The sequence below is a fragment of the Cupriavidus basilensis genome (assembly GCF_029335485.1).
Classification (GTDB): domain Bacteria; phylum Pseudomonadota; class Gammaproteobacteria; order Burkholderiales; family Burkholderiaceae; genus Cupriavidus; species Cupriavidus basilensis_E.
In genome coordinates, this window is the sequence record NZ_JARJLM010000392.1 from 1 (window position 1) to 54,649 (window position 54,649).

The following is a 54,649-nucleotide window of genomic DNA, read 5'->3' on the forward strand; positions in this document are numbered from 1 at the left end:
GAGCTCGGCGAGTGAGGCCGGGCCTCGGCTGTTCGCAATAATGGCTTCGAGGCCTTTGCCCGCCAGCGCTTTCGCAAATGCGGACCCGATGGCGCCTGCTCCGATGATACCGATGGTGCTCATGACGATGCTCCTGGTGAAGGGGGATGAATCAAGTGGTAAAGCCGCCGTCCGTGCCGGCCAGGGGAGGGACAGGTGACGTTCACCCCCCCCCAAAGGCTGCATGAGTGCATATTGCCGCGTTAATTGCTCGACGATTAGCTGGTAATCGCTTGAATTATTTTCAAGCAATGCTTTAATATTCCCGCATGGAAACCCTCGCCAACCTCGAGTCGTTCGTGCGCAGCGCCGAGACGGGCAGCTTCTCCGCAGCCGCGCGGCGGCTCGCGCTGACGCCCGCCGCGGTCAGCCGGAACGTCGCGCTGCTCGAACGCAATCTGGGCGTGCGACTGTTCCAACGCTCGACGCGCAAGCTCACGCTGACCGAGGCGGGTGAGCGCTTTCTCGTGGAAATCGGCGGCAATCTGGATGCGCTGCAGGCAGCGATCGCGTCCGTCTCGAACGATCGTAGCGAGCCGGCTGGCGTGCTGAGAGTCAGCATGGCGCCGACCTTCGGCATCGCTTACGTGATGCCGCTGCTGCCAGCGTTCCTCGCACGCCATCCGCTGATTCGTCCGGATTGGCATTTCGAGAACCGGCCGGTCGACCTGATTGCAGAGGGATACGATGCAGCGCTGGGTGGCGGCTTCGATCTCGCACCGGGCGTCGTGTCGCGTGCATTGGCGCCAGCGCATCTCGTGGCGGTGGCGTCTCCGGCTTACCTGGCTGGCCGCGCGCCACCGACCGATCCCGGCGATCTTGCGAACCTCGACGGCATCGTGATGCGTTCGGGCCGCACCGGCCGCGTGCACCACCGGACGATGCGCGACACGATGGGCAGCGAGATGCCCGCGCGCCTCGGCGAGACCATCATGGTCAATGACCCGGCAGCGATGCGCGAGGCTGCGATTCTCGGACTGGGTGTTGCGCTGCTGGCGGTGTCGGACGTGCTGGCGTCGATCGAACGGGGCGAACTCGTGCGATTGCTCCCGCGCTGGTACGCGGACGCCGGGGCGATTTCGATCTATTACGCGACGCGAACGCTGCTGCCGGCGAAAACACGGGTGTTTGTCGATTTCGTTGTCGAGGCGTTCGAGCGGGAGCGGTTGGCTGAAAGGTTTGCGGGAGGCATGAAATGAGTCGCGCCGGGCAGGCAAACAGGCATCGTTTATCGGATTCCCACTTGCGCAACGGCCGCGAAATGACCGGCGCTGTTCCGGCAAAGGCGTTTGTTGGTCATGCAACAAACCAAGGCAACTTAGCTGAATGGCAGCGGGTTGATGCCGTTCTGCCAATGCAACATCGTAACTCGGCCATACGTTCTGGCAAACCATGGACGCTTGGCTATCTCTACAGCCGCGGCATACGGAATGCAGCATGCGTTCGGCCGCGCCCGGCCCACCAGTGGACAGGGCCCCAATCAATGGTTCCAGAGCGGAGGCCACAGCTTCCCGAGCGGCGAGGTCACGCTGCACGGCCCAAATTGTTACGCCTTTCCGATTCCCAGAACCGTATACCTATGTCTCTTGAGATTGAGCGCGCCGCAGGCACGGTGTGGATCCGTATCCAGACGGCCAGGCACGGCCTGAACCTGACCGACTTGCAGGCAGCCGGCTGCTTCGCCGACAGAAAATGACAGTATTGTCTATTACTCTTTGGGTTACTGTAGGAAGGGAAATTCTTCAGGCATTTATCAACAATATAATCATCGCTTGCTGAATGAGGGGAGCAGCCTGCGTCAGGTGGGGTAGATGCGAGGCATGTTCTCGGACAGCGATGGAACTATCGCCGAGGCGCTTGAAGGCGCTGGCGCGACAGGCGACGCTGCGCGAAAAGTGCTCGCTTTGATGAGCAGTAGTAAATGAACAGCCACACCCGTCGGGGGATGTCGATATATACGGTTTCCAACATTTTAGCCGGCCCCCTCATGCCAAGCCTCCGACGGGCCGCTAACACAACTGAATCTGCGGTTATGTTTCAAGCAACTCTGCGTTTGTCGCCGAGGCCATCGTCCGGAAAACAGGAGGTCGTGACGGTGGGTCCGGTTTACCGATTCGGCGCCCTGCGGCCGTCGAAATTCGCTCAACTTTGAACTCCCACGGCCATGGTGGCCCGTGCCGGGCCAAGTGACGTGGTGCGGTCGCACTTTTGGGCGACGGTATCTGTACCGCAGTGCAACTTGCATTCGCTGCGCCGTTGCCCTAGAAATAATTGAATATTTCCAAAAATATAGGCTGTTGTCATAGCCGCGTGGCCCCACCGGGGCTGCGGCCGCAAGCATGGCCCCCATGCCAACGACCACGGAGTGCCGGAGACCCGCGACGTGCATCGCGATCCGCTTTCCGCAGGAGGGGGCGACATGTCCATCACGCGCAGACAGTTCCTGAAGGCCACCGGCGGTGTGGCCGCCGGCATTGGCGTTTCGGGAAGCTTGTCCACCCCGGCGCAGGCCGCGCCAGCGCCCGCCGATCCGGGGCGGACGACTCTGCCGTTCAGCCCTAAGGTGGTCGCGCACCTCGGTCAACTGCGAGTCAATACCCCCGTCAGTTTCCTCTACCCGGACGCGTCGTCGCCCTGTGCCGTCATCAAGATGGGAATGCCGGTGCCCGGTGGGGTCGGCCCCGACCGCGACGTGGTGGCCTACAGCACGCTCTGTACGCACATGGGCTGCCCTGTCGCCTACGACGCCGGCGCCCGCACCTTCAAATGCCCCTGCCATTTCAGCATTTTCGATCCCGAGAAGAGCGGCCAGATGGTGTTGGGACAGGCAACCGAGAACCTGCCGATGGTCCAGCTCCAGTACAACGCCAGCGATGGCACGGTGAAAGCCGTCGGTATCGAGGGGCTGATTTACGGGCGTCAAGCCAACCTGCTGTGAAGGGGGCGTATTGCCATGGCAACCAACAAGGACCGGGTGGCGCTGCCGCCCGTGAATGCGCAGCGGACCGACCTGACCTGCCATTTCTGCATCGTCGGCTGCGGCTATCACGTCTACAAATGGCCGGAGAACATTGAGGGGGGCCGAGCGCCCGGCCAGAACGCGCTGGGGCTGGACTTTCGCAAGCAACTGCCTGCGCTGGCGGTGGTGATGACGCCGAACATGCAGAACACCATCACCGACCGGGACGGCCAGCGCCACAACATCCTCATCGTGCCCGACAAGCAATGCAGCGTGAACCAGGGCTTGTCGTCGACACGAGGGGGCCAGTTGGCCAAGGTGATGTACAACCCTGACGGCGTGGCCAGGGCCCGCTTGCGCAGCCCGCGCGTCTATATGGCCGACCAATGGGTCGATACCAGTTGGGATGACGCGCTGGCCCTCTACGCCGGCGTGACCAAGCGGATCCTGGATCGCGACGGGCCCGCCGCGCTGGCGTTCGATTGCTTTGATCACGGTGGTGCGGGCGGTGGCTTCGAGAATACCTGGGGCACTGGCAAGCTGATGTTCACGGCGCTCAAGACGCCTCTCGTCCGGATTCACAATCGGCCGGCCTACAACTCCGAATGCCATGCCACCCGCGAAATGGGCATCGGCGAGCTCAACAACAGCTATGAGGATGCCGAACTCGCCGATGTGATCATGGCGATCGGCTGCAACTCCTACGAGACCCAGACCAACTACTTCCTGGCGCACTGGCTACCGAACCTGCAGGGCCAGACCATGGACAAGCGCAAGGCCCGCTTCCCGGGCGAAAGCGTCGCCGCGGCCAAGGTGATCTTCGTGGACCCGCGCCGCACCACGACGATCGCGGTGGCGGAGCAGGCGGCCGGCAAGGACAACGTGCTGCACCTCGATATCGAGCCCGGCACCGACATTGCGCTGTTCGATGGGCTGCTGACCTATGTGGTGGACCAGGGTTGGCAAGACAAGGAATTTATCGCGGGCTATACCAAGGGGTTCGACGCAGCGCTGCGCGCGAACCGGCTGTCGCTGGAGGACACCAGTCGCATTACCGGCGTCCCAGTCGACAAGCTCAAGCGCGCGGCGGAGTGGGCCTACAAGCCAAAGGCGTCCGGCCACCGGCCGCATACGATGCATGCCTATGAAAAGGGCATCATCTGGGGCAACGACAACTACCTCATCCAGTCCGCGCTGGTGGACCTGGTCCTGGCCACGCACAACGTTGGCCGGCGCGGCACGGGCGTGGTGCGCATGGGCGGGCACCAGGAGGGTTACGCCAGGCCACCGTATCCTGGCAGCACGAAGATTTACGTGGACCAGGAGATCATCCACGGCAAGGGGCTGATGTACACGGCGTGGGGCGCCAATCCATTCCAGACCACGCTCAATGCGCAGGAGCACCGCGCCGTGATCCTGCGACGCACTGCGGTTGTGCGAGAGGCGATGGCACGCCAGCGCGGGGCCGCCGTGCCGCAGATGGCGGATGCGATCTACGACGCCGTGAAGAGCAAGGGCGGGCTGTTCCTGACCAACATCAATCTGTATCCCACCAGCCTGGCTGACGCCGCGCACCTGATGCTGCCGGCCGCCCATCCGGGCGAGATGCACCTGACCTCGATGAACGGCGAGCGTCGGATGCGCTTGTCGGACCGCTTCATGGATCCGCCGGGCACCGCGCGTCCGGACTGCCTGATCGCCGCCGATATCGCCAACACGCTCAAACGCCTGTACGAGGCCGAGGGCAACCGTGAGATGGCCGCGCGCTTTGCTGGCTTCGACTGGCGGACCGAAGAGGATGCCTTCAATGACGGCTTCCGCCAGGCGGGCCAACCCGGCGCCGTCCCGATCGACAGCCAGGGCGGCAAGACCGGCAATCTGGTCACATACGAGCGCCTGCGTGCGATGGGCAACAATGGCGTGCAACTGCCCACCAAGGCGTACCGCAACGGCCAGTTGGTCGGGACCGAAATGCTCTACACGGACGGCAAGTTCGATACGGCCGACGGCAAGGCCGAGTTCAAGCCGGCGACCTGGCCAGGGCTGCCGAAGCCTGTCGCGGAGCAGAAGGCCAAGTATCACTTCTGGATCAACAACGGCCGGGTCAACGAGGTGTGGCAGACGATGTACCACGACCAGTTCAACGAATTCGTGCGCGCGCGAGTACCGATGGCCTATCTCGAGATCCATCCAGAGGACGCGCGGGCGCTGGGCGTGACCTCAGGCGACGTGGTCGAAGTCTATAACGACTACGGCTCCACCTATGCCCTGGCTTACCTGGAGCCGGACATCAAACGCAACCAGACGTTCATGCAGTTCGGTCATTTCAACGGGGTCATGGGGAACGTGACCACGTCGTGGACGGATCGCAATGTTGTGCCGTACTACAAGGGCACCTGGGCGGACCTGCGCCGCGTTGGCAGCATGCAGGACTTCAAGGACTCCGTCAGCTTCAAGCGCCGACGGTTCGACCACGCCTAGCGCGAACCCGGCTGGCGGCGCGCGCCACGTCCTGCTCGTCCGGCCGCCACTCCGCAGTGGCCGGACCGAGCCCTATGCCGGCTGGCCGGCTCGCCCACCTTGCCGATCACGTCACGAATTTGACATCGACGGCGCCTACCGTCGAGTTGGAAAGCGCCTGGCCCGTGTTTGCCGTGCTTGCCTTTGATCCATAATTCCAATATTATGGAAATATGGAAGAAAACGATGTGGTCCGCTCTCTCGCCGCGCTGGCCCATGGCCTGCGCCTCCAGGTTTTCCGCCTGCTGGTGGTGGCCGGGCCGTCTGGTTTGACGCCCGGTGCGATCACCGAGCAGGTCGGGGTGCCCGGTGCGACGCTGTCCTTCCACCTGAAGGAATTGATGAATGCCCGTCTGATCACGCAAGAGCGTGAAGGGCGGCATCTGATCTATCGCGCCGCGTTTGAGCACATGAACGACCTGCTTGGCTTCCTGACAGCCAACTGCTGCCAAGGTGAGGCCTGTTTCGAGAATACCGCCGCCACCGTTTGTGCGTGTTAAAGGGGAATTCCAATGAAGCGCTTTCACGTCCACCTCAACGTCCAGGACCTCGGCAAGAGCATTGCCTTTTACTCGAAGCTGTTCGCGGCCGAGCCGACGCGGATCGAGAGCGACTACGCAAAGTGGATGCTAGAGGATCCGCGCGTGAACTTCGCCATCTCTACCCGTGGCGGCGAGCCTGGCGTGGATCACATGGGGTTCCAGACCGACAGCGCGGAAGAGCTGGTGGCGCTGAAAGACCGTGCGGAAGCTGCCGATATGGCGCTGCTTGATGAAGGGCAGACGACCTGCTGCTACGCACGTAGCGAGAAGCACTGGGTCACGGATCCCCAAGGCATCGCGTGGGAGCATTTCCACACGCTCGGGAACGTACCGGTGTTCGGTGAAAGCCGGCCTGCGGAACCCGCCAACGCAGACTCGGCATGTTGCGCGCCGCGCGCTCCGCAGGGCAAGCCGATCGGCATCGCGGTGAAATCCGGCTCGTCGTGCTGCTGAAGGCCAGCATGCGCGAAAAGACCTACAACGTGCTGTTCATCTGCACCGGGAATTCGGCGAGGTCCATTCTCTCCGAAGGGCTGATGAATCATCTGGGCAAGGGACGTTTCCGTGCCTACTCGGCTGGCAGCCACCCGACGGGTGTTGTGAGTCCCTTTGCGCTGGCGACCCTGCTGCGCTACGGGTTGCCGACGGAAACCTTCCGCAGCAAGAGCTGGGACGAGTTCTCCCAGGATGGCGCACCGCAACTCGATTTTGTCTTCACGGTCTGCGACAAGGCCGCCGGAGAAATGTGCCCGGTATGGCCCGGGCAGCCGACGACGGCCCATTGGGGCGTACCGGACCCAGCCGCATGCGAAGGGACCGAGGCGCAGAAGCAGCAGGCGATCCATGATGCCGCCATCACGCTGAAACGACGCATCGAACTGTTCCTGTCTCTACCCATACCTAAGCTCGATGCCGTGGCCCTTCAAAAGGCAGTACGCGATATCGGGCAAAGCTGACCATCACTGGCGGTTCCTATGACGACCAACGTTCTGATCCTCTGTACCCACAATTCGGCTCGCAGCGTGTTGAGCGAGGGCATGCTCAACCATCTGGCAAAGCAGCTTGACAGGGATGTCCGGGCCTATAGCGCCGGCAGCGCGCCGAGCGGCCGCATCAACCCGTTTGCGCTCGAGGCCCTGAGTCGGGCCGGCGTCGATGTGGACGGCTATCGCAGCAAGAGCTGGGACGAATTCGTCGGCGACGATGTCCCCAAGATGGACATCGTGATCACCGTCTGCGATAGCGCCGCGGCCGAGCAGTGCCCCTACTGGCCGGGCAGCCCGGTCAAGGTGCACTGGGGCTACGCCGACCCCTCCAACGCGCAAGGCGGGGACGAGGGCAAACGGCTCGCCTTTGAACTGACGAGGCAGGCGATCGGCTATCGCATGCTGCAGCTGCTGTTGCTGCCGATCGAAGAACTGAGCCATGCGGATTTGCAGGAAGCCCTGCAACGCATCTCGCAGAGCTGAACCATGACCACACACGAAGCAACGTCTTCTCGACACGTCTCAACGAAGCCGGCGATCGGGTTCTTTGAGCGTTACCTGACCATCTGGGTTGCGCTTTGCATCGTCGTCGGGATCGCGCTCGGCCAGTCCCTGCCGGGTGTTTTCCAGGCAATCGGTGGCATGGAGTACGCGCAGGTGAATCTCCCGGTCGGGATTCTCATCTGGGTGATGATCATTCCCATGCTGCTGAAGATCGATTTCGGCGCACTGGGCCAGGTAAAGTCCCACTGGCGGGGCATCGGTGTCACGCTATTCATCAATTGGGCAGTCAAGCCGTTCTCGATGGCGCTGCTCGGCTGGATCTTCATTCGACACTTCTTTGCGCCCATGCTTCCGGTCGAGCAACTGGATAGCTATATCGCCGGGCTGATCCTGCTGGCAGCGGCACCCTGCACGGCCATGGTGTTTGTGTGGAGCCAGCTCTGCAAGGGCGATCCGTATTTCACGCTCTCTCAGGTGGCGCTGAACGATGCCATCATGGTGGTGGCATTCGCTCCGGTGGTCGCGATGCTGCTTGGCTTGTCGTCCATCACCGTGCCGTGGGACACGCTGCTCACGTCGGTGGGCTTGTACATCGTGGTGCCGGTCCTGATATCACAGGTCCTGCGCAAGCTCCTGCTGAGCAAGGGCGTTGCGCACTTCCAGCGCGTTGCCCACAAAGTGGGGCCGTATTCCATCGCTGCGCTACTGCTGACCCTGATCCTGCTGTTTGCCTTCCAGGGCAAGGCGATCATCGACCAGCCGCTGGTGATCGCGCTGCTGGCCGTGCCGATCCTGATTCAGGTCTTCTTCAACTCGGGACTGGCCTATCTGCTGAACCGCAAGCTGGGGGTGGCCCACTGTGTCGCCGGCCCGTCCAGCCTGATCGGCGCGAGCAACTTCTTTGAGCTTGCCGTGGCTACGGCCATCAGCCTCTTCGGCTTCAAGTCTGGCGCCGCGCTGGCGACGGTGGTGGGTGTGCTGATCGAGGTGCCGGTGATGCTGCTGGTGGTCGGCATCGTCAATCGAACTCAGCAGTGGTACGAAGCGGGCGCGAAGGCCTGACTCAGGCACCACAATCGCGCTACGCGCGGCAACTTGCCGGGCGTGATTTCTGGTGCGCCATCATGCCTGGCGCGTTGTGCGAAAGCGCAACTTGTTTGGCTGTGGTGGCCAAGCTGATGACTTGGAGGTGAAAGTCCTCCACACCCTGTCCGAAACCGTTTATGACCGACATTACGATCTATCACAATCCGAAGTGCGGGACTTCGCGCAACACACTGGCCATGATCCGGAATTCCGGTGTCGAGCCGCGCGTCATCCATTACCTGGAAACACCGCCGAGCCGCGAAGAACTGGTGGCGTTGATTGCCGCCATGGGCACTCCCGTGCGCGAGGTGTTGCGGCGCAAAGGCACGCCATACGACGAACTGGGTCTCGACAACCCGAAGTGGAGCGATGACGAATTGGTCGACTTCATGCTGGCCCACCCGATCCTGATCAATCGTCCGATTGTCGCCACGCCATTGGGTACGCGCCTATGCCGCCCGTCCGAAGCGGTGCTGGATATTCTGCCGGACCGGCAGATGGGAGCGTTTTCGAAGGAAGACGGGGCACAGGTCATTGATGCGGAGGGCCGCCGTGTCTGATCTTCTTGCCGACCTGCCCCAGGTCAATGCGGATGTATTCCGCATCCCCGATGCCAGCCAACTGCGTCCAGCGGTTCCATCGACGCATGCCCCCAGGTTCTTGCTGCTTTACGGCTCTCTCCGTGCGCGCTCGTTTAGCCGCCTGCTGACCGAGGAAGCCGAACGGCTTCTCAAGGCAATGGGTGCGGAGGTGCGCATCTTTAATCCAAGTGGCCTGCCGCTTCCAGACGATGCCCCCGAGACCCACGCCAAGGTGGCCGAGCTCCGCGAGCTCGTGCTCTGGGCCGAAGGTATGGTGTGGTGCTCGCCGGAGCGGCATGGCGCGATGACGGGCATCATGAAGACGCAGATTGACTGGATTCCGCTATCGGTCGGTGCGGTGCGTCCGACGCAAGGTAAGACGCTGGCGGTAATGCAAGTCTCGGGCGGCTCGCAATCCTTCAATGCGGTGAACCAGATGCGCGTGCTGGGCCGCTGGATGCGCATGTTGACGATTCCGAACCAGTCTTCGGTAGCCAAGGCGTTTCTGGAATTCGATGAAGCGGGCCGGATGAAACCGTCCGCCTACTATGACCGGGTGGTGGATGTCCTGGAAGAACTGGTCAAGTTCACACTGTTGACACGCGACACTGCGGCATATCTGGTGGATCGGTACAGCGAGCGCAAGGAAAGCGCTGAGGAACTCTCCAAGCGCGTCAATCAGTCGAGCATTTGAGATTTCCAAGATGGGGGGCGGCGATGCCGGGTCTTATCCAGCCCCGGGACATACATTCCGACCGCGGTGGGCTCCGCGATGCGGAGCGCGCTGTCGCCAAGCGGCTACCGCAGCTACTCAGCTTGATCCGCCCCGATCTTGCGAGTCGCTGACGGAGATCTTTCGGAGGCTCCATCAGCAGGCCGGTATCGTCAACGGCAATGCAAGCGCGGCGCGTCGGGCCTTTGCAGTGATGCTCCACCGCCAGTGGCGATCGACCAGGCTACCCGAGAGTTCCGATCAGTCTTGCGTTAGATCCTCCTCGCTGACCGTCGTCAGCCTCGCCAGGCGCGGCCCCAGCCAGCGGCGCAGGTCATCCAGATAGGCGAACCCCACTGGCACACAGATCAGGCTCAGCAGCGTGGAGGTCGCCAGGCCACCGATGACGGTGACGGCCATCGGGATGCGAAAGCCCGAATCGGCGCCGAAGCCGATCGCGGCCGGGATCATGCCCGCCACCATGGCCACGGTCGTCATCACGATTGGTCGCGCCCGCGCGGCCCCGGCGGTCATCAGGGCACCATGCCGAGTCAGGCCTTCCTTCATGCCGTTGATAGTGAAATCGACCAGCAGGATGGCGTTCTTGGTGACAATGCCCATCAGCATCAGCATACCGATGATGGCTGGCAGGTCGAGCGAGGCGCCGATGAGCCACAACGCCGGGATCGCGCCGATCAGCGACAGCGGCAAGGTACAGAGGATGGTCAGAGGCTGCAGGAAGTCGCGGAACAGCAGCACCAGAATCGCGAACATCGCGAGGATGCCGGCGCTCATCGCCACGGCGAAGCTGCCGAACATCTCCTCCATGTACTCGGACTCGCCGTAGTCGATGCGCTGCACGCCAGCCGGCAACTCGCTGAACGTCGGCAGCGCCAGAATCGCATCCAGGGCCTGCCCCAGGGAGCCGGAGGACAGGTTCGCATCCACGGTGATACGCCGTTGCCGGTTATAACGCTCAATGCGCGATTCGCCCTCCGCGTACTGGATGTCCGCCACCGCGGCGAGTGGAACGGTGCTGTCTCCCGACAACGTGGGCAGACGCAGGGCGCGGAGCGCATCGAGGTCGGAGCGGGCGCTGTCGCTCAGGCGCACCCGCATCGGCAGCTGTCGGTCGGCCAGGAAATAGCGGGCGGACTGCGCGTCGATCTCCCCGGTGGTGGCGATACGCAGCGCATTGCCGATGGCGTCGGTATTCACCCCCAACCGTGCGGCGTCGGCAAGCCGCGGGCGAACCAGCAGTTCCGGGCGCGGTGGCGCCAGGCTGGACTGGACGTTGACCAGCTGTGGCAAGGCACGCATCTCGTCGGCAAGGCGTCGGGCGGCCTGGGACAGCGCTACCGGGTCGTGACTACCCAGCATCACCGACACTTCGCGCCCGCCACCGTCGGCGAGGAACTGGAAGTGCAGGTCCGGCAGTGCCGCCAAGGCGGGTTGCACATCCAGCTCGAACGCCTTGCGCGTCAACCGCCGTTCCTTGCTCGGCTTGAGGGCGATGGTGAAGGTGGCCTCGTTCAGGCTCGCCGCGGTGGTCAGCACATGGGTGACGTCCTCATGCGCGCTCAGCACGGCGGCAACGCGCCGTGCCACGCTTTCCGCCTCGCCCGGCGCGTTGCCGGCCGGCAGTTCGACCCGCAACAGCGACAGGCTGTTGTCGCTGACCGGCAGGAAGCCGTTCGGCAGCCGCTGCACCAGCACGACCGACAGCACGAACGGCAAGCAGACCAGCGCCAGGGTCAGTCCGCGGTGGCGCAGCGCCCACGCCAGCAGCCGCAGGTAGGCTCCCATCAACCGCCCCTGGGGCGGATCGCCTGCGGGCACCGGGACTTTCCCATGGGGGGCCGGGCGGAGGAAGTAAGCGGCCATCAGGGGCGTGAGCAGCCGGGCCACCAGCAACGAGGCCAGCACCGCGATGGCGGCAGTGAGCCCGAACTGGCGGAAGTACTGGCCGACCACGCCATCGATGAAGCTCACCGGCGCGAACACCGCGACAATGGTCAGGGTCGTTGCCAGTACCGCCAACGCGATGGCGTCTGCAGCATGCAACGCCGCCCGGTAGGGGCGTTCGCCCATATGGATATGTCGGTCGATGTTCTCGATCTCGACGATGGCATCGTCCACCAGGATGCCGATCACCAGGGGCAAGGCCAGCATGGTGATGCTGTTGAGCGTGAAGTCCAGCCACAGCATGGCCAGGAACACCGGGAGGATGGACAGCGGCAAGGCAACGGCGGAAATCAGGGTGGCGCGCCAGTCGCGCAGGAACAGGAACACCACCAGCACCGTCAGCAGCGCGCCCTCGATAAGCGTCTGCATGGCGGTGCTGAAACTGGCGCGCGTGTAGTCGACCGTCGAAGAGACTTCACGAATGCTGATATCCGGGTGCGAAGCTTGTAGCGTTGCCAGCCGCTGGGCTACTCGTTCGGCAACCTGTGTGTCGCTCGCACCCTTGCTGCGCCAGAGGGAAAAGCCCACCGTCGACGCGCCGTTGAAATGCGCAAAACCCTGAGCATCGCTCGCGCCATCACGAATGTGGGCCAGCTCACCCAGCGGCAGCCACTTTCCTCCGGACAGGGCGATCGGCATGACGCGCAGGGCTTCCAGAGACGCCTGACGGGCCGGCACGCGGATTACCTGGCGCTGGCTGGCTTCGTCTACATAGCCGCCTGGTGACTCCGTATGGGTACTGCGCAGCTGACTATTGAGCTCTTCGATGATCAGGCCGTGCTGCGCCAACATCGCGGGGTCTACCTCGATGCGCAGCTCACGCTCGGCGCCGCCAAAACGCGTAACGCGCTGTACGCCCGGTGTCGCCAGCAGCTCCCGACTGACGGTGTTATCGATGTACCAGGAGAGATCGAGCGGGGTGCGCGAAGCCGATGTCAGCACGTAGCTGAGCATCGCGCCACCCTCGATATCCACCCGCTGGATGACCGGTTCGAGGATGGTCTGCGGCAACGCGCCGCGGATCTGGCCAATGGCCGCCCGCACATCGTTGACCGCCCGATCGGGGTCGACGCCGAGCTGAAACTCGACACTGGTTTCGCTGATCGCAGCCCGGATGGTGGACTGCACGTGCCGCACACCCGGCAGGCCCGCCAGACCATCCTCGATGCGGCGGGTAATGGAGGACTCGATCTCGGTCGGTGCGGCACCGGTTTGCATGATCATCACGCTGACCAGTGGGAAGGTCACCGATGGGTTGGCGTTCACCGGCAGCCGCAAAAAGGCGGCGATGCCAGCCAGCGTCAGTACGCAGAACAGCACCAGCGTCGGAATGGGGCGCCGTATCGCCCACGCGGACAACCCCTGCTTCATGCCTCGGCACTCGCTGTAGCTACCGTCATCAATGGTTTCCACGGCAGCAGCCACGACTTGAACAGCCGACTCGTCAGCGAGATGCGCCGCACCGGGAGCGCGTTGGCGGTGGCGACATCCTGCGCCTGCACCGCCTCGCCGTCCTGCAGCAAGGTTGCCCCTGCAACCACGACGCGGCTGTTGGCGTCCAGGCCGGCGCGGATTTCCACCCAGCCGTTCTCTCTCATTCCGATCTGTACCGGCGTGTGTCGCGCGCGGCCGGCGTCCACCACGAAGACATAGGGCGCGGCATGCTCTCGCGTCTGATCAGCCCCGGCCCCGGCGTCATAGCGCAGTGCCCGGACGTCGAGCGCGAGTGCGTCGCGTTGCGCCAGCTCGATGCGCGCATTGCCGACGATGCCGGGACGTGCTGTGGGAGGAGGTGCCGTGTCCATGGTGACGCGCACCTGACCGTAGCCGGTGGCGGCGTCCACGCCGCTGCTGATCAACCGTACCTTGCCCGCCAGCGCACCCTCTCCGCCACTGGTGCTGACCTGCACCGGCATGCCGACGACCAGTGCCGGCAGCACCTGCTGCGGGATCTGTGCCTGGAATTCGGGCGGCAGATCACTGGCCAGCCGGAACAAAGTGCTCTGGGCGCCGACCATGGCGCCGACCTGGACAGTGCGCTGCGTGACGGTCCCGGCCACCGGTGCGCGGATCTCGGTGTGCGTCTGCCGCACCCGCTGCTCATCCCAGGCCGCCTGTGCCTGCTGCAATGCAGCTTGTGCGGACTGCATGGTCGCGCGCGCCGCCTCGTAATCCTGCCGGCTGACGGCGCCGGCCGGCAGCAGCCGTTGCGCACGCCGGTGCTGCTCGGTGGCCTGCGCGAGTTCTGCGCGGGCGCGCTTTACGGCATGCTCGGTCTGGCGCGCCTGGCTGTCCAGCACCGCGCGCTCGAGGCGCGCCAGCACCTGACCGCGTTTCACCGGCTCGCCGCTTTCGACCAGCACTTCGGCCACCCGAAGGCCGTCGAGCGGCGAACCGATAGCGACTTCCTCGCGCGCGATCCAGGCGCCGGCCACGGTCACCGTCGCGTGTAACGTTCGGTGGCTGGGCACGGCGGTACTGACGAGCTGCGCATTCTGCGTGACCGGCGTGGCGGGTGGCGCGTTGACGTCGCTGCGCAAGACCAGCCAGGCCAGGCCCAACGACGCGATCACCAGCATCGCGACCCATAGGCTTCGGCGAAGCGTCCGAGCGGAAAGTGTCCTTGGTGTGTACATCAATTCTCAAACCTCGTGGCAGATATGGTGTACGCACTTTGGCACCCGTCAGACAAGATTACGTTTAGGGCGTATCAAGATTCGATGAAGCCACGTGAAAATTCGGCCACTAAGCAGCGGGGGAACGCAGGGGGATGCGCATGCGGATCTGTGCACCCCCATCTCGACGGTTGAGCGCGGTCAGGTCGCCGCCGTGCGCAACGCAGATCGCCGAAGCGATCGACAGCCCCAGGCCACTACCCCCGGCGTGCCGCGAACGCGAAGACTCGGCCCGCCAGAAGCGCTCGCATACCCGATCCAGATGTTCCTGCGTGAAGCCCGGTCCGCGGTCCTCGGCCAGCAGGATCGCATCGCCCTCGGCAAATTCGGCGCGCAGCACCAACGCCTTGCCCGTGGCGGCATAGCGCAGTGCATTGTCGATCAGCACCGACAGCAATTGCCCGATACGGTCGCGGTCCGCCAGCAGCGCCAAGTGCCCCGGCACCTGCAGCCGCACCTGCATACCCGCGGCTTCCAGGGATGGGGCAGCCCAGGCAATCCGTTCCCGGCACAGGTCTTCCAGGGGGAATTCGCTCAGGTGGAGTGCCAGCTTGCCGATATGCGCCATCGACAGCAGATGCAGATCGTCGGTCAGTCGGGTGAGCTGCTGCAGCTGGCGCATGACCGTATCAAACTGCCCCGGCTCGGCCTGGAAAACCCCGTCGATAATGCCCTGCAAACGTCCGATGGCAGCCGTCAATGGGGTGCGCAGTTCGTGGGCGATGGCCGCGCTGGACTCCTGCAACTCGCGATCGTAGCGCTGCAGTCGTTCGGCCATGTGATTGAAATCGGTCGCCAGATTCTGCAGCCCGGGTGGGGTGTGCGGCACCAGCTGTGCCCGTGAGGAGAAGTCGCCGGCGGCGATTTCTCCAGCCGAGAGCGCCACGGCGGTTAGCTGCCTTGAGAGTCGCAAGGATACCCACACGCCGCCGGCGACGATCAGGGGTAGTGCCAACGACACGAGCCCAGCGAAAATCAGCATGTCCTCGCGGATCACGTCTGGTGCGAAATAGTCGCCGTACAGATACTCCCCGTAGATCTGCCTCAAGCGCGCCTGATTTTCTGCGGGTGCGGCTTCCAGCAACTGGAGCTCCTGTCTCACGGGCTCGGGGATTGCCTCCCGCAAGCTGGCATTCCATAGCGCGAAGCGGTACCACATGCCGCCGCCGACCAGGGCCAGTGCCAATACCGCCAAGGCAATCATGCGCAGGCTGATCCAGCGCCACAGCGTATCGGAGCGGCCCTTGGCCGGGGTGGCGGTACGAGTGCTCATGAGGGATTCCTGAACCGATACCCGAGCCCTCGCACTGTCACCAGCACACCGGTGACACCTGCGACTTCCAGTTTTCGGCGCAGGTTGTACATGTGCGCATCGACCACGCGTTCCATTGCACCGCTTTCCGGCTGGCAGGTGGCGAGCAACTCGCTGCGGGTGAACATCTTGCTTGGGGCCGCCATCAGTAGCGAGAGCAGCTGGAACTCGGTGCGGGTCAGGACGAGCGGGGCAGAAACGCCATCGTCAGCATCGATCGACGCCAGCGCGGCATCCAGGTCGACCACCAGCGGACCATGCCTCAGCCGGCCTGCTGTCGACAGCGCCTGCCCATGCCAACGCCGCAATACGGCATGTACCCGTGCCACCACCTCGCCAGGGTTGTACGGTTTGACCACGTAGTCGTCGGCGCCATAGAGCAGCGCGCTGATGCGCTGCGAATCACCGCCTACCGCGGTGACCATGATGACGGGTGTCGGCGCATGCTGGCGGATGGCGCTCAGCACCTCGTTGCCGTTGAGCCCTGGCAGCATGATGTCGAGCAACACCAGATCCGGCCGCCATCGGGCGTGCAGCTCCAGCGCCTGTTTTCCATCGACCGCATGCTGGGTTTGGAATTTGTCCCGCTTCAGATACGCCGCCAGAACCTCGGCGCTGTCGAAGTCGTCCTCGACGATCAGGATGCGTTCTTGGCTCATTGCTGGAGCCTCTTCACGCAATCTTGATGATCTCTTGAAACTGCCTTGATGTCGCAATGCAAAGCTCACCTCCATGAACCGGTCGCCGGGACGCCACCCCCATACATGCCTTGAATGAAGTTTATCGCTATCACGAACGACTCACTCAAGTCAATAAAAGGGTGTCGGTCCGACCAGTGCAAGAACAACGGCCGCCACGGGCCGTCCGGACATGGACTAGGAGCCAACGTGAATCACATCGACAAGCGACTTATCGCGCAGTACGCCAGCGCCTTGCTGATCTGCGCCACGGGCACTGCGTCAGCGCAAGCCGAACGCGGTCCCGACCGGCGCTCGGAGCCCAAATCGGAAGTCAGCCTGGGCCTGGGTGTTGGAACAGCCCCTGAATACCTGGGCGCCAGGGACGTTCGCGTCCAGCCGGTGCCCATGGTGTTCATCAAGCAGGGCCCGTTCTACCTCGATAGCGCCCGTGGCCTGGGATACCGCTACGAAACCGGATCCGGCCTGTTCTTCGGCCAGGCGTTCAACTGGGACCCGGGACGGACAGACCGTGATTCGAACTATCGCCCAGGGTCGGACCGCCTGCGGGGTATGGGTGCCGTCAAGGGCTCACTGGTGACTACGGCCGAGGTCGGCTACAGCTTCGCGCCCTGGCTGGCGGTGCGCGCTGAAGGAGAGTTTGCGCTGACCGAGCGCGATCGTGGCAATCGCTACAGCCTTGGGCTGGAGGGCGGCCTGTGGAGCGAGGGGAAGAACGAAGTCTGGTACTCGGTCAACGCCCACTTCTCCGACGGGCGCTTCACCCAGTCCTATTTCGGCGTCACGCCGTCGCAAAGCTCGGCCACCGGATTCTCACGCTACACGCCGGACCGCGGGCTCTACGCGTACTCCGCCTCAGTGAATTGGGAGCACCGCTTTACCAAACATTGGTCGGCACTGATCAGTGTCAACGCCGTCGACCTCGCCGGCGACGCCGGCAAGAGTCCCATCGTGCAGGAGCGGTTCAACACCTTCGCCCTGGGCGCCATCAACTACACGTTCTGAAATGGATACCCTGGAGTCCACCTACTGTGGCATAGACTTTGCCACGACCGAGCACCTCGCCGTGCACCGGGTGATGGGCCACGAGATCATCCGCTACACCATCGAGCAGCGCTTCCAGACCATCAACTTCGGCATCTCCAACGAGCCAAGCAAAGTCGAAGCCGGTTGCCAGCTGCGGATGCGCTACGCATGGATCGAGGCCTATCCGAAATGGCTGGGAACCATGCTGCGCCCGATGCTGCTCAAGGCCATTCTGCAAGACAGCGGCACCACAAAGGCCGATGCGAGCGGTACAGCATGAAACCGCATCCACACACCTTGGCTGCGGGCCTGCCCACGCTCACCTGGCTGCAGTTCCTGACCTCTCTGGTCGACTGGATGCTGTTGGTCTTCCTCCAGCTCATGGTCTTCCAGCTCACCGGGTCGGCCTTCAACATCATGCTCTTGGTGCTGTGCGAACTGGTGCCCATGCTGCTGCTTGGCGCCTGGGCCGGCGCCATCGTCGACCGGATGAAACTCAATCGCGTGTTGTTCTGGTCCTGTGCCGCACGGCTGCTGGTGAGCTTCGCGCTGCTGGTGCAGGTAGTACGCGGTGAACTGGGCGCGCTCTATGTGATCGCCGCGCTCGGTGCCGCCTGCAACAGATTCTTCTCGCCGGCCGCCAGCGCCTTGCTGCCCAGAATGGCATCCGAATCCGCCTTGCAGCGAGCCAACGCGCTGATCATGGGTGTGCGCATGGGCGGCATGGCTGCGGGCACAGTGCTGGCCGGTGTCCTGGCCAGCCGGTACAGCCTCGACCTGGTGGCGATCCTGATCGGCGTCCTGCTGCTGCTCGCCGGGGTATGTTGCCTGCTGCTACCCGCCGTGGTTCACACCCCTTCGACCGATCCTGAGCAAGGAATCCTCGACGACCTGCGCGAGGCGATCGCGCGCTTCGGCGGCGTCTCGCTGGTGCCGCTGGCGGCCAGTGTGTTGGTCACGCTGGCCTTGGGCAGCTTCGAGATCCTGGCGCTGGTCTACGTGTCGCAGGTGCTGGGCCGCACGTCGAGCGACGTCGGTCTCCTGTTCGGCGCCTACGGCCTGGGCATGCTTGGCGGACTGCTGCTGTCGTCCTGGCGCGGGGCGATGCCGCGCTACGGGCAGGTGATGGTCGCCAGCCTGTTCCTGATGTGCTTGAGCACCTGGGCCCTGGCCCAGATCGACTCGCTCATGCTGGCGCTCGTGCTGGTGACGATGGCCGGCGTAGCGGAGGGGCTGGTGTTGTCCCTGAGCCTGTTGCGTCTCTACACCAGCGTCCCCAACGCATACTGCGCCCGGGTGGTCGCGCTGCTGGATACCGCCACAGCGGCATCGTTCCTCCTCGCCGTGCTGGTGACCGGTGCCGTGGCGGATATCGTCCCGGCGACCGCCTTGCTGGAGTACATGTCCTGGATCTTCGCCAGCTTGCTGCTGCTCGGCATCGGTGCGTCCAGAGTCGGGACTCGCCGTCGCGCTTCGAACCTGGGTGCAAAGGAGGCGGGCGATGCGTAGCGTCAGATTCAATTGGGCATGCCTTTGCCTGGGCTTCACCATTTTGCTGGTCGCCAACAGTGGGGTGTCAGCCAGAGTCGGCCCGGCCCGAGATCCGGATACGGTCGCCACAGAGGTTCATGACACCTCCTGGTGCCACATAGTGCTGACACGGAGCTGGTCGTGCTGGGCACGTCCACGTGTGCAGTCCTCCTGTCCCTGGTGTGGATAAGCCCTGATGAACAAGATGACCTCCGTCACCGCGCTGTACGCCGCGCTCGCTCTGCTTCTGGCCGGGTGCTCGTTGGCGCCTCGGTATGAACGCCCAGCCGTGCCGCTCGCGGCTGGTTACCCTCGTGGGGCGCAACCAGTCAACGCCCCGCAGGCGGCTGTCGCCGAGCTAGGTTGGAAGCAGGTGTTCCCCGATGCGCGGCTCCAGCGCCTGATCCAGATCGCCCTGGACAACAACCAGGACCTGCAACTGGCCGCGCTCAATGTGCGGCGCGCCCAGGTCCAGTTCCGCATAGAGCGGGCTGCGCAGTGGCCCACCCTCAACGCGGCACTGCGACAGAGCAAGGAGCGCCCCGAAGTCAGCGGCGACATCGCCGCCTATGGCGTGGGGATCACCGCCTACGAGCTGGATCTGTTCGGCCGCATCCAGAGTCTCAAGGAGGCGGCGCTGGCCAGCTACCTGGGCACGCAAGCCTCCCGCAAGACGGTACAGATCGGCTTGGTGGCGGCCGTCGCCAGCGGCTATCTCACGCTGCTCGCAGACGACTCGCTCTACGACGTCGCCTGGCAGACCGTGCAATCGCGCAGTGCGTCGCTGTCACTGATCCAGCTTCGCCATGCCAACGGCATTGGCACCGAAACGGACCTGCGCCAAGCTGAGGGCCTGCTCGAGAATGCCCGAGCGAGCCTTGCGCAGTACGAGCGCCAGCGCGCACAAGACCTCAACGCCCTGGTCCTGCTGCTCGGCGTGCCGAGCTGGCCCGCGGACCTCGCCCAGGGCGACGGCGCATTGCCTGCGCTCGACGGCTTTCTCGCCGACCTGCCAGCTGGTCTGCCGTCGGCGCTGCTCACGCACCGGCCTGATATCGAAGCCGCGGAACACCGGTTGATGGCTGCCAACGCCGACATCGGCGCCGCCAGGGCCGCATTCTTCCCACGGGTGGAACTGACCGGCTCGTTCGGCCGGGCCAGTACCGGCCTGTCGAACCTGTTCAACGAAGCCACGCGCGCCTGGTCGTTCACCCCACAGATCACCGTGCCGATCTTCGACTTCGGCGCGAATCAGGCCAACCTGGATGCAGCCAAAGTCGATCGCGAGATCGCCACCGCCCAGTACCGGAAAACCATCCAGGTGGCCTTCAGCGAAGTGGCCGATGCGCTTGCCGGCAGCGCTACCTGGAAAGAGCAACTGCGCGCCACGCAAGCACAGGCGCAGAGCGCCCGCGCTGCATTCGCGCTGCTCGACCTGCGGTACCGGAACGGTGGGGTCGACTACCTCGCCGTGATGGACGCGCAGCGGACGTTGTTCGAGGCAGAACAGGCACTCGTCCAGGTGCGAATGGCGGCGCTGCACAATCGCATTACCCTCTACAAGGTCTTGGGTGGCGGTTGGAGTGCCGAAACCGTACGCCTTGCAGCTCATGACAGGTACGGGGCAGCGCAAGGGCGTACCTCCGCAGGTTCCGGGCTATCTACGTCTTCTTTCAGCGCTGCTGCTTCACCAACTCGGCAATGACGTGCGCCAGCGGCGTCGTCCCCCGACGCTGCTCGGCATCGGGATCTGTCCCTGCGGCGATGTGGCGGCTGTTGATGCCTTGGCTCATGGTGGTGAATCCCGCGAGCGCGGCAGTGGAGAAGTGGGCATCCACCAGCGCGGCGGGCCAGTCTGCTTCGGGTAGCGCAGCCACACCGATCGGTCGCTTGAGCACGGCTTCCATGGCTGCGGCAACGTCGTTCGGCGAATACTCTTCAGGGCCGGCGAGGGTAACCGCCCGGGTACCCGTCCATTCCTCCAGCAGCAAATCAGCCCCCGCTTGGCCGACATCCGCCGTGGCCACCATCGAAACGAGGCGTTGCGGCGGGACCAGGAAACTCGGCAGCGCGCCATTGCGCAGGGCCCGCTCCACCATCGGGGTCCAGTTTTCCATGAAGTAGGCCGCACGCAGGAAGGTGACGGGGATTCCCGTACCGCCAAGCCGCTGCTCGAACAAGCGGTTCATCTGGATCCAGCCGGTGCCGCTCTCGCGGTCCGCGCCAATCGAGGAGAGCGCAACCAGCTTGGGTACAGACGCCGCAACGGCAGCGTTCGCAATGACATCGGCAATCAACTCCGCCAGCTCAAACAGGTTTTCACGGCTGTAGTGCTGGGGGCTGATCACATAGGCACCTCTGACCTGACGTAGTGCCGCTGTGACCGAATCCAGGTCGGTCAGGTCGGCAACGACAACCTCGGCGCCGCGAGCAGACCACGGTCGCCCGTTTTCCAAATCGCGCACCACAACGCGCACGGGTTGCTTGGCACGCAGCAGGGCATCGGCAGCGGCGGCGCCGGTGCGGCCGGATACGCCGAAGACGGCGTAGGGATAGGTAGTGTTCATGCAATATCTCCTGTTCAGTCGAACCTGAAGAGTGCATCCTGAGCCTGTATGTCACAATGGCATGAACGGTATAGTGACTATGCGCCAAGTGGATTTAGCATCGATCGACCTCAACCTGCTCAAACTCTTCGATGCGCTCGTTCGCGTGCGGAGCGTTACCCAGGCGGGACTGCTCCTGGGCTTGAGCCAGCCGGCGGCCAGCCGCGCCCTGGGGCGTCTTCGGGTGATGCTGGGGGACCGCCTCGTGGTGCGCGGCAAGCTGGGGTTGGAGTTGACCACCCGCGGCGAAATGCTGGCAGGCCCGGTGGCCCGGTTACTGGAGGACGCCCGGAGTATCGTTTCGCCGGCCGTCTTCGATCCGGCCACTGCAACGGGACGGATAACGATTGCGGCCCATGACCACCTGAGCCTGATGGTCGGGGCCGGGCTGATTGCCCGCTTCGAGCGCCAGGCGCCTGCGCTGAGCCTGCATATCGCGCAACCCATGGGCGACAACGTGCGCCTGGTCGAAGAAGGCGCTGTGGATCTCGCCCTGGGGATTTTCGACGCATTGCCCGGCAGCCTGCATCGTCGCGTCCTCTACGAGGACAAGCTGGTGTGCCTGGTGCGGTCAGGCCATCGCGCTGCAGCCGTCGGACTCGATCTCAAGCACTATCTGGCCCTGCGCCATATCGCGGTGACCATTTCAGGGGTGGGAGAGAGCGCGGTTGACACTGCTTTGTCGAAGAACGCGCTCGACCGCCACGTTGCGCTGCGAGTCCCTCACTTTCTCGCCGGCGCGATGATGGTCGCGGACAGCGATATGGTTCTCACGCTCCCGAGCCGATTGGCGCGCCTTCTGGCCGATCGGCTGCCCCTCGTACTCCTGGAATTGCCGCTGCAGATGCCACCTCTGTCGCCTGCGATGATCTGGCACGAGCGCTTCCATAGCGATCAAGCCCACACCTGGGTTCGGCAGCAACTGGTCGACGTGGTTGCAACGAGCGGCTCGACGCCTGCATGACGGATTCATCCCGGTAGCCCCGCACGGTCATAGCGCAAAGAAAGACGCCGGAAGCGATATGTCAGATAGTTCTGATTTGCCGTCGCACGCTTCGCAGATTGGATCACGGGTAACGAGGATCGCGACGCACCTGGCAGGTCGCGTCAATGCGAGGCGGTCCGATACAGGTCACCCACGTTCCGCCACAGGGGTTCATCTCTCATCGGTGCCAAGTCAGGCAATGGACCCGAACTCCATGCTGATCGGCTCAATCAGATTGAGGAATGCCTGACAGTCCGCATTGCCGGCCCAGCTATCGCAGATGATTTGCGACTGTGCCTGAGTCACGGCGAAGGCGATATCCATGAAAATTCCGTCCTGCAGCCGGACCAGCCTTTGCCCGCGCCAGCCGGGCTGGCGAGACAGGTGGTCTGCGATCATTTTGACATGGGCCGCGCGCATGACCTCTTCACTGATACCCTGGCGCAATCGAAACCGCCCGACCTCAATGCCATCTCCGGATTGCATCAATGCCAGCCCCCCGGCTGGGGCCGCGTAGTGTCCTATGCTGCCAAACTCGGTAATCGTTGCGCGGAAATCGGCAAATTCCGCCGACGAGCCTACTATTTCCGCTGCCGCCTCGGCCGCTTCGGGGCTGGCCCAGAGAACTACATCCGCGCGGGCGCCCTGGCCCTTGCCATCGCTGAGTGACTGCCATCCCCCGAAGCCCGGCAGTCTTGCGGCGAGCATGCATGCGTTGCGGCGATGTCGGTCCGCTTCGGTGGGATTACCAACCTTGTAAGTGACGATTTCAATATAATGCTGAGTCATGGGCCATTGGCTCCTTAATGTGCTGCTCGTTGAAGCTCCACTTTAGCTGCCCCCCCTGACACCTTCTGTCAGGGGTATGCTTCAGGCTGGCTCCATGAAAATTCTTCGGCTCTTCGCTCTTCTAGATCAGCTTCGCCTCGCTCGTTATCCCATTTCAGCCGATGTGCTTGCGCAGCGTCTTGGTGTTTCGCCGCGCACTATCTATCGCGACGTAGCCAGTCTTCAGGCAATGGGCGCGCCGGTTCGGGGCGAGTCCGGGCTCGGCTATCAGCTGGAAAAGGGGTATTTCCTGCCTCCGCTACAGTTCGATCCCGATGAGATGGAAGCGATCATGCTCGGCTTGCGCCTTGTGATGGCGCGTGATGGAGGCGGCTTGCACAACGCGGCCGAGCGCGTTTCAGGCAAGGTCGCCGCAGCTATGGGCACAGACAGGGGCGAGAGGTTCCGGACGCTGCCTCTTCTGGCTGCATCGCGGCCGCGGGCGAGCGACGATCTTGCCGCGAAATGGAGTGGTACCTTGCGCAGGGTCATTCGCGAGCGGCGTATCGTGGAACTTGCCTATTGCGATGTCGAAGGTCGGCACAGCCGCCGTCACCTCCATCCTTTGGGGATGACGCTTTTCGACGAAGCCTGGCTTCTGACGGCATGGTGCACGGTACGTGAAGATTTCCGGAATTTCAGGTTGGACCGGATCACCGGGATCAAGGAGATGGACGAGTACTTCCGTCCACAGAACGGGCAGCGCTTCAAAGACTACCTTGCACAGTTGTGAGTATCGCACTCGTTCGATGGCAAACGTAGCGGCGGGCGGAAAATCAAGCCCGGCACTGTCGAAGTACCGGGCCCACCACAATGTTCCCGCTTCGCCGGGATTTTCGTAGCGCTACGTCAGAACGCGATTTTCAGCCCAACCTGCCCATTGAGGCTGGTGAAGCCCGAGCCGTCGATGCTGTGCTCCACGCCAATGCGCGCGTTCACCGTGACATTCTTGCGCACCTGGCCTTCGACACCGGTCTGCAGGCGCAGGGCCGTGCCAGGCAGGTCGTTGCTGAAGCCGACATCGCCCTGGGTCGGGGTGCTGAAGCGCGTGCGGGTGCGATCGCCCACACGCTGCAGCAGGTCGGCACTTGCCCAGGTCGTGCCTGGCGCCTGTCCGGACAATTGCAGATCCTTGCTCAGGCGGGCTCCTAGACGCAGTAGCGCGGTGTCGGTGCTGGGGAACAGCACCCGGCTGGCAGCATCGGACGCATCGCGCAGGTTCAGGTGCTGGTACACCATCTGGGCCTGCGGTTGCAGGTGTAGGCCCGGTGCCAGCTCGTAGCGGCGACCCGCCTCGAGCGAGGCGGCGACGCCATAGCCGCCCGTGGACAGCTTCATACCCTCGTTCGAGTGGCTTTTCGTGTCGTAGTAAGTGCCCTGGAGCACCGCGTCGAGGTAGCTGCCATGACCATCCAGCCAGGTGCCGTAGAGCCCGAGGCTGTAGCCGGTGAAGTCGCTGTCGCCGGCGCGCGAGCGGGAGCCGGCCGCGTCGACGTGATCGGTCCAGCCATTGCTTTGGCCGATCGCCCCGTACAGGCCAGCACGGGTCGAGGCTTCGCCACGCTGCGCGCCGTACAGATCGCCCCCGATCTGCAGCGCGGCGATATTGGCTTCGCTGCGTACATTGTGACCTTGCAGGCCACTTCCGGCGCCGCTACTGCGGTCATTCTGGCCGATGACCCGCGTCCACACGCGCTGGTCGTGTCCCAGTTCCAGGTCGGCATTGGCGCCGCGGCGTTCGTGAAACGCACCCAGCACGGCATCACCATAGCGCACGGCCTGAGTTTGCAGCGCGCTGTACAGGGAGGTTTCGGCCCGGTAGTCGGGTTGACCGTTGCTTTTGTTGCTGACCAGGAACCAGTCTTCCGGCGCGCCGCTGCCTCCGCGCTGCAGGCTATAGCGATAGGCGCCGGCCAACACCGGGTTGCCCAGATCGAAGGCGGTAGCCTCGGTGGCGCCGCCATTGGTAGTGACCACTACCGGAATACCGTTGCCAGTGGTCTGATCGCCCAGGCCGCCTGCGTTGTGGATCTGCAGCACCGACAGGCCCGTAGCCTTGCCGCCATCTATCACCAACCGGTCGGTGAGCGAGCCGCTATTGCCCAACACCGTGTACAGGCCAATCCTGCCACCCAGGCCATTCAGGTTGTTGACCGTCAGGGTACGGCCCTGGGTCATCGGCAGCGGCGGGGCAGTAAACCCGATCGTCCCGGCATTGCTCAACTGGTTGACGACCGAATTCGCGGTGATGTTCCAGGTGCTGGCCGCATCCACGCTGAGATCCAGCGGGTCGATACTGCCGGTCAGCATGGCACCGTCGCGCAAGAGCAGCGCGCTACCGGGCTGCCCGATGATGTTGCTTTGCAACCGGGCGCCGCCCCAGCGGCCATCGAGCACCAGCTGTCCGCCTTGCACACGGGTGTCGCCGCGGTACAGCGTCTCTCCACTGAGCGTCAGCGTCCCCGCGCCAATCTTGGTCAGACCGCCAGTCCCCGCGATATTGCCGCTGAATGTCGTGCTGTCAGCCTCGGTGGCGTTGTTGGCAGTCAGCACTGCGCTGCCCAAGGTGATCGCCCCCGCGCCGGTCAGCCGACTGGCCACCTGCTGGTAGCCGTTGAGGTCGAGCGTTGCGCCGCTGTTGATCACCACATCGCTGCTTTGCGCGAATACGTTGGCCGCGCCAGCCCGCAGCACGCCGCCATTGACGGTGGTGCCACCGCTGTACGTGTTGCCGGCGTTGGACAGTACCAGCAGGCCCTCACCTGACTTGGTCAGGCTCTTGCCATCCCATCCGCTGTTGAAGGGGCCCGTCTGGTTGGTCAACGCCAGATCCACGTCAAAGGCGGTGTTCTGCGCCATGGAGAAGGTGCCTGTGCCCAGCGTCTGGCCGCCTTGGGTCCAGGCCAGACGAAAACCGAGGTTGTAGTCCTTGCCGTCGGCAGATATGGCGCCTGTCGCCGGCAGATAATCCGGGCCGATGTTGGTGAGCGGATTGTTGTTGAAGTTGCCGGTTATCCCGCCGGTGGTATGCAGCACCGTGTAGGTCTGACCCTGGATCGCGCTGGCGCGTACCGGTTGGGTACCAGCGTCGAAGCCCTTGACGGTCAGGGTACCGTCCAGGTTAGCAGTCTGCGCGGTGATGTCCGGTGAGGCGCCAAGCGTGACGGCCAGGTTGGCGCCGCTGGTCTGGGTGAAGGAGCCACCTACCACCAGCGTTGTCGCCTGCTCGCCAATATCCGTGCTGGCACCGGACTGGGTAGTGAAGTCGCCCGTAGTCGTGAACGCGCCACCATGCTCGAAGCGCAGCGTACCTTGTCGCACGTCCACGGACCCGACCTGAGAACCCGCCCCAGCGAGCACTAGTGTTCCGTTGCCAGTCTTGGCCAGTCCGCCGGTGCCGCTGAATACGCCATTGAAGGCACTGCTCTCGGTGCCGGAGGCGTTGTTGGCGGTCAGCGTGGCGCTACCGAGCAGCACTGAACCGTCACCGGAAAGTTGGTTGGCGATCTGGTCGTGGCCGTTGAGGTTCAGGGAACCAGCACGGTTGACGATCACGTTGCTGCTCTGCGCGAAGACGTTTGCCGCGCCGGCCTGGAGGACGCCGCCGCTGATGGTCGTGCTGCCGGTATAGCTGTTGGCGCCGGCCAGCACCAATGTACCCAGATCGGTCTTTTCGATGCCGCCCGCGCCGCGCAGCACCGAAGCAATGCTGGCTGAAAAGCCGGCGCCGGCCGCTGTCCCGTCGCCCACCCGGATGATGTTGCTGCTGGTGGACAGGGTGATCGGATCGCCCTGGACGCGGTAGCCGTCAATTGCGAATTGCATGCCTGAGGAGGTGACATCGCCACGGCTGTTATCTACCGTGACAGTACCCGGCGCCCCTGCGAAGGTTGCGAAGCTCCCATTGGCGTAGGAGTCGTTGATTGCGCCGGAAGCAATGGTCCAGTTGTCGTTGCCGCCAGCGCTTTGCCAAATGCCGTTGCCGCCATCGACGAGGTTGTTGTGCTTCGGTCCGTTGTCGCCGTCCCAGAAGGTCAGGTGCAGACCGGCACGATTGACCAGGTTCACTTGTCCCGGGATCGAGGTCAGCAACGTGTTGTCACTACCTGCGGGCATGCTGCCTAGCGCAAGACCATTGTCGATCAAGGTTCCGCCGTAGTTGAAGAGCCGGTAAAGGCCGGGGCCGTACGTACCGCCTGGCGAGGTGGAGACATTGAGCGTGCCGGCCAGCGACAAATCACCGCTGACGACGGTGAGGTCATTCAGAGCCCCTCCGGCCGTGCCGGCCTGACCGAGCTGATAGTTCAGTACGGAACTGCTGGTAAGCGTGAGGTTGCCATTGATCGTCAGAGTGCCAACTGGATTTCCCGCGCCGCCCGGGGCGAGTGTTCCGTCGTTTACGACGTTCCCAACCAGGGTTCCACTGCCTCCCAGGGTCGCGTCCGATTGCACGTGGATCACCGGCGTAGTCAAAGTGCCGTCGACGCGCAGCGTACCGCTGGCGACCGTAGCGCTGGTCGCGAAACCGCCAGTACCGGTCAGGGTCCAGTCATTGCCCTGCATCGACAGCGTCTGGAAGTTGCGAAACTTGGAGGTGTCCCCCACGTTGGCGCCCAGCAGGATCAGCTCGTTGCTGCCACGGCCACCCAGCACATTTCCATTGAGCACCGAACCGGTGTCGAGGGTCAGCATATTGGCAAAGGAGCCCGATTGTTCAAACACGATGGCATTGCCGCCGCTTCCGGTGATGACTCCCTTGTTGATCACCATGCCGTCGGCGCCGTTCAGCGCAATGCCGGTCTGCCCGACGATGGAGCCGGCGTTGGTGACGCTGATCGGTCCAGCGTCGGAAGCCGTTGACGCAGCGCCGCTGTAAATGCCGTAGACCGTCCCCTTGATACTCCCGCCCGCTTCGTTGTTGACGAAGCCGCCGTAGGACGCATTGACGGCGCCAAAGTACACGCCAGCACCGGATCCCGCGTCCTTGCCGCTTCCGCCAACAAAACTGGCTGCGTTACCATTGATCGTCCCGGCGTTCACGAGCACGTTGGCCGAGTTGTACCGGCTGCGTACATAGGCAACCCCGCCCGCGCCGCTGATACTTCCGCCCGCGAGATTCGAAACGGGTCCGCCACCATAGGACCAGATCCCAGAACCCAACTCTCCGGTCACGGTACCTGCGTTCACGACATGGAGATCGGTAAGCAAGTCGGTCCCTGAAATCCCGGAGCGGCCACCTGCTATGGTTCCGTCGGCATCGTTCGTGATGACGCTCGTGCCGTGGAGTACCGTTACACCGTCGCCGGCCGGGAAACTCGCGCGAATCTGTCCACCGGCGAGGTTATGAACCGTATTGGACACCGAGGAGGTGGAGCCGGAAGACAAGTAGATCCCCGCATACCCGCCCAGCACCTCACCACGGTTGACGACGTCAGCCCCTGTGCCGCCGTTCGGTAGGGAGGCACTCAGCCCGTAGTAGGTTCCGCTGATGGTACCTGCGTTGTTCATCAGTATCTGGCCGGACGCGGCAACGCCAGAGTACCCCTGGATCAATGCACCGGCAGCGTTGGTCACGCGAAGCCCGGCAGCCCCATAAATCCCCTGGCTACCGCCGCTGATGACATGCTCGTTGAGAACGCTGCCCGGTCCGTTCAGCCGTATAGCCGGATCGCCTGACGATTGAATCGTTCCGCGATTGGTGATTTCCCAGGTGTCGCCCGGCCTGCCTACGATGCCCGAACCGCTTCCCGGGGCAATAGTCACCCCGGTCCCCACCAGCACTGTCGAGCCCGGCTTGGTCAGGTTCACCGTACTCGACTGATCGATGTCGATCGTCTGGTCGTAGATTTGGGCGACGGCGGTGTAGGGGAGGAACAGCGCCGTTAGGGCAAGACGTACCGCCAACGTGGTGCTATGCAGTTGACCGGCCTCGGATCCGGAATGCAGACAACGATCTGATGCCAGCTCGAAGGGCCGGCAACATGGCAAATTGCGCATGCTTGTACCTTAGTGTGGAAGACAAATCCGGTAGACTTGTCGAACCGAGGTCAGCCGCCCTGGCGGCAAGCTTGCTCTATGGAGAGGGTTCCATTATAAGATTTGTCCTATAAGAAATGCGAAAAATACTCTGACAAATCGTCACCAGCCTCGTAACGCAGAACGTAACGTGCAGCTTGGAAGAAAAAGGATCGGAGAACCTCTATCAATCCGATTTGGAGCGATTCCCGATTCTTGGGTGGAGGCGGGCAGCCCCTAATAAAGGGACAACAGGCGTGCGGCGGCCATCTGTGGGTCCCAGCGGATTTAAAGCCCGTTTGAAAATTCGCCGTAGATGCGTTCTAACGTTCGGATGTGGAAAAAGGAACATCGAGAGCGGCAGGCAAGCATGGTGGCCAAGACAAAGCGGTAGCCGCGCGATCTGGCGGACATGGAATGGGCAGCGATGGAGGGGCTGCCGCTGAAGCCCGCACAGCGAGGGCGGCGCAGGAAGGCCGATCTGCGGGAGGTCATCAACGCCTTGCGATACCTGGTGCGCTCGGGGTGGGCTGGCGCATGCTACCCAAGGACTTTCCGGCCTGGAAAACGGTGTACTGGTGGTTTCGCCGACTGATTCGGTCGCCATCGACGATCAGTCGTGAAGTAGCACGCCACGGCGGGTTGAGCCGATACAGGGCAACGTCAACGGATGGGAGAGCCTGGGAGCTCGTGTCTGGCCATCAACGGCAAACTGCGCCGCGTTTCACCATTCTCGCGAAGGTGAAGGGCAAGGATACCGACAGCGTCGTATCCGCACTGAGCAAACAGGTTCACAAGCTGCCTGCGGATCTGCGCCGAGCGATCACATGGGATTGAAGCGTGGAGCTCGCACAGCACAAGCAACTCACAATCGCGACCAACGTGCAGGTCTACTTCTGCGATCCACAAAGCCCGTGGCAGCAGGGCACGAACGAGAATTCCAACGGACTGCTCCGGCAGTACTTCGCCAAAGGCACCAATCTGCCCGGCTACTCGCAAGGCGATCTGAACAAGATCGCCTTGCAATTGAATCAGCGCCCCAGCCGCGTTCGGCTGCGGCGCGCGGTGTCACCGTCCCGCGACCGCCACAAGTGCCTGCGCCAGGCAACCGTCGTGACGCGCGAGTGTCTCGAGTGTCGAAAAATGCGTGCAACCCGGTACGTGGATCAACTCGACCGTCTCGCCGGAGGCCGCGCACGCGGCCGCATATTCATCCGACTGCCGCACGAGTTCCGGCAATTCCGCACCGCCGACCGCGACCACCGTTGGCACGCCCTTGCCGATATGCTTCAGCGGGCTGAATGCATCGATCTCCCGGGCCGACAACTTCAGTTTGTGGTTGAGCCATGACAGGCTGATCGGCTCCAGATCGACGAGCGCACTGATCGGCAGCGCACTCGTCACGACCGGGTGCCCGCGATACATCGCAGTCAGGTGCCCGCCAGCCGAATGGCCGCTCAGCACGAGCGGCCGCTCTCCCGTCCCGAGCCCGTCGCGATCGGCCGCAAGATGATCGAGCAGGCGACCGATTTCACCGACAATCTGTGTCATCGAAGCGTCGGGCGCCAGCGTATACTCGGCGAGTACGACGTTGAACCCGTGCGCGAGCGGGCCGCTTGCGATGAACGCGAAATCTTCCTTCGCGCAATTCTGCCAATAGCCACCGTGGATAAATACGAACGTCGGCGCATCAGGCTGCCCGCATGCGATCCAGTCATAGCGTTCACGCGGGCTGTCGCCATAGCAAAGGTCGCGGCGGCACGACTCGCGCTCGTAGAGCTTCGCGCTGCGCGCCTGAAAATCGGCCAGTACGGTGGGAAAATCGGGGATGGCATCGACGTTGTTGTAAGCAACGTCGAGCGCCGCGCGGTCCATGCCGCGATAGAGCGTCATCATGTTCGTGTTCTCATCGGTTCCCAGGATAGACGGACGTGCTGCGCACGGGGCGATCGCGACGGAACGCAGGCAAAATCAAACCAAACAACTTCGCACTGCTTTGTAGTTGATGTCGTGCGAATTCCCGGCCGTTCGCTTGCTGAGCGTCGCACATTGGGCATCATCCCACGAACGCTCGCCCGGCACTATCGTGGCAGCGCCATTCAGATCGAAAGCACGCCATCTTTCACCGTAAGCAGGCGCGACGATGAACGACATACCTTCCAGTTGCTGCCCGCTCCGGCAAGTTGATCAGCCTTGCGGCACTCGCTTGCCAACTCCGGTTGCAGGGTGGACATGAGGCGACGCCGAGCGTCGTTGGTCAATCAAGCCAACCGCAAACGCCGCGGCGAGCGCGGGCAAGCCGATCGCCATGAAGTTCTGCTCGAGCGGCAGCTCGATTTCCACCAGGATGCCGATCACGATCGGCGCAAGAATGGCGCCGCCGCGACCGACGCCAAGCGTCCAGCCAATTCCGGTCGAACGGATCGCCATCGGGTAAAACTGACTGGCATACGCGCTGTTGACGATCTGAGTCCCGATGGTCGTGGCGCCGGCGAGACCAACCAGCACAAACGACCAAAAGGTCGGCACGTTGTAGCCGAGCATCGTAATCGACACCGCTGCGAGCAGATACATCACGACCAACACCCGCTTGGCCTGGAACGTGTCCGCGAGCCAGCCGCCACCGATGGCACCGATCACCGCCCCGAAATTCAGAACCAGTACGAAAGTCAATGCGGAGCCGAGGCTGTGCCCCGCATTCGCCATCAATTTGGTCAGCCACGAACTGAGCGCATAGACCATGAACAGGCACATGAAACAGGCGATCCAGAACATGATCGTGCTGTATCCTCGGCCGTCGGCAAACAATTGCCGAACCGGCGCGCTGTTGACCTTGTCTTCGCTCGGAACGCTATATCGGTCACCCGGCTCCGGTTGGTAAGTCGGATCGAATTTCCCGGCGATGTACGCCAATTCCGCTTTCCGGTCGCGCTTGATCAGGAACGGTATCGATTCGGGCATCCATTTCAGGAGGAACGGAACCAGCAACACCGGCGCGCCCGCGGCGATGAAAACGGATTGCCACCCGTAAAGCTCGATCATTTCCTTGCCCATCATGGCGGCCAACATGCCGCCTATCGAATAGCCGCTGAACATCACCGCGACCATCGTGTTGCGAATTCGCCGCGGCGCATACTCCGTCATCTGGGCAATGACATTCGGCATCACGCCCCCGATGCCGACACCCGCCATGAAGCGGGCGGCGGCAAATACAACGGGCGTCGTGGCCAATCCGGCGGCGGCAGTGAAAACGCTGAACAGCGTCAGGCAGATGGCGATGGCCCGACGGCGTCCTATCCGGTCCGCGATCGTGCCAAACACAATGTTTCCGAACATCATGCCGAATAGCGCGGAACTCATCATGAAGCCGGCCTTCGCCGGATTGACGCCCATCTCCTTCATGATCGAAGGCAATGCGATGCCGGCAACAGCCAGATCGTACCCGTCGCACACGATAATCAATGCGCACCAGAAAAGAACCACGTAATGCAAAGCACCGAGCCTGGCGTCGTCGGCCAGCGAATGCAGGTCTATTTCACGCATGAACATCATCTCCTTTTGTCTCGCAGGACCCTGCAATCGTGGGAACGCCGAGCGTCGACAAGCCCGGTGTTCCCACGACCTTTTAAAGGCCCTCGGATCGTTTTCTTGTTTTGAATACGGGTATTGAATGACTCCTGGCCCATTGCCACGAATCGTCGGACGCACCTTTTCGTGAAGACGCGCAGCGTTTCGGTACTGGCGCGTCGTCACGTTCGCTGTCTCGTCGGGTCGTGGAAGGGCGGGTGTGTCGCAGGCGGGGCACGTGGCAAGTGGAATCCGTATAATGCTTTTGGAGTGGAGACCTGTCCGGGCATCCGGTCGCTCGCCGCGACCGGGCGTCGCACACGATCCCATCATTCCCGGAACATGCGCGGGTGACTATCGCGGTTGCGTCGCCAATATCGGAAAAACGCCATTTTTCGTTGTCCGTGACAACGAGCGGCCCGCCACCCAGGAGACCAATGATGAACGACCGGCTTCCCCGCCTGCACCCGCCGGCGTTGCATTTCCCGCCGCTCTTGCCCGGTAGCGATATTCCGCGTGGCGCGCTGCTGTTCCAGTCCGACGACCTCGAGCACGCGCGCACCAGGATTGGCCGCATCTATCGCCCGTATCGGTTCACGGCCGGCGAGCGCCGCACGATGCCCGTCACCATGTTCAAGCTCGACGGCAACGGCATGGCGCTGACATGGTTCGCGTACGGCACCGACATTTCGATCCGGCCCGAGATTTGCGGCGACTTCGCGCTCGTGCTCACTACGCTGGCGGGACGCTCGGAAGCCCGCAGCGGCCCGGTCGATCATATGGGCGGCACCGGATCGACGGTGCTCGTCGCATCGGATGCGCGAGCGGAATTCCGCTACAGCGCGGACAACGTACAACTCGGCGTGCGCGTCGACGCGTGCCGCATCGCGGACATCTGGCGCAGCATCGCGGGGCGCGAGCCGCCGTCCGCACTCCCCGTGCCGGCGCTGCTTGATGCGCCACGCCGCGACCGCTGGCTCGCCTCGGTTCAATTGGTCAGACAGTTGCTCGATCCCGACGCGCCGGCCGCGCTCAGAGCGATGCAACTCCCGCGGGCGGAAGAAATCCTGCTGATGTGCCTGGTCGGCGAACAACTGACCGACGCGCTGCCGGCGGAAGGCGGCGTTGCGTCCGCCTGCGTGAGACGCGCGGTCGCGTTCATCGAGGAACACGCGGAACGACCGCTGACGCTGATCGACATCGCGGCGGCATCGCATTGCAGCGTCCGCACGCTGCACCGTGCGTTCCAGCAATGGCGCGATGTCGGCGTCATGCGCCATCTGAAGGACGTGCGTCTGCGGCGCGTGAGAATGGCGCTGCAGGATCCGGACGAAACGGCCTCGATCACCGAGATCGCGACGCGCTGGGGATTCGCCCATCTCGGGCAGTTCGCCACGGACTATCGGAAAACGTTCACGGAACGGCCGTCCGACACGCGCGCGAAGCGCTAGCCTGCATGGCCGGCGAGCGATGCCTGTACAAGCAAAGCCGGCGTCGGCGCGAGTCGCGGGAGATTGACGAACCGGCGTCCGCTCGCCTCGACACGTAGCAGTCCTGTCGGACTCGCCCCGATGCGTCGCCGTGTCCAAACGGATACCCGCGCACCGACTCGGAGAAGCAACGCGATATTCTCGAAGAGTCTGCGGTTTTCAACAGCGGCCTCGGGCAATGCGTTCACTGCTCGGGAGCGCCAACTGGCGGTCCCGCGACCGTTGCATGGCGTACAGCCCGGGCCGCGGCTACAGCCAGCGCCAGATACCCGCAGCCCAACCGGCGAGTGGGAGATGGGCCCAAGTCGCTGCGAGCCAGACGACGAGGCCGCCCAACAGCGCGTGCAAGCCGAATCCGCCCAGCCGCGCACGGCCGGCGGCGATCGCCGCGAACGGCAGATAGCTGGTCTTCGACTCCCATGCGGGCCAGAGATCGGGCTGGAGCCGCTCCTTCTTCCGGTCCTGCAATGCGGCGCCGACGAGCGCGAGGAGGATGATGGCCGCTGCGACTATGATGTTCTTGGCCACCGGGAACACCGCGACGTGGCAAAGCCCCCAAAGTGCGAACGACCACATCATCGGGTGGCGCGTCACCGCGTACACGCCGCGCGCCGCGTCCGGGAACGTGCGGGGCCGGCCGCCGGTGGGAAGCGCAGGGTTGCGGATCAGAGAGCCCATCAGGAGGATCGACGCGATCAGCATGACGGCGGTCACAACCGCCCAGAGCGCGTTTCCTACCGGCCATAGCGGTGCCGTCAGGGGCGCCTTTAGGTAGGCCAGGATCAGCCAGCCGAGCGTCGAGACCGCTATCAGCGAATAGACGCCCTGAAACCCCGCTTCGCCAAATGCGCTGACCAAACGCCTGCGCAGCGGATGGGATAAGAGAAAGTGGCTGCCCACAAAGGCGACTGCCGCCGCCGCAACTGCGTTGGTGCTTCCCATTTGGGCCGGCTCCTCAAGTCATATCGTCGGCTGACCGTATCGCCCTGCGGATTCAACCGGTCAGCGCAACGAATTGATGGAATCGCTCAGCCGGTGTATCGAAGTCTAGTGGTTTTCGCGGACGGCATTGGCCGCTCAGACTTCGACCGGGTGCATTGCCTTGCATCACCGCCTGTATCGCGGGGTTGATCGGGTGGTTTTCCATGCATTCGACCTGCTGGCCCATGGCGGAAAGGACATTCTCGCCCGGCCCATCCTGGAGCCGGAGCGGAACGACGGTATGTCGGCGGAAGACTAGACTGGAATCAGCTGTGCAGGCATGGTGAGCTCCGGAACCGCTCCCGGATGGCCGTCATGCCACTGTCTCGGGCCTAGTCTGTTGCTGTCTTGTGAAGCCATGAAAACGGATCCACGCCGCGGTGCCGCGAAGGGCATTGGTCCGTTGCGGATGTTGGAAGCGTTTGCACTTGCCATGCTCGTACTGGCTACCGTCGGTGTGGCATGGCTGCTGCTTAGTCCTGCCGGCAGAGACTGGCTGGCAGGACTCACTCCACTCGAGCAGCGCTGCCTGGGGGCGTTCTGCCTGATCGCGGGCGTGCTCGGAGCATGGTACTGCGCGCGCCAGTGGCGCCGGATCGGCTGATCGCCGGAGGTAGCGCTGCCTGCGCCACTATGAGTGATCTACGATACACATGCAAAAGGCTATATGTGATCAATTAGCCATTTGCGTGAATCCGTGTTCCAGGCCTCGGGAGGCCATCATGAATCGGATCTGCCGCCCGACACCGGTCCGGGCGCCCGTGTACGCGTCCGAACCGGTCTCCTCTGCGTGGCGCCCGGTGTTGGTGGTTCCCGTGCCGAGGGGCTATGGCGCCGCTTTGCAAGGGTCAGGCATTGCCACTGCGCAGCTTGAACAGGCCGACCGTGCGCGCCAAACTGTGCGCCTGCTCGTTGAGCATCGACGACGCGGCGGTGGACTGCTCCACCAGTGCCGCGTTCTGCTGCGTGGCCTGGTCCATCTCGGCGACACTGCGATCGATCTGGCTGATGCCGGCGCTCTGCTCGTGCATGGCGCCGTCGATCTCGCCGATGATGCGGGTGACGCGCTGGATCTCCTCGACAATCTCGCCCATCGTTGCGCCGGCCGCCTGCACGCGTTCGGCGCCGGTTTTGACGCTGGCTTCCGAGGCCTGGATCAGGTCCTTGATCTCGCGCGCGGCGCCGGCGCTGCGCTGTGCCAGCGTGCGCACCTCGCCGGCCACCACGGCAAATCCGCGGCCGTTTTCGCCGGCGCGAGCCGCTTCTACGGCGGCATTGAGCGCCAGGATATTGGTCTGGAAGGCAATGCTGTCGATCACGCCGATGATCTCGGTGATGCGCGCCGATGACCTGGCGATCTCGTCCATCGTGCTGACCGCGCCCGACACCACCTCGCCACCACGCGCGGCCGTCGTGCTGGCCTCGCCCGCCAGGCGCGTGGCCTGCAGGGCGGCTTCGGCGGAGTTTTTCACGCTCGTCGTCAGTTCGGTGAGCGCGGCCGAGGTTTGCTGCAGGTTGCTGGCGGACGCTTCCGTGCGGTGCGACAGGTCGCGGTTGCCCATCTCGATCTCGCCGGTGGCCGACGTCATGTTGTGGACGCCGGTGCGCACCTCCAGCAGCACCTCGCCGATCTTGTCGATGAAGGTGTTGAACGAGGCGGAGATCTGCGCGACTTCGTCATTGCCGACCACGGGCAGGCGGTGCGTCAGGTCGCCGCCGCCAGAGCCGATGGTGTCCATCGCATTGCGTACCTGTGACAGGCGGCGGAACGATTGCGTGGTGAAGAAGGCGGCGATGCCCACTGCCGCCAGCGTCAGCAATACCATCGCCACGCCCAGCGCCCGCACCACGTTGCGCAGGCCGGCGGTAGCCTCGGCCTTGTCCAGCGCGATCACCAGGTACCAGTCGGTGCCGCCTACGGCCTGCGCCTTGAGCAGCTTGGGCGCGCCGGCCAGCTCGACCTCCAGCGGCGCGGTGGCCTTGGTCAGCGAGGCCAGCATATCCGGCGTCAGCGAGGCGGCCACGTCCGTAGCCGGCTTGAGCATCAGCCTGGCATCGGGGTGGGCGATGACCTGGCCGTCGCGCGCGACCACGAAGGCCAGGCTCGACGGCGTCGGGTGCACGGCGGCCACCACCTCTCGCACGCCATCCAGCGGCACGGCGCCGCTCAGCGCGCCGGTGGCCTCGCCGTTGCGCATCAGGGGCGCTGCAAACGACACGTACTGCACGCCCGTCGCCACATCACCGTAGGGCTTGGTGACGGTCAGCTTGCCGGCGGCGATTGCCGACTTGTACCAGGGGCGCACGGTCGGATCGTAGTCCTTGGGCGTGGTGGTGCTGCTGGAGTAGAACGTCTTGTCGGTCCAGCCGATGGTGGTGATCGGGAAACCGTCGGCTTGGCCCATGTGCTTGACCAGGCCGCGCGTATCGCCGTGATCGACCTCGTCGGCTGTGGCCTTCACGGCCTGCGCCTTGGCGTCCACCCACTTGTCGATGGCAAGCGTATTGCCGTTGGCGATGGCGGCCAGGTTTTGGTCGATGCTCTCCATCGTATTGTTTCGCACAATGGAATAGGTGGCGGCACCGGACAGCGCAAGCGCGCCGATCACGGTGGCGGACGAAATGAGGAGGATGCGGGTGCGGAGAGAGGACATCGTGATGCTTCTTGGGGTTTGAGGTCGAATTGGACTGCGTACCGTGATGACGACGCGCAGCCCTCCACCGGCTGCCGGTGGGCGGGCCACCTTGTGACCTACGGCAAAGACCGCGGAAACTTGAGGCCGCGATTCGAACATCGCGAATGGCAGTGAAGTTCCGGGCGCTCCCCGCTTCGGGCGGGAGGTGGCACGCCACTGCGCCAGGGATGTGCCGCTGTACCGCCAGGGCGCTATCAACTTCATCGTCAACCGCGAACCCGGGAGTCGGGCCGCCTTCCTCATGGCCGGGCACAGCCCCTCGGCCTGCGGCCTGGCGTTCCGTGTCAAGGACTCTCACAGGGCCTACAAGCGCGCTGGAATTGGGCGCACGCCTATTGCCTATTGATATCCTGCCCGTTCCGAAGGAACAGCACCTGCCGGCCATCAGGGGCATTGGCGGGGCACCGCTGTACCTGATCGACCGCTACGAGGATGGCAGACGCAGCGCTAGGTGTGCGGCACAAAACGCCAGCTCGAGCCTTCCAGCGCGAAGCCGAAGCCAATGACCCGCTTTTCCGGCTGGCCATCAGTCGAAATCATGGCCTCGCAGTCAAGATTGCCGTCCTTGCGGCGCAGGTAGCAGTTGTGCAGTTGTTTGACCACCAGCGACTGCATCATCGAAGTCAGTTCCGCGGCGTCCTCGGCGGATGGGTTTTTCTTCAATTCCTCGCGGGCAAACTCGCGCATCGCGGCAGTGGCCTGGGTGGCATCGGGACCATTCACACCCGGCGCTTCGCGCCGTGCCAGCACCCAGGGCTCGGGATTGTCGCGGAAGGCCATTGCGCGATAGCCGTCGCGGAGGCCGGCCTTGATGCCGACGATACAGACAATCTCGCCGCCGCTGGCTGGCAGGCAGCCCTTGACTGTATGCGCCTTGAAGGAGGCTGCCAGCGCGGCCACGGGCAGCGAACGGGCCCGTTCGGCGGCGGCCGGATCGGTTTGCTCCAGTCTCTGGATACGCTCGGCTTCGGACTGCTGTATGGCGGTGGTGACCTGTGCCGGCGTGGGGGCCACGGAGGCTGCCAGCACGCTGGCGCTGGCGCTTGCCAGGCAAAGCGACAGGGACGCGAAAAGAGTGATACGCATGGGTGGGAGGAGAGCCAAGAAAAGGGGTGGCAGTGTAGCACCTGAGGCCGCTTTCATGAGCAGTAAAGGGCACGTGGAGCGGTCCTCACTCAAGTATCAGGCAAAGTCGGCAGCTTCATCGTGGATCGCTATGGCGTGCGTGGAGTGATGTCCAATTAAATTCATTTACGGGATGTTGTACGCCCGGCAACCTCAATGCCGCTGCGGTACGCTGCTGGCGCGCTGACAATGGTCTGTTGGCGCCCATGCGACGACGCGCGCGCGTGCGCGCATGAATATTCCTTACTATATTGTTCAGGTACAGAAAGCCACTCCAAAGCAATAAGAAACAATGCGGGAGGAAGTGAGATGCGTCCATTTTCAAGCTTGTTCAAGCTGCCAAGCCCGGAGAGAATCGCAGCAAAGGAGCTGCAGAGCATGCGCCTGATTTTGTTTCAGGCAGAACGACGCCTGCTCGATGCGCAGATGCGCGTGAATTATTATCGTGAGATGGTCGATTTCCTGGCAGACGTGCAGGCAAGTGGGCTAGAACACGTGATCGACAAGCGCCGCGTTCCTGCCTCCGACGACTTTGCACAAGCCTCGCGTATCTTTTCTGACATCACCACCGTCCCAATGGCACCGTTCGCCACCTGAACGATGCGCGTGGGGCCATGGCCCGGACGGCCAAGCCGTTGCCAAGTGCCTCAAGCTGCGGACGACGCACGCGGAACGCATGATGTTCGGCGAACGGGACGGCAGCGATCTCGCCGTTCACCAGGCGCGAACTTGCGCGCCTGAGTGTGCTCTTAATTGTCATGCCGATGGCGCCGGGATCGGCGGATTGGCGGCACGTTTCTGGGCTATAGGAGATGCGGGCCGGCACCGGAAGAACGGCAATGGCGTTGCTGCTGTGCCGCATTTTACTCGAGCATGGTAGCGGTAAGAGCGCCTCAGGATTTGAGGCGTTTTCGTTCGGAAATGCAGCCGCGAATTAGTGGATAACCGATAGTTCTAAATAAAAAATTGATGACGGAACAAATAGTCTCCGAGAAGCGACCGTTTCGGCAACGATCAATCCATTCTTTTGGGGGGATAGAAAATTTATTCAATGGTAATGTTAATAGAATTTAATTCTGAATTTAAAACGTTCTAACATAACGTTGCTTTTGTTTCGCCTAGAATACTCGCTTGGTGATTATTTAGCCGCTTGATTGATCTGGTGTGGTTGATTGACCGCTCAGGTATTCAGATCTCCGCGTGCTCGAACACGCATCCTGGATCGATAGATGATGGGCTGAAACCGCAGCACGTCAACTCATCAAGCGCGAACGCTTTGGACATGTCCACCCGATCGCGGGCAATCGACGCAAGGCATTTTTTCCTCAAAACCTTCGGTTGTGGGCCCTGGTCTCTCGATAAGGGCGTAGACAGGCCTCTATGTGCTTTCGGGCGTGATCTGATGCTCAGGCTCTGACGCATCGGGGTCTCTCTCGGCACGTGGATCCACGGAGTACTGCATTTACCCGACTCGGACCGAAACGAGCCATCATCGGATGGCCTGGGGGTTGGGCCGCACTTAGGAGCCGCAGAATGAATCCGTTTTCCCCCGAGCATATCCTGGAAGCGCAAAGAGCGAGCCGCGAAACTTTGGTCGGCCTGACGACCAAGGTCTTTGACGGTTTCGAGAGACTGCTCGACCTGAATCTTCAAACCATGAAGGGCGCCCTGAGCGGGACAAGGGGAGGACTGCAGAAGGCCCTGTCGGTGAAGAGCGCCCAGGAATTGGTGGCACTGCAGATCGAGTTGCTTAAACCCGTGGCCGACAACGCGCTCACGTATCGCCGGCAATTTTTCGAAATTGCGTCGACTACGCGCGCGGAGCTCGACAAGGTTGCCGAATTCCACTACGAGGCGAATAAACGCGGGGTACAAAGGCTGATCGAAAGCGCTGTGAGCGCAGGACCCGCGGGCTCCGGTGCTGCGGCCGCCGCCTGGCAATCGGCAATTGATGCGGCCCATACGCTGTATGAGGCTGTGCAGGCGACGGCCGAACAAGCCGTGCAAGTTGCGGAGCGCGGCGCCGATACTGCCGCGGTGGCGGCCTCCAAGACCGAGAAGCCCGTGAAGCAGCAGACCGCGCAGGCAACTACGCAGTAGATCGCGATGGATGGGACTCCGCGACGCCATTGGCTACGGCACCGCTGTGTACCCACGTTTGAGAAAGGTGTCGCTGGGCCGGCAGAGCTTCCGGCCGGGTCATCTGACCTGCGGCCACATAACGCCTTGGGGGATTGAATCCATGACGAAGAAGATTGCCTTGGTAACGGGCGGTATGGGTGGATTGGGTGAGGCCATCAGTACCAGATTGCAGGAGACTGGTTGCGAGGTCGTCGTGACCCACTCCCCCGGCAACACCGGTGTCGCCAGTTGGCTGGCGCGGATGGCGGAGGGCGGGCGCAGATTCCATGCCTATCCCGTCGACGTGGCTGACTACGATTCCTGCCTGCGGTGTGTCGCAAGGATTCGAGCGGAGATCGGTCCCGTCGACATTCTGGTCAACAACGCCGGCATCACGCGGGATTCGAGCTTCAGGAAGATGGAGAAAGTCGACTGGGAAGCCGTCATGCGGACCAATCTCGATTCGGTCTTCAATATGACGAAGCCGGTGTGCGATGAGATGGTCAAGCGCGGTTGGGGGCGCATCGTCAATGTGTCCTCCATCATCGGCTCGAAAGGCGGCTTTGGTCAAACCAACTATGCTGCGGCCAAGGCAGGCATGCATGGCTTCACCAAATCGCTGGCGCTCGAGGTTGCCAGGAGTGGGGTAACCGTCAATACCGTTTCGCCCGGGTTTATCGCAACCAAGATGGTGACGGCCGTGCCGCAGGAGATCCTGGACACCAAGATCATTCCGCATATCCCCGTTGGCCGTCTTGGCGAGCCGGAGGAAGTGGCGGCGCTGGTCGGGTACTTGTGTTCGCACGAAGCCGCTTTCCTGACCGGCGCCAACATCGCCATCAACGGCGGGCAGCACCTGCAGTGAACTGACGCTCCGCTCGGTTGTAAGGGACAGTACGAGCACGCTGACCCGAAAGACCGGACCGCGTCCATGCGCGGCCAAGAGGTGACGCGCCTGCGTCGTGTCATTGAGGCGTGGTGCCGGCGCATGCCGAGACAGGGAGAGGTGATTTCAGTGATGCAATCCGCACCCTCCTTGGTGATGTCGCGCCGCCCGCGTGGCCGCAGCCTTGCGGGCAGCTTCCGAACGGCCGACCACGCCTTTGGTCTTGACGGCCTTGCGCGCGTGAAGCCTGCCCAGGCGTCCGAAGGGGTTGCACATGCCGCTGAATATCGCGCAGAGAGCGGCCCGATTGTGCGCGGGTTCACCAGTTGAACGCACGCAGAGCGAGATGCAGGGTGATGAGTAAGCCCTGGATGGCCCAGAGCGCCTCCGCGAAGCTAGGGAGTCAGTCTGGGCATAGGACCTGGGTAGTCCGGGCACGCCCGGCTGGTACGGGAGCAGGGGTGCGGCGGAGGTCGACGAGGGCGCATGCCGTATGGCCTTGGCGGCAGCGCTTAGAGTCTTCTCGCGCGAATGCCATTGATGATTGAATCAGCGGTCTTGAGCGTTGCGTCGAACAGCTGCTGCTCGTTTGTGGCCGGAGTGCCTGCCTTCTGCATCGACTCGGCCGACGTCGCCGGTGCGACAAGATATTTACCCTGGATGGCGATCGTCGGCGTGCCGTCGATCTTGTAGTCGCGCCAGGTCTTGTCGGCATTCCTTGTATTCGACTGCGCCGCGAAGCCGTTGTACGCGTCCAGATAGGCTTTCCTGTCGATGCCGAACTGGGCAAGGAAGTCGGCCTGCGCCTGCGCGGTGAGCAGATAATTGTGATCAACGTGGATCGCCTTGAATACCTTAGGCGTCATCTCTGCTTCCTTGCCGAGCGCCGTGAGCGCATAGAACATGCGGGTGTGCGGCTCGAAGCGGTCCTGGAAGGCGACGGCCACGCGCTTGAAGACCACATCCTTGCTCTGTTTCATTGCCCAAGCCTGCAATGCGGGCTCGAGGGCGTAGCAATGCGGGCAAGCGTACCAGAAGAACTCCGTGACTTCGATCTTGCCGGGGCCGGCTGAGGTGGGCTGGGCCTGCGGCAACACCAGATAATCGGATCCCGCCAGCGGTGCGGCCGGCGAGGCGGAGGCGGTGCCGGCCAGGAATCCAAGGGAAATCAGTACGCAGCCAAGAAATTTCTTCATGATTGTCGTGAACAATTGGGATGGGGGACGTGCCGGGTACAGGCGCCGTTAAGGCGAGGCACCTCGCCCATGTGACCAACGCCGCAGTGCAGGGTTCAGTTCCCGGCAACAGGAGTCCGATGGCGCGGTGGTACCCAACGACCTCGTCGCCGTCGGCAGAAAGCAAAAAGCCCCGCATGGCGCGAGGCTTTTCCCAGGCAGGCGGCAACAGCCGCCACGGAGCCGTCGGCTCAGTTTCCAGCAGCCGGTGCCGGTGCCGCTGCCGGCGCAGCCTTCTTGGCGTGCTTCTTATGCGACTTCTTCACCGGCGATCCATTCAGGCTGGCGCGCGTGCTCTTGTTCGCACCTTGCGTGTACGGGTCGAACTTGTCGCCAGCCTTGGCGCCATCGGTATAGGGGTCGGCCTTGCCAGCCTTGGCGCCATCGGTATAAGGATCGGGCTTGCCGGCCTTGGCGCCCTGGGTGTACGGGTCGACCTTGCCCGTGTTCTGTGCCTGCGCGGCGATGGAGGCGGCGCCAAGGCACAGGGCGAAGGCGGCAACGACAATCTTCTTCATAACAGCTCCTTGGAGTGCCGCCATCCGGGCGGCGATGAACAGACGAACGGTAAGTGACCCGGGAACACCGGTCCCGTGATAAACGGATGGTTTTAAGTGTCCGTTGACTTGATCTGCGGGTTTCTTTTTGCTGGAGAAGAAACACACTGTTCATGCTGCTGCACAATCGCCTGACCCGCTATGAGCGGGCTCCACCAAACATGAAGCTGGACACGGTGATGCCGCCGGAGAAGTTGTCCTCGTGATAGACCCGCGTGGCAAGCTCGCCTTCGGCCGCGCCGACGGCGACCATCAGCGGCAGCAGGTGCTCCTCCCGTGGGTGGGCCTGGCGCGCCGCAGGCGCGTTTTCCCAGCTTGTGAGCGCGGCGGTGCGCTGCTCCGGGGTGGTTGCCATGAGCGCGCGCTCGAGCCAGGCGTCGAATGCCGCGGACGCGTCCTTGCCTGCGGGGCCGAACGCGCGCAGGTTGTGATAGCTCAGTCCGCTGCCGACAATGAGGACGCCCTCCTGCCGTAGCGGCGCCAGCGCCCGCCCGGCGCTGAGATGCGCGAGCGGGTCGAGCCCGCGCTTGAGCGAGAGCTGCAGGGTCGGGACGTCGGCTCCGGGATAGATCACCGCCATCGGTGCGTACATGCCGTGGTCGAAGCCGCGCAACGGATCCAGCCGGGCGGGAATGCCTGCGTCTTCCAGCAGGCCGTGTACCTGGCGGGCGAGTTGTGGCGCGCCGGGTGCGGCATATTGGATGCGATAGGTGTAGTCCGGGAAACCGTAGTAGTCGTAGATCATGGGCGGATTCGGGTGCGCCATGACCGTGAAGTCCGGTTCTTCCCAGTGCGCCGACACCATCAGCACGGCCTTGGGCGCCACGCCTGCCAGTTGCGGCATCTGCTGCAGCGCGGCCTTGAGCCTGTCGTAACGGCCATGCATCTGTTCTTCCATCCAGGGCCAGGGCCCGCCGCCGTGGGAGATGAAGAAGGTGGGGAGGGCTGGCGTTGTCATCCGGTGTCTCCTGAAAATCCGTTATCGATCCGCTATGCCGTCTTTCGTCTTTCGTCTTTCGGCAATCCCGGCAATTCAGCGGCGCCGCCCGGCAACGTAGCCAAGCAGGCCGGACAGGTCGCGGGCGGCGCGCTTGACCTCGCGTTCCACGCGCTCGCGCAGCGCGCTGTCGCGTTCGAAGCGGATTTCCGGGCCGGCCACGCTGATGGCGGCCACGGTGGCGCCGCTGGCATCGAACACCGGCGCCGCGCAGGAGTCGATGCCGGGCTCGAACGCGGAGAAACTCCATGCGCAGCCGCGTTCGCGGTCGGCGGCAAGGATATCGCCCAGGCGGGCGTAGGTGGCCGGGCTCTGCCCGGTCACCATCTTAAGGGGTTCCTCGCCCAGGCGCTCGCGCAGCGCAGCTTCGGGCAAGCCGGCAATCAGCATGCGCCCCGGGGTGGTGAGATGGGCCGGCACCCGGCTGCCCACCTGGATATTGCTCACCAGGGTGGTTTGCGGCATGTCGCGCAGCAGGTAGAGCACGTCGCCGCCATCCAGCACGCCAAGGTAGGCCGACAACTGCAGGGATTCGCTTAGACCCGCCAGCACGCTGCGCGCGAATACGGTGAGATCCTTGGAGGCCAGCACCTTGGCAGCCAGCTTGACCAGGTCGAAGCCGGCCTGGTGGCCGCCCTGCGGCAGCCGTTCCACCATGCCCTCGTGTTCCAGCGTGGCGAGCAGCCGCATCACCGTCACGCGGTTCACGTCGATGCGCCGGCCGACCTCGCTCAGGTTGGTGGTGGACCCGCCCTCCGCGATAAAGCGCAGCAGCCGCAAGGCGCGGATCACCGGGCCGACCAGTTGCGTCTTGTCTTCATCGCCGCCATCGGCGATCTCGTTGGCGGCGGGCGCGGGCTGGGTCAGCGTGGGATTCTTGCTCATCGGTTCCGGTTGGGCGGGGTGGTGGCGGGGCCCTTGCTCAGAGCGGTACCTGCCAGGCGTTGTAATCGTACACCCAGTCCGCGTTGCCGCCTTCCTTGAGCCAGGCATTGCTGCGCGAGCCGATCTGGATGTGGCTGGTGCGCTCAAAGCGCGCGGCCCGGTAGCGTGCGAGCGCCGCCGGGATGCCGTTGCCGTCCGCTTCGGCCAGGCAGCGGGCCAGCACCACGCCGTCCTCGATGGCCATGCCGGCGCCTTGCGCCATGAAGGGCATCATCGGGTGGCAGGCATCGCCCAGCAGCGTGACCGTGCCGGCCGACCACGCTGGCAGCGGGTTGCGCACGTACAGCGCGGAGATCAGCACGTCGTCGCAGGCGTCGAGCAGGGCGCGGGCCTCCGGATGAAAACCGGCGTAGGCGGCGCGCACGTCTTCCACGCGGCCCGGCGTGGTCCAGGACTCATGGCGCCAGCTTTCCTGCGCCACCGTGGCGAAGACAAAGATTTCGCGGCCGCGGTTGAGCGGGAAGGTCACGATCTGCGAGGTCGCCTCCGGGCCCCACCATTTGGTGAAGGCCTGCAGGTTAGGCGTGGACAGGCGTTGCGCGGGCACCACCGCGCGGTAGGCCACCACGCCGGTAAAGACCGGATGTTCGGGTCCGAACAATGCGGTGCGCACCGCCGAATGGATGCCATCGGCGCCAATCAGCACGTCGACGTCGTCCTGCGTGCCATCGGCGAAGCGCAACGTGGCGCCGGCTTCATGCGGCATGATTTCCGCGGCCTTTTTCCCGAGCTTCACGCACTCGCCGGGCAGCGCGCCTTCCAGCGCGGTCATCAGGTCGCCACGGTGCATGGTGAGTTGCGGCGCGCCGTAGCGGATCTCGGCCTCGTCGGACATGGCCAGGCGCGAGGTTTCCTCGCCCGTATCCCAGACCCGGCTGATGCGGTGGGTGGGCCGCGCAGCGGTCTCGCGCAACGCTTCGCCGACACCCAGGCCATCCAGGGCGCGCACGGCGTTAGGGGTGAGGTTGATATCGGCTCCAACCCGGGCGAAGCGCGCAGCCTGCTCGAACACAACCACGTCCTGCCCGAGTTTGCGCAGCGCAATCGCCGCGGCGAGGCCGCCGATGCCGGCGCCGTTGATGCCAATCTTTTGTGAAGCCATGGTGCTTGTTCCTCTGGGGTCGCCTTGGAGTGGGCCCGGATGTGCGCCTCGCTGCTCAGCGGCTGCGCTTGCCGGTGTGTATGTTCAAATATGAACGTAGTGTTCATAAAAGAATATAAAGACGGCAAATGGATGTCAATCCGAGGGTTTACTCGGGGGTGAGCGAGGAAAGAGGCCGCATTGCGGCCTCAGACTGTTGATAAACCTGAAGCATTAGCCGAAGCCGCCGAACCGGCCAAAGCCGCGCGCCATGACGACGGCCATCTCTCCCTCTCTCCTCAGGGCTGAGATTTGCCCACACTCATGAGCGACTGACGGTTTTCCCGGCAAGCGGCGGCGGTTCTTTGCGTGCCGGTGCGACGCGCTTCGGAGATTAATATTCCCGCAATACCCAACCACTGATAAACGCGAAATACTCGCGCAACCAGGCGTTGTAGCGCAAATAGAGCGGCGTTGGGGCTCCTGCGCCAGACACTGTCCGGAACCCTGCCTTATGCGCAATCCGCTTCGCGCGTACCAGATGAAAATCACTGGTCACCAGCACCAGCGGGTCTCCAGCGCTCACGCCCTGTTGCTCCAGCAACCGGCGGCTGAAGAGCAGGTTTTCCTCGGTGCTGGTACTCCGGTCCTCCCGGATCAGGCGATCCGGCTCCAGGCCGTGCGCGATCAGGTAGTCGGCCATGATGTCCGCCTCACTGCAGCGCAGCCCGAAGTCCTGACCGCCGCTCACCACCACTCGCGCCGCTGGCCATTGCCGTGCCAGTGCCAGGCCTTTTTCCAGTCGCGCAGCCAGGGTAGGCGACGCGGTGCAGTGTGGCGTGCCGGAGCCCAGTATGAGGATGGTTTTTGCGGGCGACCCCGTTGCCGCGGATTCGGAAATGCCGGCGTCGATGAAATAGAAGAACATTCCCAAGGTCACCAGCCACCCAGCAAATGCCGCCCCGCCTACCCCCCAGATCCATCGGTTCCGCCGGCTAGCCCTGCGCCATTGCGCCACGGCCTTCCAGCGCCATGACAGCGCGAGAAAGGCCGCGCCGATCGCCAGAGGGAGGACGACACCAAAGTTGAACAGGCCCATCAGCATCAGCGCGATGGCATCGGCAATCAGCAGTGCGCCAAGCAGTGCAAGGCAGATGCGCCGCCAGGTAGCGCCAGTTTTCAAGTCATGCATTGTTGTTCGAACCCACACCGTCAGTGAGTTGGCTAGTTGGTCGGGGTGATGCAAGGCCCGGCGCACCCCACTGTCCGTCAGGCCCAAGGGCGCGCAGGCGATCCAGGACGAGAGCGTTGAGGGGCCATGTCGCTCCACTCAATCGACAACGGTGCGTGCGTCGCTTTCATCCAGGCAAACGGTCAGTTGCATGCCTTCCTTGTTGAAGGCGCAGTAGGGCAGGGGCGCACGCAGAGCGTTGGCGAGCGGGATGCCTGCGAAGATCAGAATCAATGATCCGGCGACCACGGATCGCACCAGCATCCCTGTGCCCGATATCGGACGATGACGCTGGGCGCGGACCGCCCTGACATGCAGGAATACCCCGCCACACAGCAGCGCCAGGCCGACCAGCATCGCTGCGGCAATCTCTTCCCGCCCTGGCGATAGAATCAGGTCGCCAACGTGATTTTCGGGATAGTGCAACAGCCACCAGGCACCTGCGCATACTTGCAGGACCCCAGCCATGCACCAGGCAGCACGGTGCCCTGCCAGACGAAACGCCGAGGCCACGAGCATGCCGGCAATCGCCGCGATCCAGGCGCCGGCATACATCATTTGATTGAAACTACCGCCAAACAGGGTGCCGCCCACGTCCAGAGGCCGCATCCCGTGGAAGGAAATCCAGCCGAGACTGGTAACGATCCCCAGAAGGGCAGTCCAGCTCAAAGCGGTGTCCAGCCATAACCACAGTCTTGGCACAGGACGAGTCATCGGCGGCGTTCCGAGGCTCCGCTCACATCGGATCGCGTCTGGCTTTCGCCCAGCGAGCGCAGGAGCGCCGGCACCTTGGCGCTGCTGGTGGTCTGCACGCGGGCGATGAGGTCGTAGTCCACGCGGCTCATGCCGTAAGCCTGGGCGATATCGTGCTGCAGGCGGTGCCAGAGGTGGCTGGTCATCTGCGCATCGGCCATCGCCCGGTGGGCACGCCCGGCCTTCGGCAAGCGCAGCATATCCACCAGCGTCGACAACCGGTGGTTTTGCGCGTGCGGGTAGACGCGCCGCGAAACGAGCATCGTGCAGGCAAAGGACTGATCGGCGGCCATCCCCAACTGCGCAAGCTCGGCTTGCCAGAACCTGCGGTCGAACCCCGCATTGTGGGCCACCACGGGATGCTTGCCGACGAATTGGGCCACTTCGCGCATCACCTTCGACGCCGCGGGCGCCGACGCAATCATGTCGTTGGTGATGCCGGTGAGGTGCACGACGTCCGAAGGGATGCGTCTGCCCGCGTTCATCAGGCTCTGATACTGGTCGACGATTTCCCCGTCGCGCAGCAGGATGACAGCAATTTCCGTGGCCCGGTCGCCTTGACGCGGTGACAGTCCTGTCGTTTCAAAATCCAGAACCGCAACGGTCTGCATAGTGTTCTTTTCCTATTGTTGGTCAATCGGCCGCGCGTGCCACCGGGTCAGGACGACTGCGTCTGCGCCGCCGGTGCGGGCTTCATCGTCCGCCGCCGCGCGCGCGCCGCCAGGCCGCTGCCAAGCGCCCAGCGCAACGTTGGCGCCAGCACCCGCATGCCGGCCAGCGAGACCGGACGGCGGATCGCGGCGCTGCCATGCAGCCCAAGCTCGCGCTGTACCCAGCGCGGCAACAGCGCAATGCCAGCGTCGCCCATGATACGCACCGCCGGCACCAGCAGCGGGCTGACCACCGGCATGGCCATGACCAGCCGCACCACTTCGCGGGTGCGATCGCTCACCACCAGTTGTGGGCGCATGCGCTCCAGATAGGCGGCGATGGCGGCGGCGCTGCGCGGCACGTCGGTTGCGCCGAGCATCTCGGCGATCTGCGCCACTTCCGTGTAGTAGCGATCCTGCTCGGCCACCGGGAGTGGGCCGACATAGCGCAGGTAAGCCGTGAGAAAGCTCGACACCTCGGCCACATGCACCCAGGTCAGCAGCGCCGGATCGTCGGCTGAGTAGGGGCGGCCATCCGGCGCCGTGCCCTTGACCGACGCGTGGATGCGCCTGACGCGGTCAATCAGCGCCAGCGCATCGGCGCGGTTGCCGTAGGTGGTGCCGGCGATGAACTGCGCGGTGCGGCCCAGGCGGCCCTGCATATCGGTACGGAAGGTGGAATGATCCCACACGCCGGCCAGCGCCAGCGGATGCATGGCCTGCATCAGCAGGGCGCTGACGCCGCCAGCCAGCATCGCGGGGAAATCCGCGTGCACGCGCCAGCAGACCGCGTCCGGCCCGAACAGCCCGGGATCCCCGGGCGGGTTGTCGTAGTCGAGGCTGAGGCCGGAGTTGCTGCGGGTCAGGCCCCGCACCTGCGCGCCGGCACGGGCGCGCAGGCGGTCCAGCAGCCGGCGGGGAAGGGGGACGGCCTGGGACGTGGACGGCGGGGTGCCGGGTTGTTGGCCTTGCGAGCCGCTCATAGGTGCCTGGTGTGCGTGGTGTTGCGAGGTTGATTGACCGCCGCTCAATAGTAATGCAGGTCAGTCGCCTTCCCCCAGAATACACGGTAGGCATACAGCGTGTAACCCAGGATGGTAGGCAGCACCACTGCCGCGCCCACCAGGATCACCCCCAGCGATTCCGGCGCGCTCGCAGCTTGCCAGATATCGATCTTGTCCACCACAAGGTAGGGGAAGATGCTGTACGCCAGGCCATTGAACGCCATCAGGAAGATCACCGCGGTACCGGCGAAGGGCACCCAGCACCAGCGGTCGTTGCCGCGGTCGTGCATGGCCGGCATGCGGCGCAGCAGCCGGTCGATGATAACGAACAGCGCCACCGTCACCAGCGGGATCGGCGCCAGCAGGATGATGTTCGGCAGCGAGAACCATTTGTCGAAGATGCGTTGGCTCACCATCGGCGTCACCACCGAGATCGCCGCCACCCCCACGCCGGTCAGCCACAGGCTGCGACGGGCCCAGTACATGGCGCGCCGCTGCAGGCTGCCGCTGGTCTTCATGATCAGCCAGCCCGCGCCCAGCAGGCAGTAGCCCGCCACCAGGCATAGTCCCACCACCACGGCAAAGGCCAGGTCGAGCCAGTCGTACCTGAATCCGGTGATGTACAGGCCCAGCATCAGGCCCTGGGAGAAGGCGGCCAGCAGCGAACCGGCGTAGAAGGCGCGGTTCCACCACGGCTTGTGGTGGGCGCGCGCCTTGACGCGGAAGTCGAAGGCTACGCCGCGGATGATCAGTCCCGCCAGCATCAGCGCCACCGGCAGGTACAGCTGGGTCAGGATCGCGCCATGGGCGATCGGGAAGGCGGTGAGCAGCAGGCCCACGCCGAGTACGAGCCAGGTCTCGTTGGCATCCCAGAAGGGGCCGATCGAGGCGATCATGGTGTCCTTGTCGGCATCGTCCGCGCGGCGCAGCAACACGCCGACGCCGAGATCGTAGCCGTCCAGGATGACGTAGATCAACATCGAGATGCCCATCAGGGCGAGGAACACCAGCGGCATCCAGCCGGCGGGTTGGGTCAGGTCGTTCATTCTGCGCTCCGCAATTCGCCGGGCACCACGGCTTGAGGGGTTTCGATCCCGGGCTCGTCCGTAGTCTGGCTGGCACCTGCCTTGCGGGCCAGATAGAACACCACCGAGACATAAGCGGCGATCAGCGCCAGGTAGAGTGAGAGATACATGGCCAGGGTGGCGCCGATCATGGTCGCCGGCACCTTGGAGGCCGCCTGCGCGGTCGTCAGCACGCCATACACCAGATAGGGCTGGCGGCCGATTTCCGTGACGTACCAGCCCGCCACCAGGGCTACCCAGCCGGAGAAAGTCATGGCCACCAGCATGCGGGCCATCCACGGTGCGGGCTGTCCTTGCCTGCGCAGCTGCCAGGCCGCCAGCCACGACACTGCCAGCATCAGCAGGCCCACGCCCACCATGATGCGGAAGGCGAAGAACAGCGGCGCCACCGGGGGATGCTTGTCGCCAAAGGCGTCGATGCCCTTGATCTCGCCGTCGGCGCTGTGGGTCAGGTAGAGCGACGCCAGCTTGGGAATGGCGATCTCGAAATCATTGCTGCGCGTGCTTGCATTGGGCAGTCCGAGCAGCACGGCTGGCGCGCCTTTCCCGGTCTTCCAGATACCCTCCATCGCGGCGATCTTGGCCGGCTGGTGGTGCAGCGTATTCAGGCCGTGCAGGTCGCCCGCCACGATCTGCAGCGGGATCAGGACGGCCGCGATGACTACGCCGGTGCGCAGGGCGGCCAGCACGTCGGGCGCGCGGTCGCCGCGTAGCCAGCGATAGGCCGAAATACCCGCCAGCAGGAAGGCCACGGTCAGGCCCGACGCCAGCAGCATATGGACGAAGCGGTACGGGAAGGACGGGTTGAAGATCACCGCCAGCCAGCTCGTCACGTGGGCGCGGCCGTCGATCATCTCGAAGCCGGCCGGGGTTTGCATCCACGAATTCAGTGCCAGGATCCAGAACGCCGACAGCGTGGTGCCGCCCGCCACCAGCAGCGTGGCGATCGTATGGGTGCGGTTGCTGACCCGGCGCATGCCGAACAGCATGATGCCGAGGAAGGTGGCTTCCAGGAAGAAGGCGGTCAGTACCTCGTAGGCCAGCAGCGGCCCGGCGATATTGCCCACCGTTTCCATATAGCCCGGCCAGTTGGTGCCGAACTGGAAGCTCATGGTGATGCCGCTGACAACGCCCAGCGCGAAGGTCAGGGCGAAGATCTTTACCCAGAAGCGGTAGGCCGCCATCCAGCGGTCGTCGCCGGTCTTGTTGAAGCGCAGCTTGAAGAACAGCAGCACCCACGTCAGCGCGATGCTGATGGTGGGGAAGAGGATGTGGAAAGTGATATTGGCGGCAAACTGCACGCGCGCCAGCACCACCGGGTCTAACGACGAAAACATGGAACTACTCCTTCCGGGTGCGGGTAGGCTTGGCTTTTACGACGCTGGCCGGGGGGCTGTCGGCGCGAGGCTTGCCGCCGATGGCGGCACTGAGCTTGTCCTTGACCTCGAGCAGCTTGTTCACCCTGGAGCCGAGCTTCATCAGCTTTTCCAGCGTGGCCACGTCGAGTTTCTGGATATCGCCGAACCAGCTCGTGACCAGCAGGATCAGCTGGTACATCTCCTTCATCCGCTCCTGCGCATGGCGGTCGTTCGGATCGGACGGGTTTTCCAGCTGAACTTCGCGCAGCATCGACAAAGTCGGGTCGATCTCACGCCGGCGGCGCTCCTCGGCCAGGGTCCGGAAAATGGCCCAGACATCGTCCGGCGCCGAGAAATACTCGCGGCGGTCGCCTGGCTGGTGCGACAGCTTCACCAGGTTCCACGACTCCAGCTCCTTCAGGCCGATGCTGACGTTGGAGCGGGAAAATCCCAGCGCCTCGGCGATCTCGTCGGCGTTGAGCGGGCGCGACGCCGTAAACAGCAGGGCGTAGATCTGCCCGACCGTACGGTTGATGCCCCAGCGGCTGCCCATCTCACCAAAATGGAGTACGAAGCGCTGGATCAGGGGCGAGAGTTGCATCTTGTCTGTTTTGAATTTTTAGTAAGTTGTGAAAGTTTAGAACAAAAGAGAAGGAAGCTGGAGGGGCGCGGATGCGTCAAGGTGTCGCTGTTTGTCCGGTCCCGGAGGGGCAAGAGTCAAGGTTCGGCTGGCTCAGGGGGGGCGAACCCTTTTGTTCTGCGGCTTGCCATTCGGAGGGGCTGGCCTGTTTGTGCCGCTTCCATGGCTCGCTGCACCCCTATGCGGCGGTTCCTGCGCCCGCCAATTCGCCAGCAGGGCCGAGAGGGCCACGCCCGCGAGGAATTTCAGAAAAAGCTTGCAAGCTGCGTTCGAAAACATTAGTATTCGCTCCCCGCATCAAACGTTGCTTGCAGAGCAGGCGACGAGAAAATAGTTGCGGGGATTAACAGAAGTGGCGGCGATATTTGCTGCGGCGAAAATAATTCGCAAAAACTGTTGATTAAAACAAGATTAAGCTTCATAATCTCGTTTCTCTGCTGCAGACAACGCAGCGACGCGGTAAGCAAAGCGAACCGCGGCTAGTTCTTTAACAAACAAACAACCGATAAGTGTGGGCGCTTGATAGCGGATGCGGAAGACCTCGGTCTTTTAGCTTACAAGTTATAAAGTGCTCGCACAGTAAAACATGTTGGTTATGTCTTCGGATGTAGCCAGTCAGTTTTCTGAGAGTGAGCGACCGCTCGAAAGAGCGAGGTTTCAGCAGGCAACTGCGCGGAA

Annotated in this window: 47 protein-coding genes and 3 pseudogenes; 25 read left to right on the top strand and 25 right to left on the bottom strand. The window is 63.5% G+C overall.

Annotated features, from left to right (window positions below; translation table 11 throughout):
• Positions 1-225: NAD(P)-binding domain-containing protein (locus P3W85_RS45350; RefSeq protein ID WP_346430284.1), on the bottom strand; the 225-nt coding region annotated here is incomplete at its 3' end.
• An 83-nt stretch (positions 226-308) separates the two neighbouring features.
• On the opposite strand from P3W85_RS45350, the gene P3W85_RS23310 reads away from it, so the two are divergent.
• The 11 genes from P3W85_RS23310 to arsH all read left to right on the top strand — a co-directional run bounded on the left by P3W85_RS23310 (position 309) and on the right by arsH (position 9,911).
• Positions 309-1,238: a LysR family transcriptional regulator gene (locus P3W85_RS23310; protein WP_276266515.1), complete on the top strand. Its 930-nt coding sequence runs from the start codon at positions 309-311 to the stop codon at positions 1,236-1,238.
• A 621-nt stretch (positions 1,239-1,859) separates the two neighbouring features.
• Positions 1,860-1,964 (top strand): hypothetical protein, encoded by a 105-nt coding sequence (locus P3W85_RS45590; protein WP_430869601.1) that lies wholly within the window; start codon positions 1,860-1,862, stop codon positions 1,962-1,964.
• 494 nt (positions 1,965-2,458) lie between these two features.
• The gene (locus P3W85_RS23315) at positions 2,459-2,977 is read left to right on the top strand and encodes an arsenate reductase (azurin) small subunit (RefSeq protein ID WP_276266516.1); all 519 of its coding nucleotides are present in this window, start codon (positions 2,459-2,461) and stop codon (positions 2,975-2,977) included.
• A gap of 15 nt (positions 2,978-2,992) precedes the next feature.
• Entirely contained in the window at positions 2,993-5,479 is a 2,487-nt protein-coding gene (locus P3W85_RS23320) for an arsenate reductase (azurin) large subunit (RefSeq protein WP_276266517.1), read from the top strand.
• 212 nt (positions 5,480-5,691) lie between these two features.
• A complete protein-coding gene (locus P3W85_RS23325; protein WP_276266518.1) occupies positions 5,692-6,018 on the top strand; it encodes an ArsR/SmtB family transcription factor in 327 nt (108 codons plus the stop codon).
• Between the two features lie 12 nt (positions 6,019-6,030).
• Entirely contained in the window at positions 6,031-6,513 is a 483-nt protein-coding gene (locus tag P3W85_RS23330; protein ID WP_276266519.1) for an ArsI/CadI family heavy metal resistance metalloenzyme, read from the top strand.
• Positions 6,514-6,521: 8 nt separating this feature from the next.
• Complete coding sequence (locus tag P3W85_RS23335; protein ID WP_035813213.1) at positions 6,522-7,016, top strand: arsenate reductase ArsC; 495 nt, start codon at positions 6,522-6,524, stop codon at positions 7,014-7,016.
• Positions 7,017-7,034: 18 nt separating this feature from the next.
• On the top strand, positions 7,035-7,529 hold the full coding sequence (locus P3W85_RS23340) for an arsenate reductase ArsC (RefSeq protein ID WP_276266520.1): 495 nt from the start codon (positions 7,035-7,037) through the stop codon (positions 7,527-7,529).
• 3 nt (positions 7,530-7,532) lie between these two features.
• Positions 7,533-8,612 carry an ACR3 family arsenite efflux transporter gene (arsB, locus tag P3W85_RS23345; RefSeq protein ID WP_276266521.1) on the top strand — a complete coding sequence of 360 codons (1,080 nt, stop codon included), beginning with the start codon at positions 7,533-7,535 and terminating at the stop codon, positions 8,610-8,612.
• Positions 8,613-8,773: 161 nt separating this feature from the next.
• Positions 8,774-9,196: an arsenate reductase (glutaredoxin) gene (gene arsC / locus P3W85_RS23350; protein WP_276266522.1), complete on the top strand. Its 423-nt coding sequence runs from the start codon at positions 8,774-8,776 to the stop codon at positions 9,194-9,196.
• Positions 9,189-9,911: an arsenical resistance protein ArsH gene (gene arsH / locus P3W85_RS23355; RefSeq protein ID WP_276266523.1), complete on the top strand. Its 723-nt coding sequence runs from the start codon at positions 9,189-9,191 to the stop codon at positions 9,909-9,911. Before arsC ends, arsH begins: the two co-directional genes overlap by 8 nt.
• A 279-nt stretch (positions 9,912-10,190) precedes the next feature.
• Here arsH and P3W85_RS23360 read toward each other — a convergent pair whose 3' ends face one another.
• The 4 genes from P3W85_RS23360 to P3W85_RS23375 all read right to left on the bottom strand — a co-directional run bounded on the left by P3W85_RS23360 (position 10,191) and on the right by P3W85_RS23375 (position 16,540).
• Positions 10,191-13,307 (bottom strand): efflux RND transporter permease subunit, encoded by a 3,117-nt coding sequence (locus tag P3W85_RS23360; protein ID WP_276266524.1) that lies wholly within the window; start codon positions 13,305-13,307, stop codon positions 10,191-10,193.
• Complete coding sequence (locus tag P3W85_RS23365) at positions 13,262-14,467, bottom strand: efflux RND transporter periplasmic adaptor subunit (protein ID WP_276266525.1); 1,206 nt, start codon at positions 14,465-14,467, stop codon at positions 13,262-13,264. Before P3W85_RS23365 ends, P3W85_RS23360 begins: the two co-directional genes overlap by 46 nt.
• A gap of 172 nt (positions 14,468-14,639) precedes the next feature.
• Positions 14,640-15,773 (bottom strand): sensor histidine kinase, encoded by a 1,134-nt coding sequence (locus P3W85_RS23370; RefSeq protein ID WP_276266526.1) that lies wholly within the window; start codon positions 15,771-15,773, stop codon positions 14,640-14,642.
• 65 nt (positions 15,774-15,838) lie between these two features.
• Positions 15,839-16,540, bottom strand: coding sequence for a response regulator transcription factor (locus P3W85_RS23375; protein WP_276266554.1), 702 nt, complete (start codon positions 16,538-16,540; stop codon positions 15,839-15,841).
• A gap of 228 nt (positions 16,541-16,768) precedes the next feature.
• Between P3W85_RS23375 and P3W85_RS23380 the strand changes: the two genes are divergently transcribed.
• The 4 genes from P3W85_RS23380 (at position 16,769) to P3W85_RS23395 (ending at position 20,840) form a co-directional block, all read left to right on the top strand.
• Positions 16,769-17,584, top strand: a complete 816-nt coding sequence (locus tag P3W85_RS23380; protein WP_276266527.1) for a MipA/OmpV family protein — start codon at positions 16,769-16,771, stop codon at positions 17,582-17,584.
• A gap of 1 nt (position 17,585) precedes the next feature.
• Positions 17,586-17,885: a hypothetical protein gene (locus P3W85_RS23385; protein WP_276266528.1), complete on the top strand. Its 300-nt coding sequence runs from the start codon at positions 17,586-17,588 to the stop codon at positions 17,883-17,885.
• Entirely contained in the window at positions 17,882-19,114 is a 1,233-nt protein-coding gene (locus P3W85_RS23390) for an MFS transporter (RefSeq protein ID WP_276266529.1), read from the top strand. Before P3W85_RS23385 ends, P3W85_RS23390 begins: the two co-directional genes overlap by 4 nt.
• A gap of 217 nt (positions 19,115-19,331) precedes the next feature.
• Complete coding sequence (locus P3W85_RS23395) at positions 19,332-20,840, top strand: efflux transporter outer membrane subunit (protein ID WP_276266530.1); 1,509 nt, start codon at positions 19,332-19,334, stop codon at positions 20,838-20,840.
• Here P3W85_RS23395 and P3W85_RS23400 read toward each other — a convergent pair.
• Positions 20,809-21,702 (bottom strand): NmrA family NAD(P)-binding protein, encoded by an 894-nt coding sequence (locus P3W85_RS23400; protein WP_276266531.1) that lies wholly within the window; start codon positions 21,700-21,702, stop codon positions 20,809-20,811. The two genes, P3W85_RS23395 and P3W85_RS23400, sit on opposite strands and share 32 nt — an antisense overlap.
• Before the next feature lie 79 nt (positions 21,703-21,781).
• Here P3W85_RS23400 and P3W85_RS23405 point away from each other — a divergent pair, with 79 nt between their 5' ends.
• Entirely contained in the window at positions 21,782-22,705 is a 924-nt protein-coding gene (locus P3W85_RS23405) for a LysR family transcriptional regulator (RefSeq protein WP_276266532.1), read from the top strand.
• Positions 22,706-22,918: 213 nt separating this feature from the next.
• On the opposite strand, the gene P3W85_RS23410 is transcribed toward P3W85_RS23405, so the two are convergent.
• Positions 22,919-23,515, bottom strand: a complete 597-nt coding sequence (locus tag P3W85_RS23410) for a hypothetical protein (RefSeq protein ID WP_017228019.1) — start codon at positions 23,513-23,515, stop codon at positions 22,919-22,921.
• A 94-nt stretch (positions 23,516-23,609) separates the two neighbouring features.
• Here P3W85_RS23410 and P3W85_RS23415 point away from each other — a divergent pair, with 94 nt between their 5' ends.
• Entirely contained in the window at positions 23,610-24,287 is a 678-nt protein-coding gene (locus P3W85_RS23415) for a helix-turn-helix transcriptional regulator (protein WP_276266533.1), read from the top strand.
• 116 nt (positions 24,288-24,403) lie between these two features.
• Here P3W85_RS23415 and P3W85_RS23420 read toward each other — a convergent pair whose 3' ends face one another.
• The gene (locus P3W85_RS23420; protein ID WP_276266534.1) at positions 24,404-29,551 is read right to left on the bottom strand and encodes an autotransporter outer membrane beta-barrel domain-containing protein; all 5,148 of its coding nucleotides are present in this window, start codon (positions 29,549-29,551) and stop codon (positions 24,404-24,406) included.
• Positions 29,552-29,903: 352 nt separating this feature from the next.
• On the opposite strand from P3W85_RS23420, the pseudogene P3W85_RS23425 reads away from it, so the two are divergent.
• Positions 29,904-30,169: pseudogene (locus P3W85_RS23425) on the top strand (transposase); the annotation flags it as partial.
• 120 nt (positions 30,170-30,289) lie between these two features.
• Positions 30,290-30,616 (top strand): annotated as a pseudogene (locus P3W85_RS45595) (IS30 family transposase); the annotation flags it as partial.
• Between the two features lie 21 nt (positions 30,617-30,637).
• Here P3W85_RS45595 and P3W85_RS23435 read toward each other — a convergent pair.
• Together P3W85_RS23435 and P3W85_RS23440 are read right to left on the bottom strand one after the other, a co-directional pair.
• Positions 30,638-31,465, bottom strand: coding sequence for an alpha/beta hydrolase (locus P3W85_RS23435; RefSeq protein ID WP_276266535.1), 828 nt, complete (start codon positions 31,463-31,465; stop codon positions 30,638-30,640).
• 291 nt (positions 31,466-31,756) lie between these two features.
• Positions 31,757-33,112 carry an MFS transporter gene (locus tag P3W85_RS23440; protein ID WP_276266536.1) on the bottom strand — a complete coding sequence of 452 codons (1,356 nt, stop codon included), beginning with the start codon at positions 33,110-33,112 and terminating at the stop codon, positions 31,757-31,759.
• 461 nt (positions 33,113-33,573) lie between these two features.
• Between P3W85_RS23440 and P3W85_RS23445 the strand changes: the two genes are divergently transcribed.
• Positions 33,574-34,587: a helix-turn-helix transcriptional regulator gene (locus P3W85_RS23445; protein ID WP_276266537.1), complete on the top strand. Its 1,014-nt coding sequence runs from the start codon at positions 33,574-33,576 to the stop codon at positions 34,585-34,587.
• A gap of 288 nt (positions 34,588-34,875) precedes the next feature.
• On the opposite strand, the gene P3W85_RS23450 is transcribed toward P3W85_RS23445, so the two are convergent.
• The gene (locus tag P3W85_RS23450) at positions 34,876-35,568 is read right to left on the bottom strand and encodes an NnrU family protein (RefSeq protein ID WP_276266538.1); all 693 of its coding nucleotides are present in this window, start codon (positions 35,566-35,568) and stop codon (positions 34,876-34,878) included.
• Positions 35,569-35,965: 397 nt separating this feature from the next.
• Between P3W85_RS23450 and P3W85_RS23455 the strand changes: the two genes are divergently transcribed.
• On the top strand, positions 35,966-36,211 hold the full coding sequence (locus tag P3W85_RS23455) for a hypothetical protein (protein WP_276266539.1): 246 nt from the start codon (positions 35,966-35,968) through the stop codon (positions 36,209-36,211).
• Positions 36,212-36,455: 244 nt separating this feature from the next.
• Here P3W85_RS23455 and P3W85_RS23460 read toward each other — a convergent pair whose 3' ends face one another.
• Positions 36,456-38,261, bottom strand: coding sequence for a methyl-accepting chemotaxis protein (locus P3W85_RS23460; protein WP_276266540.1), 1,806 nt, complete (start codon positions 38,259-38,261; stop codon positions 36,456-36,458).
• 187 nt (positions 38,262-38,448) lie between these two features.
• On the opposite strand from P3W85_RS23460, the pseudogene P3W85_RS23465 reads away from it, so the two are divergent.
• Positions 38,449-38,743: pseudogene (locus tag P3W85_RS23465) on the top strand (4-hydroxyphenylpyruvate dioxygenase); the annotation flags it as partial.
• Positions 38,744-38,750: 7 nt separating this feature from the next.
• Here the strand turns inward: P3W85_RS23465 and P3W85_RS23470 are convergent.
• Positions 38,751-39,389 (bottom strand): hypothetical protein, encoded by a 639-nt coding sequence (locus tag P3W85_RS23470; RefSeq protein ID WP_276266541.1) that lies wholly within the window; start codon positions 39,387-39,389, stop codon positions 38,751-38,753.
• Positions 39,390-39,737: 348 nt separating this feature from the next.
• Between P3W85_RS23470 and P3W85_RS23475 the strand changes: the two genes are divergently transcribed.
• The 3 genes from P3W85_RS23475 (at position 39,738) to phbB (ending at position 42,414) form a co-directional block, all read left to right on the top strand.
• Entirely contained in the window at positions 39,738-40,025 is a 288-nt protein-coding gene (locus tag P3W85_RS23475) for a hypothetical protein (protein WP_276266542.1), read from the top strand.
• 936 nt (positions 40,026-40,961) lie between these two features.
• Positions 40,962-41,528: a phasin family protein gene (locus P3W85_RS23480; RefSeq protein ID WP_276266543.1), complete on the top strand. Its 567-nt coding sequence runs from the start codon at positions 40,962-40,964 to the stop codon at positions 41,526-41,528.
• A 142-nt stretch (positions 41,529-41,670) separates the two neighbouring features.
• Positions 41,671-42,414: an acetoacetyl-CoA reductase gene (gene phbB, locus P3W85_RS23485; RefSeq protein ID WP_276266544.1), complete on the top strand. Its 744-nt coding sequence runs from the start codon at positions 41,671-41,673 to the stop codon at positions 42,412-42,414.
• 533 nt (positions 42,415-42,947) lie between these two features.
• Here phbB and P3W85_RS23490 read toward each other — a convergent pair.
• The 12 genes from P3W85_RS23490 to P3W85_RS23545 all read right to left on the bottom strand — a co-directional run bounded on the left by P3W85_RS23490 (position 42,948) and on the right by P3W85_RS23545 (position 53,932).
• Positions 42,948-43,631, bottom strand: coding sequence for a thiol:disulfide interchange protein DsbA/DsbL (locus tag P3W85_RS23490; RefSeq protein WP_017228006.1), 684 nt, complete (start codon positions 43,629-43,631; stop codon positions 42,948-42,950).
• Between the two features lie 230 nt (positions 43,632-43,861).
• On the bottom strand, positions 43,862-44,188 hold the full coding sequence (locus P3W85_RS23495) for a hypothetical protein (protein WP_017228005.1): 327 nt from the start codon (positions 44,186-44,188) through the stop codon (positions 43,862-43,864).
• 178 nt (positions 44,189-44,366) lie between these two features.
• The gene (locus P3W85_RS23500; protein ID WP_276266545.1) at positions 44,367-45,185 is read right to left on the bottom strand and encodes a DODA-type extradiol aromatic ring-opening family dioxygenase; all 819 of its coding nucleotides are present in this window, start codon (positions 45,183-45,185) and stop codon (positions 44,367-44,369) included.
• A 75-nt stretch (positions 45,186-45,260) separates the two neighbouring features.
• A complete protein-coding gene (locus P3W85_RS23505; RefSeq protein WP_276266546.1) occupies positions 45,261-46,109 on the bottom strand; it encodes an IclR family transcriptional regulator in 849 nt (282 codons plus the stop codon).
• Positions 46,110-46,146: 37 nt separating this feature from the next.
• The gene (locus tag P3W85_RS23510; RefSeq protein WP_276266547.1) at positions 46,147-47,271 is read right to left on the bottom strand and encodes an FAD-dependent monooxygenase; all 1,125 of its coding nucleotides are present in this window, start codon (positions 47,269-47,271) and stop codon (positions 46,147-46,149) included.
• 373 nt (positions 47,272-47,644) lie between these two features.
• Positions 47,645-48,442, bottom strand: a complete 798-nt coding sequence (locus tag P3W85_RS23515; protein WP_276266548.1) for a YdcF family protein — start codon at positions 48,440-48,442, stop codon at positions 47,645-47,647.
• 138 nt (positions 48,443-48,580) lie between these two features.
• Positions 48,581-49,195: a hypothetical protein gene (locus P3W85_RS23520; protein ID WP_276266549.1), complete on the bottom strand. Its 615-nt coding sequence runs from the start codon at positions 49,193-49,195 to the stop codon at positions 48,581-48,583.
• Positions 49,192-49,845 carry a 3'-5' exonuclease gene (locus tag P3W85_RS23525; RefSeq protein ID WP_276266550.1) on the bottom strand — a complete coding sequence of 218 codons (654 nt, stop codon included), beginning with the start codon at positions 49,843-49,845 and terminating at the stop codon, positions 49,192-49,194. The genes P3W85_RS23520 and P3W85_RS23525 overlap by 4 nt, the downstream gene beginning before the upstream one ends.
• 47 nt (positions 49,846-49,892) lie before the next feature.
• Positions 49,893-50,867, bottom strand: a complete 975-nt coding sequence (locus P3W85_RS23530) for an oxygenase MpaB family protein (RefSeq protein ID WP_276266551.1) — start codon at positions 50,865-50,867, stop codon at positions 49,893-49,895.
• A gap of 44 nt (positions 50,868-50,911) precedes the next feature.
• Positions 50,912-51,934, bottom strand: coding sequence for a cytochrome d ubiquinol oxidase subunit II (locus tag P3W85_RS23535; RefSeq protein ID WP_276266552.1), 1,023 nt, complete (start codon positions 51,932-51,934; stop codon positions 50,912-50,914).
• Positions 51,931-53,310: a cytochrome ubiquinol oxidase subunit I gene (locus P3W85_RS23540; protein ID WP_017227997.1), complete on the bottom strand. Its 1,380-nt coding sequence runs from the start codon at positions 53,308-53,310 to the stop codon at positions 51,931-51,933. The genes P3W85_RS23535 and P3W85_RS23540 overlap by 4 nt, the downstream gene beginning before the upstream one ends.
• Before the next feature lie 4 nt (positions 53,311-53,314).
• Positions 53,315-53,932, bottom strand: a complete 618-nt coding sequence (locus tag P3W85_RS23545; RefSeq protein ID WP_017227996.1) for a GbsR/MarR family transcriptional regulator — start codon at positions 53,930-53,932, stop codon at positions 53,315-53,317.
• Positions 53,933-54,649: the final 717 nt, after the last annotated feature.

Excerpts from the sequence above, each read along its gene's own strand:
- P3W85_RS23325 (WP_276266518.1), top strand. The coding sequence starts at position 5,692 with ATGGAAGAAAACGATGTGGTCCGCTCTCTCGCCGCGCTGGCCCATGGC.
- P3W85_RS23495 (WP_017228005.1), bottom strand. The coding sequence starts at position 44,188 with ATGAAGAAGATTGTCGTTGCCGCCTTCGCCCTGTGCCTTGGCGCCGCC.
- P3W85_RS23520 (WP_276266549.1), bottom strand. The coding sequence starts at position 49,195 with ATGACTCGTCCTGTGCCAAGACTGTGGTTATGGCTGGACACCGCTTTG.
- P3W85_RS23375 (WP_276266554.1), bottom strand. The coding sequence starts at position 16,540 with ATGAGCCAAGAACGCATCCTGATCGTCGAGGACGACTTCGACAGCGCC.
- P3W85_RS23455 (WP_276266539.1), top strand. The coding sequence starts at position 35,966 with ATGAAAACGGATCCACGCCGCGGTGCCGCGAAGGGCATTGGTCCGTTG.
- P3W85_RS23420 (WP_276266534.1), bottom strand. The coding sequence starts at position 29,551 with ATGCGCAATTTGCCATGTTGCCGGCCCTTCGAGCTGGCATCAGATCGT.
- P3W85_RS23320 (WP_276266517.1), top strand. The coding sequence starts at position 2,993 with ATGGCAACCAACAAGGACCGGGTGGCGCTGCCGCCCGTGAATGCGCAG.
- P3W85_RS23335 (WP_035813213.1), top strand. The coding sequence starts at position 6,522 with ATGCGCGAAAAGACCTACAACGTGCTGTTCATCTGCACCGGGAATTCG.
- P3W85_RS23400 (WP_276266531.1), bottom strand. The coding sequence starts at position 21,702 with ATGAACACTACCTATCCCTACGCCGTCTTCGGCGTATCCGGCCGCACC.
- P3W85_RS23315 (WP_276266516.1), top strand. The coding sequence starts at position 2,459 with ATGTCCATCACGCGCAGACAGTTCCTGAAGGCCACCGGCGGTGTGGCC.
- P3W85_RS23395 (WP_276266530.1), top strand. The coding sequence starts at position 19,332 with ATGAACAAGATGACCTCCGTCACCGCGCTGTACGCCGCGCTCGCTCTG.
- arsB (WP_276266521.1), top strand. The coding sequence starts at position 7,533 with ATGACCACACACGAAGCAACGTCTTCTCGACACGTCTCAACGAAGCCG.
- phbB (WP_276266544.1), top strand. The coding sequence starts at position 41,671 with ATGACGAAGAAGATTGCCTTGGTAACGGGCGGTATGGGTGGATTGGGT.
- P3W85_RS23410 (WP_017228019.1), bottom strand. The coding sequence starts at position 23,515 with ATGACTCAGCATTATATTGAAATCGTCACTTACAAGGTTGGTAATCCC.
- P3W85_RS23310 (WP_276266515.1), top strand. The coding sequence starts at position 309 with ATGGAAACCCTCGCCAACCTCGAGTCGTTCGTGCGCAGCGCCGAGACG.
- P3W85_RS23390 (WP_276266529.1), top strand. The coding sequence starts at position 17,882 with ATGAAACCGCATCCACACACCTTGGCTGCGGGCCTGCCCACGCTCACC.
- P3W85_RS23480 (WP_276266543.1), top strand. The coding sequence starts at position 40,962 with ATGAATCCGTTTTCCCCCGAGCATATCCTGGAAGCGCAAAGAGCGAGC.
- P3W85_RS23370 (WP_276266526.1), bottom strand. The coding sequence starts at position 15,773 with ATGATTGCCTTGGCGGTATTGGCACTGGCCCTGGTCGGCGGCGGCATG.
- P3W85_RS23490 (WP_017228006.1), bottom strand. The coding sequence starts at position 43,631 with ATGAAGAAATTTCTTGGCTGCGTACTGATTTCCCTTGGATTCCTGGCC.
- P3W85_RS23385 (WP_276266528.1), top strand. The coding sequence starts at position 17,586 with ATGGATACCCTGGAGTCCACCTACTGTGGCATAGACTTTGCCACGACC.
- P3W85_RS23405 (WP_276266532.1), top strand. The coding sequence starts at position 21,782 with ATGCGCCAAGTGGATTTAGCATCGATCGACCTCAACCTGCTCAAACTC.
- P3W85_RS23445 (WP_276266537.1), top strand. The coding sequence starts at position 33,574 with ATGATGAACGACCGGCTTCCCCGCCTGCACCCGCCGGCGTTGCATTTC.
- P3W85_RS23475 (WP_276266542.1), top strand. The coding sequence starts at position 39,738 with ATGCGTCCATTTTCAAGCTTGTTCAAGCTGCCAAGCCCGGAGAGAATC.
- P3W85_RS45590 (WP_430869601.1), top strand. The coding sequence starts at position 1,860 with ATGTTCTCGGACAGCGATGGAACTATCGCCGAGGCGCTTGAAGGCGCT.
- P3W85_RS23330 (WP_276266519.1), top strand. The coding sequence starts at position 6,031 with ATGAAGCGCTTTCACGTCCACCTCAACGTCCAGGACCTCGGCAAGAGC.
- P3W85_RS23515 (WP_276266548.1), bottom strand. The coding sequence starts at position 48,442 with ATGCATGACTTGAAAACTGGCGCTACCTGGCGGCGCATCTGCCTTGCA.
- P3W85_RS23505 (WP_276266546.1), bottom strand. The coding sequence starts at position 46,109 with ATGAGCAAGAATCCCACGCTGACCCAGCCCGCGCCCGCCGCCAACGAG.
- P3W85_RS23500 (WP_276266545.1), bottom strand. The coding sequence starts at position 45,185 with ATGACAACGCCAGCCCTCCCCACCTTCTTCATCTCCCACGGCGGCGGG.
- P3W85_RS23535 (WP_276266552.1), bottom strand. The coding sequence starts at position 51,934 with ATGAACGACCTGACCCAACCCGCCGGCTGGATGCCGCTGGTGTTCCTC.
- P3W85_RS23340 (WP_276266520.1), top strand. The coding sequence starts at position 7,035 with ATGACGACCAACGTTCTGATCCTCTGTACCCACAATTCGGCTCGCAGC.
- P3W85_RS23470 (WP_276266541.1), bottom strand. The coding sequence starts at position 39,389 with ATGCGTATCACTCTTTTCGCGTCCCTGTCGCTTTGCCTGGCAAGCGCC.
- P3W85_RS23530 (WP_276266551.1), bottom strand. The coding sequence starts at position 50,867 with ATGAGCGGCTCGCAAGGCCAACAACCCGGCACCCCGCCGTCCACGTCC.
- P3W85_RS23415 (WP_276266533.1), top strand. The coding sequence starts at position 23,610 with ATGAAAATTCTTCGGCTCTTCGCTCTTCTAGATCAGCTTCGCCTCGCT.
- P3W85_RS23540 (WP_017227997.1), bottom strand. The coding sequence starts at position 53,310 with ATGTTTTCGTCGTTAGACCCGGTGGTGCTGGCGCGCGTGCAGTTTGCC.
- P3W85_RS23450 (WP_276266538.1), bottom strand. The coding sequence starts at position 35,568 with ATGGGAAGCACCAACGCAGTTGCGGCGGCGGCAGTCGCCTTTGTGGGC.
- P3W85_RS23435 (WP_276266535.1), bottom strand. The coding sequence starts at position 31,465 with ATGATGACGCTCTATCGCGGCATGGACCGCGCGGCGCTCGACGTTGCT.
- P3W85_RS23545 (WP_017227996.1), bottom strand. The coding sequence starts at position 53,932 with ATGCAACTCTCGCCCCTGATCCAGCGCTTCGTACTCCATTTTGGTGAG.
- P3W85_RS23525 (WP_276266550.1), bottom strand. The coding sequence starts at position 49,845 with ATGCAGACCGTTGCGGTTCTGGATTTTGAAACGACAGGACTGTCACCG.
- P3W85_RS23510 (WP_276266547.1), bottom strand. The coding sequence starts at position 47,271 with ATGGCTTCACAAAAGATTGGCATCAACGGCGCCGGCATCGGCGGCCTC.
- P3W85_RS23460 (WP_276266540.1), bottom strand. The coding sequence starts at position 38,261 with ATGTCCTCTCTCCGCACCCGCATCCTCCTCATTTCGTCCGCCACCGTG.
- arsC (WP_276266522.1), top strand. The coding sequence starts at position 8,774 with ATGACCGACATTACGATCTATCACAATCCGAAGTGCGGGACTTCGCGC.
- P3W85_RS23440 (WP_276266536.1), bottom strand. The coding sequence starts at position 33,112 with ATGCGTGAAATAGACCTGCATTCGCTGGCCGACGACGCCAGGCTCGGT.